A 57,469-nucleotide genomic window follows, 5' to 3' on the forward strand; every position below is an offset into this window, starting at 1 on the left:
CAGGGGTCGCGAACGTAGGGTGGAGCAAGTCGAGGTCTTTCGGGATGGCAAGCGTGAAGAACTTCCATCATCCGGGAGACCTCGACCCCTACCCGGTCATCGACGCGCTCAACCGACTACACCCTCGTTCGTGAAGAGCCACGAAACCCCCGCGGGTCGCGCGGGGGAGAAGTCGATCAGGAGTGGGCGGTCAGGCCTTCTCTAGTTCGTCCTCGTCTTCGTCGGCGTAGTCATCCGCCCACTTGTCGACGTACTCGTCTTCGGAGTCGCCCGAAGTCGCGAGCTCACGTTCCAGCGCCGAGTAGTTCACCGACGGACTGTACGCCTTGAGTTCGCGGGCGATCTTTGTGTGCTTCGCCTTTTGACGGCCACGGCCCATGCGCGAGACCCCCTCACGAGTCAGCTGCGGGCAAACGATGGCCCGAGTCATTCACGACACCGGCTCGCGGCCGGTAAGAGTAGCATTCAGAATAGCACGCGGGTAAGACCCTCTGGCTGACGCCAGACCGGTGAAGGGAGCGATCTCATGTCCGACAGCACCTCCACTCCGTCCGATGAAGCCGCACAGAACGCGGCGCTGCAGAAGGCCGTGATCGTCGGCGTGCAGCCCTCACAGGATCGCCGTGTGGTCGACGAGGCCGTGCGCTATGCGCGGCTGCTCGGCTCGCCGCTCGTGGTGGCGCACGTCGACGTGACGCGGTTCGTGACCTACGAGGACCCGGACGGCTACGTGCACTCGGCGCCCATCGATATCAACTTCGACGCGGGTATCGCCGAGTTCGAAGCGGTCCAGCAGGCCGTGGCGCCGATTCTCGACGCTTCGGGCCTCACCTGGACCGCCCGGCAGCTCGTCGGCGACCCGGCGCTTGCGATCAAGCAGCTGGCGCACAAGCTCGACGCCCAGCTCATCGTCGTCGGCACGCGCAAGCGCGGATTGGGCGAGAGCATCCGCGAGTTCTTCACCGGGTCGGTCGCCGCGCGCCTCGCCCACCGGCAGCACCGCGCGATCCTCGTCGTGCCGCTCGGCGACCTCGTGCCCGACTCGCAGAAGGAGATCTGGCCCGAGTCGGCCGAGTGATCGCAGCCCTCTCTCGACCGCTCCCGTCGCAAAATCTGTCGCCCGACTGGCGCGCAGCCGACAGGAATTGCGACGGGAACGGTCGAAGGCCGGACTGCTCAGAGGTCGAGGAAGTCGCCGAGCCAGGTGCGCACGCGCGAGAGGCAGCCGGGGCTGACGCTGCCCGCCACGCCGGTGAGACGGTCGCGCGTGAGAGTGCGCGGCTGCTCGGTCATGATCCACGAGTCTCGATCGAGACCACTGGGCCCTTCTACGCGGATGTGGTTCGGCCACCCTCGATCGGTCGTCGTGATGGATAACACGATGGCGAGGGTCGTGACGGCGTCGAGGTAGCCGGTGGAGGCGACGATCAGGACGGGACGGTGACCTCCCTGCTCGCGGCCGCGGACGGGCTCGAGTGAAGCCCAGGCGATGATGCCCGGAGCGAGGTCGGGCGTGCTCACGACCTGGGCGCGAGCTCGGTGCGCTCCCACTTGGAGGATTCGTCCGCGTGATCCGCACGCACCGACGAAGGCGTCGCGGCAATCGCGGCGCGGAGGTCTGCGAGCCGCCGACGACGGTCCTCGGCGTCGGCGAGGTGGGTCAGATGCGCCCCGAGCGTGAGGCCGTCTCGGGATGCCTGGGCCTTGAGCCGATCCCGGAGATCGTCGCTCACCTTGATCGTCGTGGTCATACCGCAAGTATACCGCCGCTCATCCCCGCCCTTCGGAGTGTTCCCGTCGCATTTTCTGTCGCCCCGCGGGCTCGCAGCCGACAGTTATTGCGACGGGAACGGGAGGGAAGGGGTTAGAGGTCGGAGAAGTCGTTGGCGCCGCTCATGATGGCGGTGACGACGTCGTCGGTGATCGTGAGCGAGACGTACTCCATGCCGACCTGCCCCGTCACCAGAGAGGTCGTGCCCGGCACCTCGCGCATCCCGACCTTGAGGTAGTCGGCGAGCCGTCGCCGTCTTCGTCCCATTCGTCTTCGGCGCCCGCCGCCATTGACGGTGTCGAGGGGGCGGAGGTCCCCGCGGCGTCGGGTGACCCGGGTGCGGAGCATTCGGCGAGGAGCGGTGCATGGCTCGACCGTATGTCCCTCTCCTGCCCCGCCCGCCGTCTCGTCCCCTCCCGTCGCAAAAAGTGTCGGCCGCCGGGATGGCAGCCGACACTTTTTGCGACGGGAGTAGTGAGAAGAGGGGGGTCAGGGGTGGGGGCGGGAGAGGGCCGAGGTCACGGCGCGAGCCGCGGCATCCAGGGCGTTCTCGAGATCCGTCACGACTGCGGCGGGGAGTGCTCCGCCCTTCGCGACGTGGGTACGGAGGTCGGTGCGGATGCGCGCGCGGAACGCGTTGACGACGGCATCCGCGCGGTGCAGTTCCTCGCGGCTCGTCGCCCGCGTGTCGTCGGATGCTCCGCGCGGCCTGTTCTGCGCAGCCGCCCGCTCGTCGTTCGCCGCGCTGGCGAGGTCGGCACGCAGGCTCTTCATGGCCTCCTGCACGCTCTGGCGCACCTCGTTCGCGATCAGGCGCACCGAGTCGGCGAGTCCCGATTCGATGCCGGCGAGATCGCTCTCGCGCGCGGCGAGCTCGGCGCGGCCCGCTTCGGTGATCGCGTAGATCGTGGTGCGGCCGTCGACGGTCTTGGTGACGAGACCCTCTTCCTCGAGCTTGCCCAGGCGCGGGTAGATGGTTCCGGCGCTCGGTGTGTAGGTGCCGCCGGTGCGGTCGGTGAGCGCCTGGATGATGCCGTATCCGTGCTGCGGCGACTCGGCCAGCAGTGACAGCAGGTACAGCCGCAGGTCTCCGTGGGAGAAGACGGCGGGACTCATGCGTCCTCCCATTCGGCGTCGTCGGCGGTCGAGGCGGGCGTGCGTCGCAGCACCGTCACGCCGCCCGAGACGGAGTTGACGCGGAGGTCGACGAAGCGGCCGGCCAGCTCGCCGGTGGTGCCGGTGTAGTTGCTGGGCCCGGAGGTGCTGCGCTCGACGCCGTCGATGAGCAGGCGTCCGCTGAGGGAGCGGATGACGTAGTTCGCCGCGAGCGACTCGTCGAGGCGCACGGTGGTGCCGCCCGAGACCGAGTTGACGGTGATCGTGTTGACGTCTCCCGCCGCGTCGACCGTCGTGGTGCCCGAGACGATGTCGACGGTCGCCTTGCGCACGACGCCCGTGACCGCGACGTCGCCCGAGACGCTGTTCGCGTTGATCGACCCGTTCAGGCCGCGCACCTGCACGTCTCCCGAGACGGTGTTGACCGTGAGGTCGCCGACGAGGGTGTCGACGATCAGGTCGCCCGAGACGGTACTGAGACGGGCGTCGTTGCGGATGCCGGAGACCAGTGCACCGGCGCTGACCACCCCGAGATTGAGGGCGATGCCGCGGGGGACGGCGACGCTCACCTCGGCGCGCGGGCCGCCCGAACCGAAGTTGCGGAACACCTCGAGGAAGTTGTCCCACCCGAGCTGCGGGTGATCGATCTCGATCTGACCGCCGTGGGATTCGATGCGCAGGTCTTTGACGGTCACGCCGTGCACCTCGATGCGGATGCCCGGCTCGTCGTGGGCGATGACGTCGACCTGTCCGCCGACGAGCCCGATCTTCAGGCGGGACGCGGACTCGATGTCGATGACGCGTTCCTCGCCGGGGGCGATGAGCCACTTCTCGGTCATGTCTTGTTCTCCTCGTTCGGACGATCGAGATATATCGTGTCCGCACACCGTAACACGATATATCTCGATCACGTCAAGAGGGGGGCGCGGACTGCCCCAAAAAGCCCATTTGACCTTGACGCTGCGTCAACTTCTAGGGTGGAAGCATCGCTCGCGCACCGCAGAGAAAAGAGAGGAGGGCGACGCATGAACGCACGCGACTGGTCGATCCAGGAGATCGCGCGGCTCGCCGGCACCACCAGCCGCACCCTGCGCCACTACGACGCCATCGGCCTGCTCCCGGCGACGCGCATCGCCGCCAACGGCTACCGGCACTACGACGCGCGCGCCCTGGTCCGGTTGCAGCGCATCCGGCTGCTGCGCGATCTCGGGCTCGGGCTGCCGCAGATCGCCGACCTGTTGGCGGGATCGAGCGACGACGTCGCCGACGACCGTGAGCGCGAGGCTTCCGCCCTCGACACCCATCTGGCCCTGCTCCGCGACGAGCAGGACAGGCTGGCCCGACGCATCGCGTCGGTCGAATCCACCATCGCGACCCTGAGAGGAGGTGAAGAACTCATGGCAGAGAACATGTTCGACGGCTTCGACCACACCGTCCATCGGCAGGAGGTCGAGCAGCGCTGGGGCGCGCGGGCCTACGCCGACGGCGACCGCTGGTGGCGCGGGATGACGGATGCCGAACGCGCCGAGTGGCAGCGCACGGCCTCCGACCTCGCCCGCGACTGGGCCGCCGTCGCCGAGCAGGGCATCGACCCCGTATCCGACGCCGCCCAGGAGCTCGCCGGTCGACACGTCGCGTGGCTGCGGAGCATCCCGGGGACGCCGGCCTCGACGCCGGACGGCGACGCGAAGGCGTACGTGATCGGTCTCGGCGAGATGTACGTCGCCGACCCGCGCTTCGCCGCGAATTACGCGACGTCGCGCGGCGGTACCGAAGGCGCGGAGTTCGTGCGCGACGCACTGCGCGCGTACGCCGACGCGCACCTGTGAGCCCTGAGCCGGCAACGGGCCCGATGCCCTGGGTTCGTTGTCGGCTGCGTCGCGTTCACTGCCGGATGCTCGATCCGGCCGCTCCTCATCGTCTGAACCCCCGTGGCACCCGGCTCGGACGCACCGGCGGATGCCGTACCCGTCGGCCCGTATCCGCTGGCGCGGTCACCGGCAAGGGTCGAACCTCGACGCGGCCGCGGGCGTAGAGTCGGGGCATGAGGTGGAGGGCACGACGTCGCACGAACGCCGCGCCGCTGTTCCTCGGCGCCACCGCCGCCTACGGCGCCAACGTCGCGCTCGGCAGCGCCGTCGCCGCCCGAGTCATAAACACCCGCGACTTCCGCTGGCTGCACCACGCCCTGTACATCGCGACGTGCGCGACGACCGGCTCGGCGCTCGCCGCGGGGTTCCTGTGGGCTCGCCCTCGACGCGCGAGCCGGCGCGCGGCGCTGCTGCTGCTGCCCGCCGCCGCCCCGCTCGCGGCCATCCCGTACCTCGGGTCGCGCAGCATCCGGCATCCGCTCGTCGCCCTTACCGCCGCCCCCTTCATCGTCGCGGGCCTCGTGCGCGCGAACCGTCTCGACCGGAAGTGACCGCATGGAACTGCTCGACGCCATCCGCCGCCGCAAGACGACCAACGGCGGGTTCCTTCCCGACCCGGTCTCGGAGGAGCACCAGCGCATCCTGCTCGAAGCCGCCGGCCGTGCGCCCTCGCAGTTGAACAGCCAGCCGTGGCGTTTCGTCGTGATCGAGAACCGCGACACGATCGAGCAGATCTCGCGCATCTCGGGCGAGAGCATGACCGAGGCGATGTCGAACGGCACGTTCTTCGAGCGTTACAAGCCGTACTTCCGGTTCAGCCAGGCCGAGATGGACGAGAAGCGCAGCGGCATGCTGTTCGACAAGCTCCCCGCCGCCCTGCGGCCGTTCACGAGTCAGGTGTTCACCAAGCGCGGGCAGAAGCTGATGAACACGTTCGGCGTGCCGAAGACGCTCGGCGACGAGAACCGCAAGCTGGTCGCCGGATCGCCGCTGCTGCTGGGCGTGATGCTCGACCGCAGCGAGTACCGTCCGGGGCAGCTGTCGTCGTTCTACTCGGTGTTCAGCATGGGCGCCGCGATGGAGAACATCTGGCTCACCACGGTCGAGCTGGGCATGGGCATCCAGTTCATCTCGTTCCCCATGGAGGTGCCGGGCAAGTGGGACGAGATCGTCGACCTGCTGCGCGTGCCGGACGACCTCGAGCTCATGGCCGTCTACCGCCTCGGCTACCTGCCGCCCGAGCAGCGTCGACCGGCCATCGACTGGTCGAGCAGCCAGCGCAAGCTGGCCTCGCAGTACGTCTTCCGCGAGACCTGCGAGACGCCGCAGCAGGGGTGGGATGCCCCGCCGCCGCACGCCGACTGACGGGGGAGCCTCCTCCGCACGAGGTCAGCGGGAGCCCTCGCGGGGCAGGGGCTTCAGGTCGCTGAGCGCGGGGCCCTCGATGCGCGTGCCGTCGGGGGCGAACCGCGAGGCGTGCAGCGGGCAGTCCCAGCTGCACTCGGCGTCGTTCCAGGTGAGCACGCCGCCGAGGTGCGGGCACACCGCGTCGACCGCGCGCGTCACGCCGCCCACCGTCGAGACGCCGACCGGCAGGCCGGCACGGTTAGCCACCACGCCCTCGCCCTCGGCCGGGCGCGGGACGGGCACGGCGGTGCGCTCGGCCTCCACCCAGCCCTTGGTCGCCGCCGCTCCCACCTTCAGACCCTCCTGCGCACCCGTGGCGAGATCGGCGGGCTGCGTCAGCCGGGTGCCGATGCGCGTCATCCAGCGCGGCCGCTCGCTCCACTTCTCGCCGAGGATCTCGGAGGTCAGCCGCAGCGCGGCGGCAGGGGCGTTCGACAGCCCCCACTTCGCGTAACCGGTGGCGATCCGGATGCGTCCGAGCCCGCGGGGCAGCGACCCGACGAACGGGATCTGATTGTGCGACCGATAGTCCTGCGCCGACCAGCGGTGGGTCTCCTCCGCGCCGGGGAAGTGCTCCTGCGTCCACGCGACGAGGTCGTCGATGGCCGCGGTCTCGCCGTCGGAGCGGCCGACCGGATGCCCGTTGCCGCCGACGATCAACTGAGCAACGTCGGCCGGACCGTCGCCGGCGGACACCGGGCGGATCGAGCGCGTCGGCCCGTCGACCGACAGGAACGTCTCGGTCGGGACCTCGCCGGGCACGCGGAACGAGACGCAATACGACCGCATGCCGCTGGTCTTCGAGAAGTAGAGTCCGCGATCGAGGATGGCACTGCCGGTCGCGAGCACGATGTGCTCGGCGAACACGGGGCCGTGAGCGGTGCGCACGTGCGGATCGCCGAGCACGCGGGCGCCGGTCACCCGGATGCCCGTGTGCAGGGTGCCGCCCCCGGCGAGGAACTCCGCGGCCAGCGCCTGCGTGATCAGCTCCGGGTCGATCGTGATCTGGTGGTCGAGCGCGACGGCGGCGCTCATCGGCACCGGCATCCGTCGGCGCTCGTCGAGGTCGAGCAGACGCGTCGCGAGTCCCGCCTCGCGCGCCGCATGGTGCTGCGCGTTCACCGACTCGATGCCATCGGGCCCCTGGGCGTACGAATGATCGGTGCGCAGCAGGTACGGCACGCTCGCCCCGTCGGCGAAGGCGGTGAGCCAGTCCATCCCGGCGCGGTTGGAGTCGACGTAGGCCTGCACGAGCGACGCGGGGTGGTGGCGGCGGATCTCGGCGAGACGCTGACCCTGCAGCAGGGAGAGCTTGCCGGTGTTGCCGCCGGAGGCGAGCTGGGCGATCTCGCCCGCTTCGAGCACGGCCACGTCGAGCCCGGCCCTCGTGAGCATGACGGCGGTCGAGAGCCCGGTGAGTCCGGCGCCGACGATCACCACGTCGTGGCGGGAGCCCGGTTCGAAGGCCGTGCCGGTCGGAGCGGGAGGGGCGGTCTTCCACAGCGGCTTCATGCGGCACAGTCAACGCCCGTCGGCCCCCGCATCCCAACGCCTTGACATCGGCGCGGCGCCCTGGCACGCGGGGGTAGCGTGGTGCCATGACCCTTCGCCGCCTGCTGCTCGTGCTGGCGGGGGGAACGATCGGAACGGCGGCGCGACTGGCGCTCGGCCTCGCACTGCCCGACCAGGGATTCCCGTGGGCGATCCTCGTGGCGAACGTGACGGGCGCCCTGTTGATCGGGCTCGTCGCCGCGCGGCTGCCGGCGTCGGCCGAGCTGCGGTTGTTCCTGGCGACCGGGGTGCTCGGCGGCTTCACCACCTACAGCGCGTTCACCACCGGCACGCTCGCGCTGTGGACGGATGCTCCGCTCGCCGCGTGCGCCTACGCCGCGGGTTCGCTCGTGCTGGGCCTCGCCGCGGCGGCGCTCGGGCTGCGGGTCGGACGGCCGCGCCGGGCGGTCGGGGTCGGCGCATGACTCCGCTGCTGTTCCTCGGCGCCGCGCTCGCCGGAGGAATCGGCAGCGTGCTGCGCTACGTGGTGGACCGCGGGGTGGGGCGGATGCTCGGGCGGCGGTATCCGTGGGGCATCCTCGTGATCAACCTCACCGGATCCTTCGCGCTCGGCATCGTCACGACGGCGTTGCCGTCGCACCTCATCCTGCTCGGCGCCGGCCTGCTGGGGGGATACACGACATTCAGCACGGCGATGCTGGATGCGGTGGCTCTCTGGCACGACGGCGCCCGACGGGCATCCGCTTTCCACGCCGTGGGCATGCTGATGCTGGGGCTCGTGGCTGCCGGGGCGGGGCTGGCGCTCGGCGCCCTGATGGGGTGAGCCCCCACGCTCCCAGCCTCTTCCCACCCGGCCAATGTACATATGTACATGTACGGATGTTCCAGGAGGACCGATGACCGAGAAGCGCCGCCGTCGCGACCCCGAGGCTCGCCGTCGCGAGATCACGCGCGCGGCCGCCGAGCTGATCGTCGAGGTCGGCGTCGAGGCGCTCACCCACCGCAAGGTGGCCGCGCGCGCCGGGGTGCCGCTCGGATCGACGACGCAGTACTTCGCCACGCTCGACGACCTGCGCGACGAGGCGCTGCGCGAACTCGTGCGCGAGATCGAGGAGCACGTCGAGAAGACGCGCGCCGCCGTCGAGGCGGCCGGTGCCACCCCCGAAGCGATCGCGCGCCTGCTGCACGCGAGCCTCGCCGACGCCCGCGCCATCGAGACCGAGCGCGCCGTCGTCACCGCCGCCGTGCACGACCCCCGGGTGCGCGACCTGGCCCGCCGCTGGTCCGACGAGGTCGTCGGATTCCTCGCCCCCGTGCACGGGGAAGACCGTGCCCGCGCCGCCGCCGTCTTCATCGACGGCCTCGTCTGGCACGCCCAGATCCACGACGAACCCCTCGACGAGCAGGTCATCCGCGACGCGCTCACCGGGATCCTCGCCCCCGTCCCCGCTGCATCCGTCCCCTCCGCACCCTGAGGAACAGACTTGTCGAAACTCGCCGTCCTGAGCCTGAAGAACCGCGCGCTCATCGCTCTCATCACGATCGTCGCCGCCGTGTTCGGCGGGCTCGCGCTGACCAACCTCAAGCAGGAGCTCATCCCGTCGCTCGAGCTCCCGGCGCTCGTCGTCATGACCACCTACCCCGGTGCCTCGCCCGAGGTCGTCGAGAACGACGTGTCGACCCCGATCGAGTCGGCGATCCAGGGTGTTCCCGATCTCGACGCCACGACCGCGACGAGCACGACGAACGCCTCGATCGTGCAGGCGTCGTTCGCCTACGGCACCAACCTCGCCACCGCCGAGCAGAAGATCCAGCAGGCGATCAACCGCATCTCGTCGACGCTCCCGGCCGACGTCACGCCGCAGGTGCTCGCGATCTCGATCAACGACCTCCCGGTCATCCAGGTCGCCGTGTCGGGCTTCGACGACGCCGACAACGCGCAGGCCGAGCTCGAGAACGTCGCGATCCCCGAACTCGAAGACGTCGACGGTGTGAACGCGGCCGAGATCGTCGGCGGGGTCGGCCAGCGTGTGACCATCACCCCCGATGTCGCGAAGCTCGCCGCCGCCGGGGAGAGCACGCAGGCGATCAGCGACGCACTGGAGCAGAACGGCACCCTCTTCCCGGGCGGTGACATCACCGAGGACGGCCGCACGCTCACCGTGCAGACCGGCGCGAAGATCACCTCCGTCGACGAGATCGCCGCACTGCCGCTCGTCGGCACCGATGTCACGATCGGCGAGGTCGCGACCGTCGTGCAGGAGTCCGACCCCGTCAGCTCGCTCTCGCGCGTTGACGGGAAGGATGCCCTGTCGATCTCGATCACCAAGCTGCCCGCCGCCAACACCGTCGAGGTGTCGAACGGCGTGATCGCCGCTCTCGACACGATCGGCGAGGCGTTCCCCGACGCGACGTTCACCGTCATCTTCGACCAGGCGCCGTTCATCGAGCAGTCGATCGAGACGCTCGCGACCGAGGGCCTGCTCGGACTCGTCATGGCCGTGCTGGTCATCCTCGTGTTCCTGCTGTCCGTGCGCTCCACCCTGGTCACGGCGATCTCGATCCCGACCTCGGTGCTCATCACCTTCATCGGGCTGCAGGCGTTCGGATACTCCCTCAACATCCTCACGCTCGGCGCGCTCACGATCGCCATCGGCCGCGTGGTCGACGACTCCATCGTCGTGATCGAGAACATCAAGAGGCACTACGTCGGCGACGCCGACAAGGGCGACGCCATCCGTCTCGCGGTGCGCGAGGTGGCCATGGCGGTCACGGCATCCACCATCACCACCGTCGCCGTCTTCCTTCCGATCGTCTTCGTCGGCGACATGGTCGGAGAACTCTTCCGGCCGTTCGCGATGACGGTGTCGATCGCGATGATCGCCTCGCTGCTCGTGTCGCTCACGATCGTGCCCGTGCTCGCGTACTGGTTCCTCAAGCCCGGCAAGCCGCTGCTCGACGCCGACGGCCGGGCCATCGACCCCGAGTCGCCCGAGGCGCCGCCCACACGCCTGCAGAAGGCGTACCGCCCGGTGCTGGGGTGGACGCTGAAGCACTCCGGCGTCACCGTCATCCTCGCGGTGGTGGTGCTGGGGGCGACGCTCGCCGCCTACCCGCTGATGAAGCAGAACTTCCTCGGCGACTCCGGACAGAACACCATGACCGTCTCGCAGGACCTCGGCCCGACCGCCAGCCTCGAGACCAAGTCGGAGGCGGCGCTGAAGGTCGAGGAAGCGCTCGACGGCATCGACGGCATCGAGCACGTCCAGGCCTCGATCGGTTCGAGCGGATCGGCCGTGCGCGACGCCTTCTCGGGCGGCGGGGCCGGGGTGACGTACTCGATCCTCACCGACGAGAACGCCGACCAGGAGAAGCTCCGCGCCGAGGTGCAGGATGCCGTCGACAGCCTCGACGACGCCGGCGAGATCACGGTCGCATCGTCGGCGGGCTTCGGATCGAGCGACATCGAGATCACGGTCGCCGCCTCGAACGCCGACGACCTCTCCACCGCCACCGATGCGGTGGTGGCCGAACTCGACGGACGCGAGGGCATCGGTCAGGTCACCGACAACCTCGCCGCCTCGCTGCCGTACATCGCCGTGGTCGTCGACCGCGATGCCGCGGCGGCCCGCGGGCTCTCCGAGGTCGCCGTCGGTGCGCTGGTGTCGAACACCATGCGCCCGCAGGAGCTCGGAACCGTCGAGATCGACGACACCTCGCTCACCGTCTACATGGCGACGTCCGAGCCGCCCGCGACGCTCGAGGCGCTCCGCGCCCTCACGATCCCCAGCGCCGTCGGGCCGGTCGCTCTGAGCGACATCGCGACCGTCGAGGAGCGCAACGGCCCCACGTCGATCACCACCGAGCGCGGACAGCGCACCTCGACGGTCACCGTGCCGCCGGCATCCGACGACCTCACCGTCGCCACCGTGTCGGTCGCCGCCGCTCTCGATGCGGTCGACCTTCCCGCCGGGGCGACCGCCGAGGTGGGAGGCGTCGCCTCGCAGCAGGCCGACTCGTTCTCGCAGCTGGGTCTGGCGATGCTCGCCGCGATCCTCATCGTGTACGTGGTCATGGTCGCGACCTTCAAGTCGCTGCGGCAGCCGCTGCTGCTGCTCGTGTCGGTGCCGTTCGCGGCGACCGGGGCGATCCTGCTCCAGATCGTGACCGGGGTGCCGCTCGGCGTCGCCTCGCTCATCGGCGTGCTGATGCTCATCGGCATCGTCGTGACGAACGCGATCGTGCTCGTCGACCTCGTCAACCAGTACCGCGAGAAGGGGCTGTCGACCGCCGAGGCGGTGATGGCCGGTGGCGAGAAGCGTCTGCGCCCCATCCTGATGACGGCGCTCGCGACGATCCTCGCCCTGACGCCGATGGCGCTCGGCATCACCGGCCACGGCGGGTTCATCTCGCAGCCTCTGGCCATCGTCGTCATCGGCGGGCTCGTCTCGTCGACCGTGCTGACGCTCATCGTGCTGCCGACGCTATACAACCTCGTCGAGGGCGCCAAGGAGCGACGACGGGCGCGCAAGTCCGGCGGCGCGGAGGGCGCGGAGGCGCCGACCGACGCCGACGATCCGCGGGGACCGGGCGCGACCGGGGCGGCCGCCGAGCCGGTCGGAGCGGTGGTGCCCGGTGGCGGGGCCGCCGACGCCGAGGATCATCACCTCACGCGACGCGAGCTGCGCGACCGCGGACTGCTCTAGGCCGACAGTTCCGGCGGCGTGCGAGCCGGCTCGGCGACAACTCAGGACGAGAGGCCCCGGAGACGTCGAATCCGACGCTCCTGGGCCTCTCGGCGCGCGGCGGTCTTGAGGTGATGCCCCGGCTCAGTCGAGCGTGATGCCCCAGTGCAGGACCCACGTCTCGTCGGGGGCGAGTCGGCGCAGCCCGTCGCCGCTGTTGAAGGCGTTGGCGGGCGCCGTCATCGGCTCGATCGCGACCGCCAGATCGAGGCCCGGGAACTTCGTCGTGGTCGTGAACACCTGCGCGTACTCGAAACCCGGGCCCTGCCAGACCGTGACGCGCCGCCCGTCGGGCGCGGTCAGCGACACTTGCACCCGGCCCTCGTCATCGCGATCGAGGTCGGTGAACGCGGTGTCGAGCTCGACGTCGCCCAGGCGCACCCCGGAGCGGAGGGCGGGGTCGGCGGGCTCGCTGCCGGTCGGGATCTTCCGTTCGTCGGCGGTGAGTGCGGTCGCCGCGGGAACGCGCAGCACCAGGTCGTGGGGGTCGACGCCGCCGATCGTCGGGAACGGGTGGATGCCCAGCGCCACGGGTGCCGGGTCGGCCGACGGGTTCGTGAGCGCGTGCGTCACCTCGACGCCGCGGTCGGTGAGCATGTAGGTGACGGAGGTCTCGATCAGATAGGGGTACCCGGTCTGCGGCACGATGTGGGCCCGGAGCACGGCCGCGTCGTCGGTCTGCTCGATGTCGTACGCGGTGAAGCGCAGGAGGCCGTGGCTGGCGTTGCCGAGCTTCGGTTCGGTGATCGCGAGTTGGCGTTCGGTGCCCTCGTCGATCCACACGCCGTCGCGGATGCGATTGGGCCACGGCGCGAGCACGACGCCGGCGCACACCGGAGTGGGCTGGTCGAGCGGATAGGTCGAGACGAGATCGACCCCGCCCACCTTCAGTTCGCGCAGAGAGGCGCCGACCTGGGCGATCTGCGCGGTGACGTCGCCGCGACGCAGCGCGACCTGGATGCCGGTGGGGGTCGGGATGCTCATCCCGTCATCGTAGGGCGATGGAGGGGTTTCTCAGGGGCGGACGGTAGGCTGGCGGGGTCGGCTTCGGACACCCGCGCAGGGCGCGGACGTTTTATGTGTGTGAAGTGTGAGTCCAGGGGCCGATGGTGAGCACCCATCGGTGCGCATGAACCATCACATGAATGGCCCCGGCCCTCGAGCGTCCGGCACCCGTCTTCCCGGGTGCTCTCGCATGCGCCGTGCTGTTCTCGTGCGAGAACGAAAGACACACCATGCCCAAGAACAAGAAGCCCCAGGGCGGCCGCGCCGCCCGCAACTTCGAGCCGCGCTTCGGCGCCAAGAAGACCTCCTTCCATGACCGGCACCACGGCGCCGGTCCGCGCGACGAGCGCGGCGGGCGGTCGGATGCTGCCGACCGCCGTTCCTCGACCGGCGGCTACGACCGCCGCCCGGGCAGCCGCAGCCCGAACCACCGCGGCTACCGCCCCGAAGAGGCCGAGTCCGGCGCTCCGAAGCAGCGGTGGGGCGCGCAGCAGCGCGCCGGCCGTGACGAGGCCCGCGGCATCCGCAACCGCGCCGAGTCCGGTCGCCGAGAGGCGCCGCACCACCGCGACGAGCGTCCGCGTTTCGAGGGCGGCCCCGACCGCGGTCGGTTCTCCGAGCGGCCCGCCGGCGGCCGCCGGTTCGACGACCGCCCGCGTCGTGACGACCGGGGTGCGGAGCGTCCGCGTTTCGAGCGTGGTGGCGAGCGTCCGCGTTTCGACCGTGATGACCGTTCGCGTCGTGACGAGCGCGGCGACCGCCCACGGTTCGAGCGCGGTGGCGAGCGTCCTCGTTTCGAGCGTGACGACCGTCCGCGTCGCGATGAGCGCGGCGGCGAGCGTCCCCGTTTCGAGCGTGACGACCGTCCCCGTCGTGACGACCGTGGCGGCGAGCGTCCCCGGTTCGAGCGTGACGACCGTCCCCGTCGTGACGACCGCGGCGCAGACCGCGGCCGCTCGAGCGACCGCACCGACCGCCCCGAGCGCTCCTACGACGCCGACCGTGCGCGCCGCGCCTTCGGTCGCGACCGCGAGCAGCGCTCGTACGACGCGCCGGGTGAGCGCAGCCGCCCCTCGACGGGCGGGGCGTATCGGATGGAGCGTCCTCGTCGCACCGATCAGCCGCGCCGCGACGAGCGCCCGAACCGCAGCGACTGGAACGCCCAGCCGAAGGCCGCCTTCGAGCCGACCGACGACGTCGTGCACGAGCGCCTCGAGGCGAAGTCGGTCGCCGCGGTCGAGGTCGACGGCGTGACCTTCGCCGACCTCGGTCTCGGATCGAACATCGTCGAGACTCTGGCGAACATGGGTGCCGCGACGCCGTTCCCGATTCAGGCGGCGAGCATCCCCGCCGTGCTCGAGGGACGCGACGTGCTCGCCCGCGGGCGCACCGGCTCGGGAAAGACCATCGCCTTCGGTGCGCCGCTCGTCGAGCGCGTGCTGCAGTCGCAGGCCGGCAAGCGCCGCGAATTCGGCCGGTCGCCGCGCGCGATCATCCTCGCTCCGACCCGCGAGCTCGCGCTGCAGATCGATCGCACCATCCAGCCGATCGCCCGCAGCGTCGGTCTCTTCACCACCCAGATCTACGGCGGTGTGCCCCAGGGCCGTCAGGTCGGAGCTCTCAAGAAGGGCGTCGACATCGTCATCGGCACCCCGGGCCGCGTCGAGGACCTGGTCGACCAGGGCAAGCTCGACCTCTCGGACTGCCGTATCGCCGTGCTCGACGAGGCCGACCACATGTGCGAGCTCGGATTCGTCGAGCCCGTGCAGCGCATCCTGCGTCACACCGCGGAGGGCAGCCAGAAGCTGCTGTTCTCGGCGACGCTCGACCGCGAGGTCGCGGCCCTCGTCGACGAGTTCCTCGTCGACCCGGCCGTCTACGAGGTGGCCGGCGAAGACCAGGAGTCGAGCACGATCGAGCACCGCGTGCTCGTCATCGAGCACCGCGACAAGGCCGAGATCCTGACGTCGCTCGTCGACCGCGAGGGCAAGACGCTCGTCTTCGCCCGCACCCGCGCGTACGCCGAGATGCTGGCGGAGCAGTTCGACGACGCCGGCATCCCCGCGGTGTCGCTGCACGGCGACCTCAACCAGGCCAAGCGCACGCGCAACCTGGAGCGGCTCACCTCTGGTCGGGTCAACGTGCTGGTTGCGACGGACGTCGCCGCCCGCGGCATCCACGTCGACGACATCGACCTCGTGGTGCAGGCGGATGCTCCCGACGAGTACAAGACGTACCTGCACCGATCGGGTCGTACCGGTCGCGCCGGCCGCTCCGGCCGCGTCGTCACGCTCATCACGCGTCAGCGTCAGCGTCGTATGACCGAACTGCTCGACCGTGCCGAGATCGAGGCGCCGTTCGAGAACGCGCGTCTCGACGACGACCTGATCGAGGAGATCGCCGGTCGCGTGCCGACCGCTGCCGACCTCACGAGCTGAGACTGACCGCTCGCGCGCACCCCGCGCTGCGGCGGTGAGGGATCAGAAAGGCCGGGTCGGATGCCTCCGACCCGGCCTTTCTCGACCCCGTCCGCCCGTGCCCGCCGGCACAACTTCGGCGTTCTGAGGGCACGCGCCGGAGTGCAGGGCGGTCGGCGCGGTGTGTCGCGCCCGATCTCCGAAGTTGTGCGGGTGCGGGCGCGCCCGATCTCCGAAGTCGTGCGGGCGGGTGCGGGCAGGTGCGGGCGGGTGCGGGGGCGATCAGGCGATCGTGTGCTCGTGGATCGAGCTCGTGAGACTGGTGCCGTTGAGGTCGAGGTAGAGCACCTGCTCGGTGACGGTGATCGTCAGGGTGTTGCGACGCTCGAGATGCGGAACGACCTGGTCGACGAAACCGGGGTCGAAGCTGAACACGCGCAGGTGCTCGGCACGATGGATGCGCTTGCCGGCCCACGGCAGCATGACCTTCTCGGGGTCGCGGTGCGTGTACACGACGCATCGCTCGGCCAGACGACTGCCGTAGTGCAGGCGCTCCGCGTCGGGCGCTCCGACCTCGATCCAGGCCGTGATCGCGCCCGTGAGGTCGCGCACGAGCACGGCCGGCTCATCGGTCTTCGAGATGCCTTCGCTGAACGCGATGCCCTCGACGTACTCGAGACCGTAGGCGAGCACCCGCGTGAGCATGTAGGCATCGGTCTCGGACGGATGCCGCGCGACGCGGAGCGCGTAGTCGTCGTACACGCTGCGGTCGGTGTCTGCGAGCTGCACGTCGAACGTGTGGATGGTGGAGCCGATCGCCATAATCCTCGAGCCTACGCGGCGTGATGCGGCGCCCCCCGCCGCCGGGTGGCGCGGACACGCTGGCCGCCGTCGAGCCGGCCTGCGCATGCCCCCCCCGCCGTCGAGCCGGCCTGCGCAGGCCCCCTCCGCCGTCGAGCCGGCCTGCGCATGCCCCGTCCGCCGTCGAGCCGGCTGGCGCACGCTGTCCGCCGCGGGGCGCGGCCGCTCGTCGCCGCTATGCCCGATGCCGGGCTCAGAACAGGCGCGGTTGCGCGGGCGGGGCCGACCGGGCCGGCAGGAACGACACCGTCGCGGCTCGTCCCGGGGTCAGGCGCCGCGTGGTGCGCACGGGCCCGGGACCGGTGACGGTACCCGACTCCCGCGCTCCGCCCTGATCGTCGTTCTGCCGCCAGATGGACTGCACGTGTCCTTCCCCGGCGCGCGATCCGCGGCGGGGGTAGTCGTCTTCATGCCGACCGTCGAGCCCGTGCAGTCGGATCAGCGGCTTCGCCCGTCGCGCCAGCCATTGCCGGTAGGGCTTCGGGGCCTCCACCGAGGCACCTGGGTAAAGCCCCCGGTACGACGACACCAGGTCGGGCCGGTGCTCGCCGAGCCACTGGAAGAACCACGGCTTCACCCCCGGGCGCAGATGGAGGGCGCCGTAGATGACGGAGCGTGCTCCGGCCGCCTTGATGCGCGCGAGTGCATGGTCGATCGCCTCGACCGAGTCGGTCATGTGGGGGAGGATCGGCATCAGGAACACGGTGACCGGGAATCCGGCGTCCGACAGCGCCTTCACCGTGTCGAGCCGCGCCTGCGTGGTCGGGGTGCCCGGCTCGATCGCCTTCTGCAGGTCGTCGTCGTACATCGCGATCGACATCTGCACGTCGACCGGTACACGTTTCGCCGCCTCGACGAGCAGGGGGATGTCGCGCCGGATCAGTGTGCCCTTGGTGAGGATCGAGATCGGCGTGCCGGATGCCGCGAGCGCCTCGATGATGCCGGGCATGAGCGTGTACCGCCCCTCGGCCCGCTGATACGGGTCGGTGTTCGTGCCCAGCGCGACCGTCTCGTGCTGCCAGTTGCCGCGGCGCAATTCGCGTTCGAGCACCTCGACGACGTTCACCTTGACCACGATCTGCGAGTCGAAATCCGACCCTCCGTCGAGGTCCAGATACTCGTGCGTGCCGCGCGCGAAGCAGTACACGCAGGCGTGCGAACAGCCGCGGTACGGGTTGATCGTCCACGCGAAAGGCATCCGCGACGCCCCCGGCACATGATTGAGAGCCGACTTCGACAGCACCTCGTGGAACGTCATCCCGGCGAACTCCGGCGTCGTGACCGATCGCAGAACGCTCGACCGGTTCTCGAGTCCGGGCAGAGCCGCGGCATCCGTGTCTTCGAGCTTCTGACCCTGCCAACGCATGCTTCATTCGAACATAGGAACGGTTTAACCGCAAGCCGATGTCGAAGAAATCTACGAGAACCGCCCGACCTGTGGACAGTTCTCAGCGGGTGACCCACGCCCGGGGCACAATGGAGGACATGCCCGAAACGCCGCACGCTCAGCATGCGGCACCGCGCTCCCCGATCCACGGTCCCGCCCTTCCGATCGGCGTCGCGGTGACCGCCGTGGGCGTTCTGCTGTCTTTGGGCTCCGCGTCCGTGACGGGCCCGGTCGAGTCGTCGCCGCTGCCCGAACCGGTGGCCGTGATGCAGGTGCCGACGGTGGACGTCGGTCAGACGGCGGCTGTCGACCCGTGCGCAGAGAAGGCCGTGCAGGATGCTCTGGCCGCCGGCGACGACGCCTCCGTGATCGCGGGATTCGGCGGGGGCGCCGCGTTCCGCTCGGCCGTCGTCGCCGGCAATGCCCCGTGCATCTCGCTCAGCGATCCCTCCCGGCTGTGGGTCGTGGTGAACAAGCTCCGTCCGCTCGATCCGGCCGACTTCGCCCCGAGCGGACTCGTCGAGGTGCCCCTGCAGACGACCACGCCCTCGGGCCAGGTGCGCTCGGACGTCGCGGCGGCGGTCGGCCAGATGGCTGACGCGGCCGACGACCAGGTCGGCAGGATCGGCGCGAACAACGGGTACCGGTCGTACGGCCTGCAGGTCACCACCTATGCCTCGCACGTGCATGACCAGGGGCAGGCCGAGGCTGATGCGGGCTCGGCGCGTCCCGGGCACTCCGAGCATCAGACCGGTCTCGCCGTCGATGTGGTCGCCTGCGGATCGGCGTGCGGCGGGCTGGACGGCTTCGGCGGCACGCCGCAGAGCGACTGGGTGGCGGCGAACGCGTGGCAGTACGGATTCATCGTGCGCTACGAAGACGGCGGGTCGCCGATCACCGGCTATGCCCCCGAGCCGTGGCACCTGCGGTACGTCGGCGTCGACCTCGCGGCGGCGTACCACCAGGGCGGGTATCACACGCTCGAGGAGTTCTTCGGGCTCCCGCCGGCACCCGATTACGCCCCCTGAGCCGTCCGGTTGCGGCATCCCACAAGTGCGGTACCCAGTGTCACCGACCCTGGGATGCATTCCCACAATCGACTGTCTCGACGGCGCCCTCGCGCATAGAATCCCGAGGAGCAACGACGCCGAGAATCAGGAGGACGCGATGGAACGCGACATCTACGACGAGGATCACGAGGCCTTCCGCGAGCTGGTCAGGGACTTCGCGAAGCGCCACGTGAGCCACGAGGCCATCGAGCGGTGGGACGCCGCGGGGGAGGTCGATCGCGCGACCATGCTCGCCGCCGGCGAGGCCGGGATCATCGGGCTCTCGGTGCCCGAGGAGTTCGGTGGCGCGGGGATGCTGCAGGACTACCGCTTCCGCGCCATCGTGAACGAGGAGATCATCGCCGCCGGAGCGGGTTCGCTCGCCGGCGCCTTCGGCATCCAGGACGACCTCGCGGTGCCGTACCTCGTGCACATGGGCACGCCGGAGCAGAAGCAGAAGTGGCTCCCGCGGATGGCCACCGGCGAAGTCATCGGTGCGCTCGCGATGACCGAGCCGGGCGCCGGGAGCGACCTGCGCGGCATCAAGGCGACCGCTCGCAAGGTCGACGGCGGCTACATCGTCAACGGCGCGAAGACGTTCATCTCGTCGGGCGCGACGGCCGACCTGGTCGTGACGTTCGTCAAGACCGGCGAGGGCAACCGACCGGATGCCTTCAGCCTCGTGCTCCTCGAGAACGGCATGGAGGGCTTCGATCACGGCAAGAAGCTGCACAAGATGGGCTTCCAGGGCCACGACACCGCGGAGCTGTCGTTCAGCGACGTGTTCGTGCCCGACGAGAACCTCATCGGCGGGGTCGAGGGTAAGGGGTTCGTGCAGCTGATGATGAACCTGCCGCTTGAGCGCCTCTCGATCGGCGTCGCGGGTGCTGCCGCCGCGCAGGCCGCGCTCGACTGGACCATCGCGTACACGAAGGATCGCGAGGCCTTCGGCGAACGCATCATCGACTTCCAGAACAGCCGCTTCACCATCGCCGACATGGCGACCACCGTCGACGCGCTGTGGGCGTACATCGACCGTGCGCTGCTCGCCTACTCGCAGGGCAAGCTGTCGGCCGAGGAGGCCGCGAAGGTCAAGTTCTGGGCGACCGAGCGCGAGTGGGAGGTGCTCGACGCCGGCGTGCAGCTGCACGGCGGGTACGGGTACATCACCGAGTACCCGATCGCGCGGGCCTTCCTCGACGCGCGCGTGCACCGTATCTACGGCGGCACGAACGAGATCATGCGGGAGATCGTCGGCCGCCAGATCGCCGGCAAGCGCTGACGAGCGTTGCTACCCGGGTGGCAGCAGTCTTGCTACCCGGGTAGCATCGCGTCATGACCAACGGCAAGGTGAGTCTCAGCCTGAGTGCGAGCGACCTCGCTTTCCTCGACGGCGAGGTGGCGACGAAGCGGTATCCCACGCGATCCGCGGCGGTTCAGAATGCCGTGGCGCTCCTGCGCGAGAGCCGTCTCGCCGACGCCTACGCCGAGGCCTTCGCCGACGGCTACGACCACGAGTGGGATGCGGCGACCGGCGACGGGCTCGCGACAGCGTGAGCGGAGCATCCGTTCCGCTGCTCCGGCGCGGCCAGATCGTGTTGGTCTCCCTCGATCCGGCGGTGGGGGCCGAGGCGGCGAAGACGCGGCCAGCGGTCATCGTCAGCAACAACACCGCCAACACCGTCGCTCTGCGCCACGACCGAGCGACGGTGACGGTCGTGCCGGTCACCTCGAACGTCGCGCGCGTGCTGCCGTTCCAGGTGCTGCTGCCCGCGGCGGTCACCGGGATCGGCGTGGACTCGAAAGCGCAGGCCGAGCAGGTTCGCACGATCGCGGTCGCGCGGATCGTGCGACCGGTCGGATGGGTGCCGTCCGAGCTGATGGGCGCACTCGACGAGTCGTTGCGCCTGCATCTCGCGCTCTGACCGGTTCCGCCGTCAGGCGGACGGATGCCACGGCGACGCGATCACGAAGATCGCCGCGGTCGCGCCGAGCATGAGCACGAGGAAGACCACGTCACGCCGACGGAACGGCACGAGGTGCCGCTCGGTGCGGGTGGGGTGGGCGCCGAAGGCGCGGGAATCCATTGCCAGAGCCACGCGCTCGGCATGCCGGATGGCGCCGGCGAGCAGGGGCACGATGTAGCCCCAGCCGCGGGCGATGCGGGAGAACGGTCCACGGCCGCCGTGGTGGCCACGCACCCGGTGCGCGGCGCGGATGACCGACAACTCGTACCCGAAGCGCGGCACGAAGCGGAACGCGGCGAGGGCCGTGTAACCGATGCGGTACGGCACACGCAGTTGCTGGATGCTCGCGCGCACGAGGTCGGGGCCACTGGTGGTCAGCCCGCCGACGAGGGCGAGAGCCACGATGGCGCCGAGTCGGAGCGCGGTCGCGACGCCGAGCATCAGCGCGCCGCTGTAGAGCGTCCAGCCGCCGATGCTCAGCACGGGTGCGGTGCCGTCGACCTGCGCGGTGTCGACCCACAGCGCGAAGCTCACCCCGATCACGGCCATGCCGAGGGGCAACGCGACCAGGAGCAGCACGAGGCGCCAGGTGATCCGCGCGCCGACGAGGAGCAGCACGACGGCGAGAACGAGGAAGGCGGCGGGCGTCACCAGGTCGCGCACGAACACGAGCAGCACCATGGCGGGTACGAACGCCGCGACCTTCGCGAGCGGGTTGAGGGCGTAGAGGAACTGGTGTGCAGCATCCGCCGTCACCCGCGCGTAGGGGTCGACCCTGGCGGCGCTCATGCCCCGGCCCTCCGCCCGTGACGCGCCAGCACCCGCTGCACCGGGGGAAGGCGCAACCCGGCCGAGGCGAACACGCCGTCGTCGCGGAAGAGGCCGCCGGTAAGACCGGCGGCGTGCACCCTGCCGCCGGCGAGCACCACGGTGTGGGTGGTCTGCTCGGCGACGAGCTGCAGATCGTGCGTGACGATGACGATCGTCGTGCCCTCGGCGCGGAGATCCTGCAGCAATGCGAGCAGCTCGGCGGCGCGGGCGCGGTCCTGTCCGAAGGTCGGCTCGTCGAGGGCGAGCACGGCGGGCCGCGAGATGAGCGCCGTACCCACCGAGAGCCGGCGCTTCTCTCCGCCCGACAGGAGGAACGGATGCACCTCGGCCTTGTGCGCGAGACCGAATCGTTCGAGCATCCCGCCGACACGTTCGTGGACCTCGGGCTCGGGGGTGCGCCGCAGCCGCAGACCGTGGGCGAGCTCGTCGAAGACCGTGTGCGCGATGAACTGGTGCTCGGGGTTCTGGAAGACGAAGCCGATGCGGGCGGAGAGGTCGCGCGGTGAGGCGCGCGCCGGGTCGAGTCCGTCGATCGACACCCGCCCGCGGGGCGGCGGTACGACGCCCGCGAGCGCGTGGATCAGGGTCGTCTTGCCCGCACCGTTCGTGCCGACGATCGCGGTGAGGGTGCCCGCGTCGACGTCGAGGTCGACCGCATGCAGGATCTCGGTGCGCCCCCGCCGCACGGTGAGATCGCGCGCGCGGATGAGCGGACCGGCGCCCGCTGCGGCGGCGGGTTCGATGTGCGGGGCCGACATGCCGCGCGGCGTCGCTCGTGCGGCCGCGACCGCGTCGACGGCGGGGGCCGTCGGCAGCTGCGCGGCGAGGTCGTCGGGCGTGAGCGGCAGCGGGTCGAAGCGGATTCCCTCGTCTCGCAGCCGCAGTGCGGCGAGCGTCGCCGCGGGCAGCCACACCCCCATCTCGAGCAGCTCGTCGGTGTGATCGCGCAGGATGTCGCGCGCGGGACCGTCGAAGGCGACGCGCCCCGCGCGGTCGAGCACGATCGTGCGGGTGACGAACCCCATCGCGGCGTCGAGGTTGTGCTCGACGAGAAGCACCGCGCGGTCCCCGGCGGCCACGACCTCGCCGAGCGCGGCGTAGACGTCGTCGATCCCCTGCGGGTCGAGGTTCGCCGTCGGTTCGTCGAGCACGATGAGCGGCGACCCCAGGGCGAGGGCGCAGGCGATCGCCAGACGCTGACGACCGCCCCCGGAGAGCGTGTCGGGGTTCTCGTCGCGGCGATCCCAGAGGCCGACACGGCGCAGGGCGTGCTCCGCCCGGGCGGCCACCTCGCCCACCGGCAGGCGCAGATTCTCGGGGCCGAAGGCCACCTCGTCGAACACCGTGCCCGTGACGATCTGCGCATCCGGATCCTGGAAGACCATCGCGACCCGCGTGCTCAGGTCGGGTGTCGACGATGCGGCCGTGTCGATGCCGCCCGCCTCGATCGAGCCGGTCATGGTGGCGGGCAGGGCATGGGGGATGAGGCCGTTCAGGGCGAGGGTGAGCGTCGACTTGCCCGAGCCCGACGGGCCGAGCAGCAGCACGACCTCGCCGGGGTGGATGTCGAAGGTCACGTCGCCCGGTGAGGGGTGCGCCGCACCGGCGTGGGTGAGCGAGACCTCACGCACGCGGAGGAGAGGCGCGGATGGGCGCACGGCGGAACCCCGGATCGACGGAACGGACCCCTTCAATTTAGCCCAGCCTTACCTGCGTCCCCGCCCCCGTCCCGCGCGTGCAAGGGGTCGGAGGCGGCCGCGTGGCCACGGGCGGACACAGCGCGTCTCGACCCGTCACGCCACCGGGCGCGGGGTCAGCGTCGCGCGACGCCGGCGCGGATGAGCGCCGTGCCGACGGCGAGGCCGACCGCGGTCCAGACGATCGGGCCCAGCACCGAGACCGCGAGGTACGCGATCTGCGCCCACAGCGGCAGCGTGCCCAGGTGCGCGGCGAAGAACACGGCGACGGCGACGACGACGCCGATCAGCGCCGCCGAGACGAAGAACCGCCAGGCGCCCCACGACCGGTAGCGGGTGAGCGCCGCCACGCCCTCCTGGATGGCGCCGAACAGCAGCGCGGTGCCGAGGAACCGCAGCGCCCAGGCCGGGTTGAACGCCGTCGCGACGAGCGCAGCGATGACGTGCGTGATGAGGGCGACCAGAGGGCGGCGCAGCACCTCCTGCGCGACGATGCCCGGCAGCACGTGCGAACCCAGCACGAGACCGTAGAGGAACAGCAGCGGACTCGCCAGCACGAGCGGCGTGATCCACCCCGCGACCCCTCCGACCAGGCCCGTGGCGACACCGATCGCGGCGCAGACGAGCAGCACGCGCGTGGGGAGGGCAGGGGGTCGGGCCACGGCTCCAGCCTAGTTGCGCGCCCCGCAGCGCGGTCGCGGGGCCGCCGTGCAAAAGCGCGGCGGCGAGGCGGGTGCGCAGACCGCGATCACTCCCCGAGGCGCGCCGCGAGATAGGGCGCCGTGCGACTGCCGGCCTCGCGCGCGACCTGCTCCGGCGTGCCGGCGGCGACCACCCGGCCGCCCGCGTCTCCGCCCGACGGCCCGAGATCGATGACCCAGTCGGATGCCGCCACGACGTCCATCTCGTGCTCGACGACGACCACCGTGTCGCCGGCATCGACCAGGGCGTGCAGCTGCGCGAGCAGGCGCTGCACGTCGGCGGGGTGCAGGCCGGTGGTCGGCTCGTCGAGAAGGTAGAGGGTGTGCCCGCGCCGCACCCGCTGCAGCTCGGTCGCCAGCTTGATGCGCTGCGCTTCGCCGCCGGAGAGCTCGGTGGCCGGCTGGCCGAGCCGCAGGTACCCCAGCCCGACGTCGACGAGGGTGCGCAGGCTCCGAGCCACGGCCGGGATCGACGCGAGAGCGTCGACCGCGTGCTCGACGGTGAGCGAGAGCACGTCGGCGATCGTGCGCCCCTCGTAGGTGACATCGAGCGTCTCGGCGTTGTAGCGCGCGCCGTCGCACGTGGGGCAGCGGCCGTAGCTGCCGGGCAGGAAGAGCAGTTCGACCGACACGAACCCCTCGCCCAGGCAGGTCTCGCAGCGGCCGCCGGCGACGTTGAACGAGAAGCGACCGGCACCGTAGCCGCGCTCGCGGGCGAGATCGGTGCGGGCGAACGCGGCGCGCACGGCGTCGAACAGCCCGGTGTAGGTGGCGAGATTCGAGCGCGGCGTGCGACCGATCGGCTTCTGGTCGACCCGCACGAGACGGTCGACGTGCTCGAGACCCCGCACGCGCCGCACCGTCAGCACGTCGGCCCCCGCATCCGGCACGGTCGCCTCGGCGAGCATCCGATCGTCGCCGTCCCCCTCGACCTCCGACGCCTCGTCGACCTCGTCGAGGGTGTCGTCGGAGCGCAGGTGCGTGCGCACGACGTCGCGCAGCACGCGGCTCACGAGCGTCGACTTGCCCGATCCGGACACGCCCGTCACGGCCACGAGCGCGCCCAGCGGCACGGAGGCGTCGAGATCGACGAGGTTGTGCAGGGTGACGCCCTCGACCGTGAGCCACGACGTGGCCTCGCGCCGCTCGCGACGCGCGGCAGACGCCCGACCGCCGTCGTCGAACAGGAACGGCCGTGTGACGGATGCCTCGACCGCGGCCAGACCCGCGACCTCGCCGCTGTACAGCACGTGGCCCCCGCCCTCGCCGGCCCCGGGCCCGACGTCGACGATCCAGTCGGCGCGGCGCACGACGTCCATGTTGTGCTCGACCACGAACACCGAGTTGCCCGAGTCCTTGAGCTGCTGCAGCACGTCGAGCAGCTGCTCGGCGTCGGCGGGATGCAGCCCCGCAGAGGGCTCGTCGAGCACGTAGACCACGCCGAAGAGACCGGATCGCAGCTGGGTCGCGAGCCGCAGGCGCTGCATCTCGCCCGGCGACAGCGTCGTCGTCGCGCGGCCGAGGCCGAGATAGCCCAGCCCCAGATCGGTGAGCACCTCGATGCGGGCGAGCAGATCGGTGGTCAGCGCGACGGCCACGTCGGTGCGTTCGCCCGAGAGCGTGGTGGGCAGCGCGGGGGAGACCTCGGTGAGTCGTGTGGTCGGGCGGATGACCTCGGCCAGCTCGGTCAGCGGGAGCGCATTGAGCTCGGCGATCGAGCGCCCGGCGAACGTGACGGCGAGGGCCTCGCGGCGGAGTCCGGTGCCGCCGCACAGCGGGCAGGGCCCGGATCTCACGAACTGCAGCACCTTGCTGCGCATCATCTGGCTCTTCGAGTCGGCCAGCGTGTGGAAGACGTACTTCTTCGCGCTCCAGAACGTGCCGTTGTAGGGCTTCGCCGCGCGGTCGCGCTGCGGCGTGATCTGCACCACGGGCTGCTCGTCGGTGAAAAGGAGCCATTCGCGGTCGGCGGCTGGCAGATCGCGCCACGGCCGATCGATGTCGTAGCCGAGCGCGATCGTGATGTCGCGCAGGTTCTTGGCCTGCCAGGCGCCGGGCCAAGCCGCGATCGCGCCCTCGCGGATGCTGAGCGCGGGATCGGGTACGAGCGAGTCCTCGGTGACGGTGTGTGCCACGCCGATGCCGTGGCACTCGGGGCAGGCGCCGGCGACGGTGTTCGGCGAGAAGGCATCCGAGTCGAGGCGGGTGGTGAACCCCTCGGGGAAGGTGCCCGCGCGCGAGAAGAGCATGCGCAGCGAGTTCGAGAGCGTCGTCACCGTACCCACGCTCGATCGCGAACTGGGTGCTCCGCGCCGCTGCTGCAGGGCGACCGCCGGCGGCAGCCCCGAGATCGAGTCGACGTGCGGATCGTGCCCCTGCTGGATGAGACGCCGCGCGTACGGGGCGACCGACTCGAGATAACGGCGCTGCGCCTCGGTGAAGATCGTGCCGAACGCCAGCGACGACTTGCCCGATCCCGAGACGCCGGTGAAGGCCACGATGCGATCGCGCGGCATGTCGACATCGACGGAGCGGAGGTTGTTCTCGTTCGCTCCCCGCACGCGGACGAAGGAGTCGGGGGCGTCTGAGGGGGAGGAGGAGGCCATCGGGCCGAGTGTATCCGCGCCCTCCGACGCTCTCCTGGGCGGCGTCCAGGAGCGGACGCCGCGGCATCCGCTCGTCGCAGGGGCGACGCCGCTCGTCGCACCGTGCGCCCGACCGCCCGGCGCCGCGCGCACCGGCTTCCTAGCGTGGGAAGACGCAACGACGCGTCCCCCGAGGAGAACCCCATGACCGCACCTTCGTCGCGCCGCCGCGGCGCCGGCACCGTCGACGACGAACCCGTCGTCGTCACCGATCCGTCCCTCCCTCCCGTCGCCCTCAGCGACGAGCAGCACGAGCGCAGCCGTCGCTGGACGCTCCCGAAGATCCTGCTCTGGGCCGCCATCGCCCTGCTCGGCGGCGTCGCCTGGGTGATGCTCGCCATCGTGCGCGGCGAGACCGTGAACGCCATCTGGTTCGTGTTCGCCGCCGTGTGCACGTACCTCATCGGCTACCGCTTCTACTCGAAGGTGATCGAGCGGTACATCACGCGCCCCGACGACCGTCGGGCCACCCCCGCCGAGGTGAAGCAGGACGGCAAGGACTACGTCCCCACCGACCGCCGCGTGCTGTACGGCCATCACTTCGCCGCCATCGCCGGCGCCGGACCGCTCGTCGGCCCCGTGCTCGCCGCGCAGATGGGCTACCTTCCCGGCACCATCTGGATCATCGTCGGCGTCGTCCTCGCGGGGGCGGTGCAGGACTACACGGTGCTGTTCTTCTCGATGCGTCGCGGCGGTCGCACCATCGGCCAGATGGCGCGCCAGGAGCTGGGCAAGCTCGGCGGTACCGCGGCGATCATCGCGTCGCTGCTCATCATGCTGATCATCGTCGCGATCCTCGCCCTCGTCGTCGTCAACGCGCTCGGCGAGAGCCCCTGGGGCGTGTTCTCGGTCGCGATGACCATCCCGATCGCCCTCTTCATGGGCGTCTACCTGCGCTACCTGCGCCCCGGTAAGGTCACCGAAGTCTCGATCATCGGCTTCGTGCTGCTCATGGCGGCCATCATCGGCGGCGGCTGGGTCGCGGGAACCGAGTGGGGTCAGGCGATCTTCCACCTCGACCGCACCACGATCGCCTGGGGCATCATCATCTACGGCTTCATCGCCGCGGTGCTGCCGGTCTGGCTGCTGCTCGCCCCGCGCGACTACCTGTCGACGTTCATGAAGATCGGCGTCATCGTCATGCTCGCGGGGGCGATCATCCTGGTGCGCCCCGAGATCACCGTCCCGGCGGTCAGCATCTTCGGCGAGAACGGCATGGGGCCGGTGTTCGCAGGGCCCCTCTTCCCGTTCCTCTTCGTGACGATCGCGTGCGGTGCCCTGTCGGGGTTCCACGCGCTGATCGCCTCGGGCACCACGCCCAAGCTCGTCGAGAAGGAGCGCCAGACGCGATTCATCGGCTACGGCGGGATGCTCATGGAGTCGTTCGTCGCCATCATGGCGCTCGTCGCCGCGATCTCGATCGACCAGGGCATCTACTTCGCGATGAACGCACCGGCGGCGGCGACGCAGGGCACGGTCGAAGGGGCCGTGGCGTTCGTCAACTCGCTGGGCCTGACCGGCGTGAACCTCACCCCCGAGATGCTCACGAGCACCGCGGCGGCGGTCGGCGAGGAGACGGTCGTCTCGCGCACCGGCGGCGCTCCGACGCTCGCCCTCGGCCTCGCCCACATCATGCAGCAGGCCCTCGGCGGACAGGCGCTGATGGCGTTCTGGTACCACTTCGCGATCATGTTCGAGGCGCTGTTCATCCTCACGGCGGTGGACGCGGGCACCCGCGTCGCGCGCTTCATGCTGCAGGACTCGATCGGCGCGTGGTTCCCCAAGTTCCGCGACGTCTCGTGGCGCCCCGGAGTGTGGATCTGCACGGCGATCATGGTGGCCGGGTGGGGAGCGATCCTCATCCTCGGCGTCACCGACCCGCTCGGCGGCATCAACACGTTCTTCCCGCTGTTCGGCATCGCCAACCAGCTGCTCGCCGCGATCGCGCTCGCCGTGGTGCTGGCGATCGTCGCCAAGCGCGGGCGCAGCTACGTCAAGTGGCTGTGGATCATCGGTCTGCCGCTCGCATTCACCGCGGTGGTCACGGTCACCGCGTCGCTGTATAAGATCCTCTCGCCGGTGCCGGCGATCGGATACTGGGCGAACCACTTCCGCTACCTCGAGGCGCTGAACACGGGCGACACGTCGCTCGGGGAGCCGAAGGTGCTCGAGGCGGTCATCCGCAACACGGCGGTGCAGGGCACGCTGTCGATCATCTTCGTCACGCTCGCCGTGATCGTGATGATCGCAGCGATCATCACCACGGTGAAAGCCGTCCGCAACGGCGGCGGCGAGAACACCGAGGACGAGCCGGTCGCTTCGCGGCGCTTCGCCCCGGCCGGATTCCTGCCGAATGCCGACGAGCGCGAGCTCGAGAAGAAGTGGGAGCCGATCCTGGCCGACGAGCGCACGGTCTCGAGCCGCTGACATGGTGATCCATCGCACGGATGCCGCCCCCACCCCGCTGCGCGCACTGCTCGGTGCCGCGGCGCGGGTGGGGCGGGGCATCCGCTGGTACATGACGACGCTGATGGGCGACACGGCCTACGCGACCTACGTCGCCCACCACCGCCGACACCATCCGCACGAGGAGCCGCTCACCGAACGTCAGTTCTGGCGACAGCGCATGGACGACCAGGACCGCAATCCGGGCGCCCGGTGCTGCTGAGCCCTCGTGCCTAGGCTGGGGGCATGACCGACGTCGTTCTGGCCGCCGTGCTGGGCGCCCTGGGCGGCATCGCCCTGACGGTGCTGCTGCTGCTCGCGCGGCGGCTGGGGCGCGGATCGACCGATCTCGGCAGCGATGCCGAACGGGGCGCCCTGCGGGCGCTGCACCATGCGAGTCTCGCGGCCCCCGACCTGCGGGCGGGACTCTCGTCGCCGAGGGTGGCGACCGCCGCCCGTCACCTGCGGGTGCTGCTGGGCAGCACCGCCGTCGCCATCGTCGCCGAGGATGGCACTGTGTCGTCGGACGGGGCCATCGAGGGGCGGGAGGCCGCCGCCGTGCGGATCGCCGCACAGGTGCGCGAGTCGGGGCGGCGGCAGGTGTTCCCCGCGCCGACCGACGCCGAGGTCGCGGGCGTCGGTGCGCCGATCGTGGTCGACGGGCAGGTGATCGGCGTCGTCGTGGCCTTCTCCGCCCCGGTCCGTGCGGCCCTGGTGCGTGCTGCCGAGGAGGTCGCGTCGTGGTGCGCGGCGCAGGTCGAGCTCGGCGGACTCGACGCCTCGCGCGCGCAGCTCGCCGAGGCCGAGCTGCGGTCTCTGCGCGCCCAGATCTCGCCGCACTTCATCTACAACGCGCTCACCGCGATCGCGTCGTTCATCACGACCGATCCGGCCAGGGCGCGCGACCTGGTGCTCGAGTTCGCCGACTTCACGCGCTACTCCTTCCGTCGCCGGGGCGAGTTCACCACGGTCGCCGAAGAGCTCGAGAGCATCCGCTCGTACCTCGCCCTGGAGCGCGCCCGCTTCGGCGAGCGGCTGCGAGTGACGCTGCAGATCGCTCCCGAGACGCTCGCCACCGTCATCCCGTTCCTCTCGGTTCAGCCGCTCGTCGAGAACGCGGTGCGCCACGGCCTCGAGCCGGGGGCCGACGGCGGCGAAGTGCGCATCGTGTCGCGCGACGAGGGCACCCACACCGTCATCACGGTCGAGGACGACGGCGTCGGGATGGACCCGGATGCTCTGCGCGCCACCCTCACGGCCGCCGACGACGGCCTGCATGTCGGGCTGCGCAACGTCGACACCCGGCTCCGCCAGGTGTACGGGCCGGACGGCGGGCTGGTGGTCGAGACCAACACCGGCGCGGGTACCCTGGTGCGCATGCGGGTGCCGAAGTCGCAGCCGCAGAACGACCCGGACGACGACTGAGGTGCGGCCATGATCGACGTGCTCGTCGCCGACGACGAGGAACCGGCGCTCGACGAACTCGTGCACCTGCTGCGCGCCGACGAGAGGGTCGGCGAGATCGTCACCGCCCGCAACGGCGCCGAGGCGCTGCGACTGCTGACCGAGCGTTCCGTGCGGATCGCCTTCCTCGACATCCACATGCCGGGGCTGCGGGGCACCGATCTCGCGCGCTCCCTGCTCGCTCTCGCCGATCCGCCCGCGGTGGTCTTCGTCACCGCCGACGAGGCGCGCGCCGTCGAGGCGTTCGAGCTCCGCGCGGTCGACTACCTGCTCAAACCCGTCCGCGGGGCGCGACTGCGTCAGGCCGTCGATCGGGTGGTCGAGCGTGCCGGCACGTCGCCCGGCGGCGACGACGAGGTGCTGCCCGTCACTCTGGGGGCGTCGGTCCGCTTCGTGCGGCGCAGCGAGATCCTCTGGGTGCAGGCCCAGGGCGATTACTCCCGGCTGCACGGCGACGACGGCGCGGGGCACCTCGTGCGCATCCCGATCTCCGAGCTCGAGGCGCGGTGGGCCGGGGCCGGTTTCCTGCGCATCCACCGGTCGACGCTGATCCGTACGTCGGCGGTCACGGGGGCGCGGCTCTCGGGGCCGGAGCCCTCGGTCTCGATCGGCGAGACGATGCTGCCCGTGAGTCGCCGGTTGGTGCCCGGCGTGCGTGAGGCTCTGCTGCGCGGAGAACCCGGATGACCGAGGCGCCGAAGCGGGTGCGGGTAACGGCGGATGCCCCGGCGGGCCGCCCCGCGGCGCAGACGCGCGGCATCGCTCTGCCCGGGGCCCCCGTCGATGAGGCCGACGCCGTGTATGCCCGCGCGCTGCGACGGAGCCAGTTGCGTCTCGCCCTCGGCACGATCTCGGGGTTCGTGGTGGTCGTCGTCGCGTTGGCGCTGGTCATCGCGCTGATCCCCGAGATCGATGGGATCGTCATCGACGGGGTGCCGCTGTCGTGGCTGCTGCAGGCGTTCGCGTTCTACCCGGTGATCATCGTGTTCGCGGTGCTGCACGTGCGTACGGCGGCCCGCAACGAGCGCCGCTATCGCGCCCTGCGGGACGGCGGATGAACGCCGCGCTCGACCTCGTCGGCATCGCGATGGTGGTGGCGGCGACGGTGCTCATCGGCGTCTACGGTCTGCGCATCTCGCGCACCACCGACGACTTCTTCGTCGCGTCGCGCACCGTTCGCCCGGTGTGGAACGCGTCGGCGATCAGCGGCGAGTACCTGTCGGCGGGCACGTTCCTCGGGCTCTCAGGGCTCGTGCTGCTCGACGGCGCCCGCGGCTTCTGGTTCCCCATCGGCTACGCCGCGGGGTACCTGCTGGTGCTCGTCTTCGTCGCGGCGCCTCTGCGGCGCAGCGGGGCGTACACGATCCCCGACTTCGTCGAGGCGCGGTGGGAGTCGCCGGTCGCGCGACGCGTGACGAGCATCGCCGTGCTGGTGATCGGATGGCTGTACATCGTGCCGCAGCTGCACGGCGCCGGCATCACGCTCGTCGTCGTCGCCGGGCTTCCCGAGTGGGTCGGTGCGGTGACCATCGCCGTGCTGGTCGCGGCTGCGGTGGCCGCCGGAGGCATGCGGGCCATCACCTACGTGCAGGCGTTCCACTACTGGTTGAAGCTGGTCGCCCTGCTCGTGCCGCTCGTGCTCATCGCCTTCGCCCTGAGCGGCGGGCCGCACGCGTTCGACCCGGCGCTGGTGTTCCCCGCCGAGGCCGGCCCCTCGGGCTTCGACGCCTACGAGACCGCGTCCCTGCTGCTGGCCCTGCTGCTCGGAACCATGGGCTTGCCCCACGTGCTGGTGCGCTTCTACACGAGCCCGAACGGGGTCGCCGCCCGGCGCACGACCGTGATCGTCATCGTGATGGTCAGCGCGTTCTACGCCGTGTCGAGCGGCATGGGTCTGCTCGCGCGCATCGCGGCCCCCGACCTCGCGCAGCCGGGGCTCGCCGACACCGTGGTGCTGCAGCTGCCGTCGCGCGTGTTCCCAGGAGTCGTCGGCGAGGTGCTCACGGCGCTCATCGTCGCGGGGGCCTTCGCCGCCTTCCTTGCGACGACCGCCGGGCTCGTCGTGTCGCTCGCAGGGGTGATCAGTCAGGATGTGTTCTCGGGCTCGGTGCGCTCGTTCCGGCTCTCCGCCGCGCTGTGCGCACTGGTGCCGCTCGCGGTCGCGCTGCTGGCCGCCCCGGCCGGTCTCGTCGCGAGCGTCGGCGTGGTGTTCGTGGTCGCGGCATCCACTCTGTCGCCCGTCGTGCTGCTGGGGGTGTGGTGGCGAGGGCTGACGGCACGCGGAGCGGTGGCCGGCATGGTGACCGGCGGGGTGTCGTGCGCACTCGCGCTGCTCGTGCACGCGGCGGTCGGCGGCGTGGGTGCCGCGGCGCCCTACCTCGCGCAACCCGCCGCTTGGACGATCCCGCTCGCCACGGGCGTCGCGGTCGTCGTGTCGCGGATCGACCCGCGGGGACCGTCGCCGCGCACGGATCGCTTCCTCGCCCGGGTGCACACCCCCGAGCGCGACTGAGGGCGTGCGACTGTTCGAAACCCGGAGGATGCGCGATCACTCCGGCGTGTCGATGGTCGACACGCCGGTGGGAAGCCGAGCGGTCTCCGTTTTCGCAGGGGCGCGGCGAGGAGCGAGGTACTCGTCGGCGTCAGAGCGAGCGGCTGCGGGGCATGAGGCGCACGGGCGGGAGGGGAGGAGCGGGGATGCGCACGTCGTGACCCGGCACCTCGCCGAAGCGAGCGGATGCCGCCTCCCACTCGTCTCGCGCCTCGGCGATCTCGTCGTGCGTGCGCCCGGCGAAGTTCCACCACATTACGATCTCGTCGGCGAACGGCTCGCCCCCGAGCAGGAACAGCAACGCGCCCGTCGCGGTCTCGACCTGTACCTCTTCGCGCGAGTCGCCGAGGTACAGGGTCTCGTTGACGGCGAGCGGATGCTCCGCCACGACCGCGTCGCCCTCGACGAGGAGCACCGCGTGCTCCCAGTCGGCGGAGAGCGGCAGCCGCACCCGCGTGCCGGCCGGCACCACGATCTCCGCGCCCACGATCGGGGTGTGCACGGTCGCGGGGGAGCGCACGCCGGCGAACTCGCCGAGCACGACGGTGGCCGAGGCATCCGCTCCACCGTCAGACGGCAGCGTGAGGCCGGGCAGCGCGGTGTGCTGCTCGAAACCCGCAGCGCCGTGCCGTGCCGACTCGGGCAGCACCACCCAGAACTGCATCGCGTCGAGGGGAACCGGACCGTCGCCGACGGAGTACTCGGAGTGCGAGATGCCGTTGCCCGCGGTCATGAGGTTGAGCTGCCCGCGGCGCAGGTCGGTGTCGCTGCCGAGCGAGTCGCGATGGCGGATCTCGCCGACGAGCGGCCAGGTCACGGTCTGCAGTCCGATGTGCGGGTGGGGCTCGACGCGCATGCGGGTGTCGGCGGGGCCGAACCGGTCGAGGAAGCACCAGGCGCCGATGGTCGGCAGGTTGCGATGCGGAAGAGCGCGCAGCACGTTCATGCCCCGCACGCCGCCGAGCGGCACCTCGCGCGGTTCGAGGACGATGCGGCGGGGACCGATCATTCGGCCGCGCGCTTCGGCCAGCGGATGTCGGCGCCCTCGATCTCGTGCGTCTCGAGATACTTCGCGATGTACGGGCACAGGGGCACGATCGCGTCGCCCGTGGCTGCGGCATCCGTCAGCGCCGCCTTCGCCAACGTGCCTGCGAGACCCTGACCCTGGAACGCCGGGTCGACCTCGGTGTGGGTGAACCGGATCTGCCCGTGCTTCTTGTCGTACTCCGCGAACCCGGCGAGCACGTCGTCGGTGCGGATCTCGTAGCGCGAGGCGTCGTCGTTGCGGGTCACGGAGATGTCGGTCATCGGATGCTCCTTCGGGCGTCTGGTTCAAACCTACGCCCGCCTCGGGGTGCAGCGGCGGCGGCGATGCGAGTTCACGGAGCGAGGCTGTGGCGACATCGTTCGTGGAGGACGAGTGGCAACGGGAGAAGGCCGTGGATAGCGGGACGGATGTCGGCGGCCCCCGTCACAATCCGGACATGAATGCCTCACGAGACCTGCTTCCCGATGACTACGTCGCCACGCTGGAGGACCTGAAAACCCAGGTGCGCCGGGCGCGGTTGAAGGCGCAGCGCGGGGCGAACACCGAGTTGCTGATGCTGTGGTGGCAGATGGGCCGTATCATTCAACAGCGTCTGGCCGCCGAGGCATGGGGGTCTGCGGTGCTGGTGCGACTCGCCGCGGACCTGCGAGCCGCGTTCCCCCGTATGACGGGATTCTCACCGGCGAATCTGCGCTACATGCGCCGCTTCGCCGCGGCCTGGCCGGCCTCTGAGTCGATTCGCCAACAGGCCGTTGGAGAATTGCCCTGGGGGCATGTCATCGAGTTGCTCGACAAACTCGACGACCAGGGGTTGCGCGACTGGTACGCGGCCAAGGACGCCCATCACGGGTGGAGTCGCGCGGTGCTGGCCCACCAGATCACGACGCGTCTGCACGAGCGCGAGGCGGCGGCACCCTCGAACTTTCGCGGTGCTCTCGAGCGGGAGGACTCGGACCAGGCGAGGGAGATCACGAAGGATCCGTACGCCCTCCAGTTCCTCGCGATCGGCGGCGATGCATCCGAACGTGAGCTCGAGCAGCGGCTGGTCGACCGCATCCTCGACACGATGCGCGAACTCGGACCGGGGTTCGCGTTCGTCGGCAGGCAGGTGCACTTCGAGCTCGACGGCGACGACTTCTTTGTCGATCTGCTGTTCTTCCACGTCGAGCAGCTGAGGTACGTGGTCATCGAGCTCAAGACGACGAAGTTCACCCCCGCCGACGCCGGACAGCTGGGGTTCTACGTCGGCGTCGTCGACGATCGGCTGCGCATCCGTGACAAGCATCTGCCCACCGTGGGCATCCTCCTCGTCGCGGGGAAGAACGACACCGTCGTGCGGTACGCGCTCGCCTCGACTGCGCAGCCGGTCGCCGTGAGCAGGTACGAACTCGCCGAGGAGGCGCAGCGGGCTCTGCCCGATGAAGACACCATCACCCGCGCGTTCGTCGACGAGTTGTCGCGCGCGCCGGACGAGTCCGAGTGAGCGGCCTGTGGATCGCGGCGACCGGCGTCGGTGGGGGTCGTTACGCTGGAGGGATGCCGCAGACACCCCGTGACCCCTACGCGGATCTGCCGTACGCCGACGAGCCGTGGGACGACGGCTGGGAGTCCAGCGCCCCGCCCGAGCCCATGGACTGGGAGCCGCAAGGGGCCGGTTTCGAACCTCCCCTCGACTGGGGCCCCGGGCCTGCCACGCCCGTGTCGACCGTCTCCGCACCGGCGCCGTCGCGACAGCCGGTGGAGCGTCGCGCAACCCCGAGCCGGTACGCCACCGCTCGCGAGGCGTTGCACACCGTGTTCGGGTACGACGAGTTCCGCGGCGACCAGGCGGCGATCGTCGACCAGGTGATCGCCGGCGGCGATGCCGTCGTGCTCATGCCCACCGGTGGCGGCAAGAGCATCACCTACCAGGTGCCCGCCCTGGTGCGAGAGGGCACCGGTCTCGTGATCAGCCCCCTCATCGCGTTGATGCACGACCAGGTCGACGCGCTGCGGGCCAACGGCGTCAAGGCCGCGTACCTCAACTCCACCCAGTCGCCGCAGGAGCGCTCCGAGGTCGAACGGGCGTACGTCGGCGGTGAGCTCGACGTCATCTACGTCGCGCCCGAGCGCCTGTCGAACGCCCAGACGACGGCGCTGCTGCAGCGAGGCACCCTCAGCGTGATCGCCATCGACGAGGCCCACTGCGTGTCGCAGTGGGGGCACGACTTCCGCCCCGACTACCTCGCCCTCGGCGATCTCGGCGAGCGGTTCCCCGGCGTCCCGCGCATGGCCCTGACCGCCACGGCCACGCGCGCCACGCACCAGGAGATCACCGAGCGCCTGCACCTCGACGGCGCCGCGCACTTCGTGGCGAGCTTCGACCGGCCGAACATCCAGTACCGCATCGTGCCCAAGGTCGACCCGCGCAAGCAGCTCGTATCGTTCATCCGCTCGCAGGAGCCGGGGGCGGCGGGCATCGTCTACGCACTCAGCCGCAAATCGGTCGAGCAGACGGCGACGTACCTGGCCGCGCAGGGTCTCGACGCCCTGCCGTACCACGCGGGCCTGCCGGCCGAAGTGCGCGCGGCGAACCAGTCGCGGTTCCTGCGCGACGACGGCGTGGTCATGGTGGCGACGATCGCCTTCGGCATGGGCATCGACAAGCCCGACGTGCGGTTCGTCGCGCACATCGATCTGCCCAAGTCGGTCGAGGGGTACTACCAGGAGACCGGGCGTGCCGGCCGCGACGGCGACCCGGCCGTCGCCTGGATGGCCTATGGCCTCGGCGACGTCGTACAGCAGCGCCGTCTGATCGATCAGAGTCCCGGCGACCGCACCTTCAAGATGCGCATGGGGCAGCACCTCGACGCGATGCTCGCGCTCTGCGAGACCGTCGAATGCCGTCGGCAGAACCTGCTCGGCTACTTCGGCCAGGAGTCACAGCCCTGCGGCAACTGCGACACCTGTCTCGACGACACCGCGACGTTCGACGGGCTCGTTCCGGCGCAGAAGCTGCTGTCAACGATCGTGCGACTCAAGCGCGAACGCAACCAGGCGTTCGGTGCCGGTCACCTCATCGACATCCTCCGCGGTGCATCGACCGAACGCATCCGCCAGCAGGGGCACGACACGATCGCCACGTACGGTATCGGCGCCGACCTCTCCGATCAGGACTGGCGCAGCGTGGTGCGGCAGCTGCTGGCCCGCGGCATCCTCGTGGCTCAGGGCGACTACGGCACCCTGGTGCCCGGCGAGCAGGCGGCCGGCGTGCTGCGCGGCGAGACGCCCGTGCCGCTGCGCAAAGACACGATCGGCCGCAGCAGCAGCCCGGCACGGTCCCGCAAGTCGACGGCCGCCGACACCGTGGATGCCGGTGACCGGTCGCTCTTCGAAGCGCTGCGCACCTGGCGTGCCGAGCAGGCCCGCGAGCAGGGGGTGCCTGCGTACATCGTGTTCGGTGATGCCACGCTGCGCGCACTCGCCGAGCACCGCCCCGCGTCTCTCGATCAACTCGACGGCATCACGGGCATCGGGGCGAAGAAGCGCGACGCGTACGGAGACTCGGTCCTCGCCGTCATCGCCGCGAACTGAGGCCACGCCCCCGAGCGCGTCTTTTCGCGTGATTTTTGATATTCCAAAAATGGAATTCCTGCGAACCATGGACATTCCTGTGCGTCTCCCGTAGAAAGTCTGTACTTGCGCTCGATCGGTGACGATGCCGATTCCTGGGGGGGCCTTGTGACGACGGACTCCGTTCGCATCACGGGAGGGCACATGCTAGGCACCAAGAGGCGAACTCTGCCCCGAAGCAGGGTTCTGGCGATAGCTGCGGTCAGCGCAGTCGTCGTGGGGAGTGTGATCGCCCCCACCGCAGCGATCGCCGCGCCGGGGGACGAATCGACCTCCAGTTCGCGCTTCCTGTCGGGGAGCCTGCTCCTCGGCGGCACCTCGCTCGACACCGTCGCGGCGCTCCAGGGCACCGAGACGAGCAGCGATGGCACGGGTGAGCCGCAGGTCGACACGGGGACCCTCGACCTCACCGTGCTCAACGCCCTGAACGTCAGCATCCCCGGGGGCCTCAGCGTTCCCGCGCTGTCGAACTTCCTCACGCTCGGGGCGGTGAACCAGTACTCGCAGTCGAACCCCGACGGGTCGAGCCGGGCCGCCACGGGCGCCGTGAGCGACACGGGCACGGTCGACACGACCGGAGCGGGCGCCTACCCGGCGAACGCGTCGCTCAACCTGCAGGGTCTTCTGGGCTCCACGGTCACGAGCGTCGTCGGCGATCTTGACCTCACGCTCGGCGCCATCAGCGCCGAGGTGGCTCTCGCTGCCGACGGCACGGTCACCCGCGACTACAACGTCGCCGGGGGCACCGTGACCCTCCAGCTGCCCGCGGTGACCGGCCTGACGAACACCCTCGTGGGCACCGGCGGTGTCGCCTCGACCGTCGATGCGGCCGTTGCCACCCTCACCGGGCCCAACGGTCTGCTGGCCGGTGCGATCGCGGGGCTCAATGCGGCCCTGGCGCCCGTCCTGGGCAACCCGGCGCTGAACATCACCATCGCCACCGATGTCACCCAGGCGCTAAACGCACTGCTCGACGAGCCGATCGGCGACGGCATCGTGTCGGTCAACCTGCGCACCGGGGTCGTCACCGCCGACCTCGCCGCGCTGTTCACCGACACGACGACCCGTGGTCTCAACAGCTTGAACCCGGGCGAGGAGGTGCTCTCGGCCCCCGTGCTGACGAACCTCATCAACCGGGTGGGCGCGCTGCTGAACACCGTGCCCGCACTCGTGCAGTCGACGCTCACCGAGACGCTGAATGCGGCCGTGCTGAACATCAGCGGCACCGTCTGCGTGGTCGGTACCGGCGCGACCTGCACGACTCCCGGCCTCGACATCGGCACCGGCGTGATCATCTCGGTTCCGAACCAGACCCTCGGCAGCATCGTCGGGGCCACCGGCTCGCCCGCGCCCACCGCGACGATCACCGTCAAGGTCGCTGGCGCCAACGTGCCGGTCTCGGTGGCGACGCTCACGGCCGCCCTCGCAGCGCCCCTCAACACGACGCTCTTCGGCCCGACCGGCGTGGTGAACACCGTCGTGCCGACCGTCACCACGGCGGTCAGCGGCATCGTCACGGCGATCGCCCCGGCGGTCTCGCTGCTGAACGGCGTCGTCTCGCTCCGCGGTAACGTGCAGGGCGACGTCGACGGGGTGGTCAGCGAAGAGGCCTTCGTGCTGACGGTCGGCGCCCTCGCCGGCGGCGGCGGTGTGGGCACCCTCGTGCTCGCCCGTGCCGAGGCCGGGCCGAACGCTCTCGCTCCGACGCTGACGGCGACGACCCCGGTCAAACCCGGTCAGGACACGACCCTGACCTCCAGCGGCTGGGATGCTGCCACCGACGTCACGGTGCAGCTGGTCGACTCCGAGGGCGCGCCCGTCGGCGACCCGATCACCGTCACCACCGACGCGAACGGGGCCTTCCCCGCCGACACGACCCTGACGGTTCCGGCGACGGCTCCGGTCGGCGAGTACAGCGTCACGGCATCCGCCGGGGGGCTGACGGTCGAGGCGGCGCTGGTCGTCGAGCCGTACGCGCCGACGATCACGGCGACGGGGCCGATCACGGTCGGCGAGGAGACCACGCTCACCTCGACCGGATGGCCGGCGACGACCGATGTCACCTTCCAGCTGCAGGACCCCACCGGGAACCCGGTAGGCACCGCGGTCACGGTGACCACTGACGCGACGGGGGCGATCCCCGCCGATACGACACTGACCGTGCCGGCAGGTTCGGCCGTCGGCGAGTACACCGTGCTCGGCGAGGACGAGTTCGGCAACACCGCCGAGGGTACGTTCACCGTGCTCGCCGCTCCCGGAACCCCGGCCGTCACCGCATCCGGTCCGGTGAAGCCGGGCCAGACGACGACCATCGCCTCCGGCGGCTGGCCGGCGGCGTCGGACGTGACGTTCCAGATCGAGACCGAGGGCGGCGCTCCGATCGGTACCTCGGTCACGGTGACCACGGATGCCGACGGCAACATCCCCGCGGGGACCACGCTGACCGTGCCCCTCTCGACCGACCCCGGCGACTACGTCGTCACGGCGAGCGGTCCCGATGGTGCGACGGCGGAGGGCCCGCTGGTGGTGGAGCCGTGGACGCCGACCGTCGATGCGACCGACCCGGTGAAGCCGGGACAGTCGTCGACGATCACGTCGGGCGGGTGGCCGCCGCTGACCCCCGTCGTCTTCCAGCTCGAAGACGCCGAGGGCACCCCGGTGGGCGACCCGGTGAACGTGACGACGGATGCCGACGGCAACGTGCCGGCAGGCACCACGGTCTCGGTGCCGGTGGGTACCGAGCCGGGCGACTACACGCTCGTCGGAACGGGTGTCGAGGACATCACCGGGGAGGCCGACATCACGGTCGAGCCGTGGACGCCGACCGTGACGCTCTCGGGACCGGTGAAGCCGGGCCAGTCGACCACCGTCACCTCGGGCGGATGGCCGCCGAACACCCAGGTCACCTTCCAGCTCGAGGACGCCGCCGGCGACCCGGTCGGAGACCCCGTGGTCGTCACGACGGACGGCGACGGCGACGTTCCGGCCGGAACGACGGTCGCGATCCCGACCGACGCCGAGCCCGGCACCTTCACGGTGGTCGGCGAGGATGCCCAGGGCAACACGGGCGAGGGCGACGTCACCGTCGAGGCATGGACACCGACCCTCTCGGTCACGACCCCGGCCGAGGCCGGTGCCGACACCGCGATCACGTCGAGCGGGTGGCCGCCTCTGACCGAGGTGACGTTCGAGCTCGAGGATGCCGACGGCACCCCGATCGCCGGCGCCACCGTGACGGTGACGACCGACGAGGCCGGCGCCGTGCCGACGGGGACGGTGCTGCCGGTCCCGGCTGCGGTCGAGGCGGGCACCTACACCGTCGTGGGAACCGATGAGATCGGCACCACGGTCGAGGCCGAACTGGTGGTCGAGGACACCGCGGTGGACCCGGGGACCGACCCCGGTGCCGACCCGGGCACAGACACGGACACCGGCACGGACACCGACACGGGAACGGACACCGGGACGGACACGGGTACGGACACCGACACGGGAACGGACACCGACACGGGTACGGACACCGACACGGGAACGGACCCCGGGACGGACACGGGTACTGACCCGGGCACCGACACCGGTACCGACCCCGGGACGGACACGGGTACTGACCCCGGGACGGACACGGGTACTGACCCGGGCACCGACACCGGGACGGACACCGACACGGGTACGGACGCCGACACGGGTACGGACACCGACACGGGAACGGACACCGACACCGGGACGGACACCGACACCGGGACGGACACCGACACGGGAACGGACACGGACACGGGTACCGACACCGGCACCGACCCCGGGACGGACACGGACACGGGGACGGACACCGACACGGGTACGGACACGGACCCGGGTACGGACACCGACCCGGGTACGGACACGGACACCGGGACGGACACGGACCCGGGTACGGACACCGACACGGGTACGGACACCGACACGGGTACGGACACGGACCCGGGTACGGACACCGACACGGGGACGGACACGGACACGGGTACCGACACCGGTACTGACCCGGGCACGGACGCCGACACGGGAACGGACACCGACACGGGTACGGACACGGACACCGGGACGGACACGGACACGGGGACGGACACCGACACGGGTACGGACACGGACCCGGGTACGGACACCGACACCGGTACGGACACGGAACCGGGTACGGACACCACCACCGATCCGGGTACGGACACGGGAACCGACACCGGAACCGACACGGGTACGGACACGGGAACCGATCCGGGGACGAACCCCGGGCGGCAGCTCGGCATCTCGATCCGGTACCCGGTCGTGGCGCAGGGCGAGACGCAGGTCACGGTCGGCACCGGATTCCGTCCGGGTGAGGTCGTGACGGGCGTGGCTCAGTCCGAGCCGATCTCGCTCGGGTCGCGGGTGGCGAACGCCCAGGGTGAGGTGACCTTCACCTGGACGGTGCCGGCTGACTTCGAGGTCGGATTGCACACGGTGACCCTCACGGGCGCGGAGTCGGGTTCCGTCTCGATCCAGTTCCGGGTCATCGCATCCGGGCTGGCGGTGACCGGCGGCGACGCGGGGCCGTTCCTCGCCTGGGGTGCGGTGCTGCTGCTCGCCGGCTCGCTCCTCGCGGCAGGCGCACGGAAGAGGCGGTCGACCATGTCGACGAGCTGATCCGTCACGGGCGGCGGCATCCGGGAACACCCCGGGTGCCGCCGTCCGTCCGTCTCCGCCGCACGATGAGCAGAGGACGCCATGACCACCCCCTCGACCAGCCGTTCGATCCCCACCGCCGCGAAGGTGATCAGTGCCATCGCGCTGGGACTCGCCGCGGTGCACATCGCCCTGACCGCCGTCTTTAACGTGCCGTCGACGGAGGTGAAGTACGGCCCGTTGCCTGGACGGGCAGCGGATGCCTGGATCAAGCCGTACTTCCTGCAGGACTACCGCATCTTCGCCCCCGACCCGGCGAGCGCCGACCGCAACCTGTGGGTGCGGGCCTGGGTGCAGAAGCCCGACGGGGAGCGCGTCGAGACGAAGTGGGTCGACGTCACGGCGATCGAGCTGGCCGAGCCCTACCGTCGGGTGCTGCGCAAGCAGCTGACGGTGATCGGCGCCGAGCAGCTGATGACCTCGTACAACAAGCTCACTCCCGAGCAGAAGACGGTCGTGGGGGAGAACTTCCACGACAGCGCGGACCTCGCGGACTTGAACGAGGCGCTGCTCGATGCCGACGACGGTAACCCGGGCGACGTGCGCTCGTTCATCCGCGCGACGAACTACACCACCTCATACGCGACGCAGGCCGCCCAGGCGCTGTGGTCGGACGACGGGGAGGTGCTGGCTGTGCAGACGCGTGCGGTGTACAGCCCGGTGGTGAGGTGGGACGACCGCTTCGATCCGGATGCCCGGCGCCCCGCCTCGTCGTACACCGAGCTCGGCTGGCGTCCCACGCTCGAGTGGTCGCAGCAGAGCACGGATGCCTTCGCCCGCACGTTCCTGCACTGGGCCGAAGCGGCCGGGGTCAGCGGGTCGCTCACCGACGACGAGGGGGAGGACGGATGATCGTCGTGACTCGGTTGTGGGACGCCCTTCTGCACTGGCTGCTCGACCGCCGGCACGCCACGTACGGGCTCGCGGTGATGCGCATCGGCTTCGGCGGCATGACCATCGCGAGCATCCTGCTGTATCTGCCCGACTACTCCTACACGTTCGGAGAAGGGTCGCGATGGGGAGAGTCGCTCTACCGCCCGAGTCCGGTCAACGACTACTTCTGGCCGCTCTCCGTGCTGTTCTCGCGCTCCGACCCCGATTGGCTCACCTTCCTCAAACTCGCGGTGCTGGTGGCGGTCGCCGCGGCGTTCATGCTCGGGTGGCGGATGCGCGTGATCGCGCCGCTCTTCGCGGTGCTGTGGCTCGGTTACGCGTCGACGAACCCGCTGGTGCTCAACACCGGGCACTACCAGACGTTCCGGGTGATGCTCCTGTTCCTCCTGCTCGCCGACACGTCGCGGCGATGGTCGCTCGACGAGCGGCGTCGGGCGCGCTCGGGCACGGAGCATCCGCTCACGTTCCGCGGGCGCAGTCTTCCCCGCTGGGTGCCGATCCTGTCGAACAACATCGCGGTCGTGCTCATCGGCGCCCAGCTCTGCATCGTGTACATCACGAGCGCGCTGTGGAAACTGCAGGGCACGATGTGGACCGAGGGGATCGCGGCCTATTACCCCCTGCGGCTGGAGCAGTTCATCCTCATCCCGTGGCTGAACGACATCGTGTGGCAGATCACCCCCGGCATCTTCATCGCCTCGTGGTTGAGCGTGTACATGCAGCTGCTGTTCCCGTTCACACTGCTGAACCGGTGGACCCGCATCGTGGGTCTGGTCGCGATCACGGGTATGCACGCCGGCATCGGCATCCTCATGTCTCTTCCGTTCTTCTCGCTGGTGATGATCTTCAGCGACATGATCTTCGTGCGCGACGTCACCTGGCGCCGCGTCGAGAAGGGTGTGAGCTCGCGGTGGCGGGCGCTGCGCGCGCGGGGGACTGTGAGCACCCGACAACGACGCGACGCTCCGACCCCGGCGAAGATTGGAGAAGAGCCACAGCCCGCTTCGACCGACGTTGTCGGAGTCCTACCATGAGAGCATTCCACCGTCTCTGAGAGGAACACTCATGGTCGACGCCGCCGTCCGCCCCACGAAGTCCCCGACCGTCGAGGCCACGAGCCCCGCGATCGACGTGCCGCTCGTCAACGATCTGCTGCTCGGCACCTGGGCCGACATTCGTCGGCAGGCGCGCGAGATGCTCAAGGACTCGGCGTTCTGGCGTCAGGACGGCCTGGGCATGGACGAGCACCGCGAGCGCGTGCTCAGCCAGCTGCACCTGCTCGTCGAGAACAAGGCTGTGCACCGGGCGTTCCCCAAGTCGCTCGGCGGCGAAGAGGACAACGGCGGCAACATCTCCGGCTTCGAAGAGCTCGTCGTCGCCGACCCGAGCCTGCAGATCAAGTCGGGCGTGCAGTGGGGGCTCTTCGGATCGGCCGTGCTGCAGCTCGGCACGACCGAGCACCACGAGAAGTGGCTGCCGGGCATCATGGACCTCTCCATCCCCGGCGCCTTCGCGATGACCGAGATCGGACACGGATCCGACGTGGCCGCGGTGGGGACGACCGCGACGTACGACCCCGAGACGGAGGAGTTCGTCATCCACACCCCGTTCCGCGGGGCGACGAAGGAGTACCTCGGCAACGCCGGTCTGCACGGGGTCGCCGCGACGGTGTTCGCGCAGCTCATCACGAACGGCGTCAACCACGGCGTGCACTGCTTCTACGTGCCTCTGCGCGGCGACGACGGGGTCGACCTCCCCGGGATCGGTCGCGAGGACGACGGTCTCAAGGGCGGACTCAACGGCATCGACAACGGCCGCCTCAGCTTCGACCACGTACGCATCCCGCGCACCAACCTGCTCAACAAGTACGGCGACGTCGCCGCCGACGGCACCTACACCAGCGCGATCGACAGCCCCGGCCGGCGTTTCTTCACCATGCTCGGCACGCTCGTGCAGGGGCGCGTCTCGCTTGACGGCGCGGCGTCGTGGGCATCCGCCCTGGGTCTCCACATCGCGATCACCTACGCGACCCAGCGCCGCCAGTTCGACGGCGTCGACGGGCACGAGGTCGTGCTCATGGACTACGGCAAGCACCAGCGGCGCCTGCTGCCGCGCCTCGCCACCACCTACGCGCAGATCTTCGCGCACGACGAGTTCCTGCAGAAGTTCGACGGCGTGTTCTCGGGCCGCACAGACACCCCGGCCGACCGCGAGGACCTCGAGACGCTGGCCGCCGCCCTCAAGCCGCTGTCGACGTGGCATGCGCTCGACACGCTGCAGGAGGCACGCGAGGCGTGCGGCGGCGCCGGCTTCATGTTCGAGAACCGGCTCGTCGGCCTGCGCGCCGACCTCGACATCTACGTCACGTTCGAGGGCGACAACAACGTGCTGCTCCAGCTCGTCGGCAAGCGCCTGCTGGGCGACTACGCGAAGCAGTTCAAGGGCAAGGATGCGGCGAGCCTCGCGAAGTTCGCCGTCGGGATGACCGCGGGCAAGCTCTTCCACGGCGCGGGGTTGCGGCAGTTCGGGCAGTCGGTCGCCGACTTCGGGCAGGTGTCGCGCTCGGTCGAGAACGGTCTGCGCGAGGAGCAGCAGCACGAGCTGCTCGCCGAGCGCGTGCAGCAGATGATCGCCGACGTCGCCGGTCGCCTGCGCCCCGGAGCGAAGGACAAGGAGCTCGGCGCCCGCCTGTTCAACGAGAATCAGGCCGAGCTCATCGAGGCCGCCCGCGCGCACGGCGAGCTGCTGCAGTGGGAGGCCTTCACGGATGCCGTGCACCGCGTCGACGACGCGCAGACGAAGGCCGTACTCACCTGGCTGCGCGACCTGTTCGGCCTGCAGCTCATCGAGAAGCACCTCGCCTGGCACCTCATGAACGGGCGGCTGTCGATGCAGCGTGCTCAGGCGGTGTCGAGCTACATCGACCGCCTGTGCGCACGGCTGCGCCCGCACGCGCTCGACCTCGTCGCCGCGTTCGGCTACGAGCCCGAGCACGTGCGCGCCCCCATCGCGTCGGGCGCGGAGCAGGCCCGTCAGGACGAGGCGCGGGCGTACTACGCGGACCTCGCTGCGTCGGGCGAGGCGCCGATCCCCGAGAAGGCGCTTCGCGCGGCGAAGAAGCGCTGACGCGCCGCCCCGAGGGGCTCAGACGTCGACGCCGCGCTCGCGGAGTGCGGTGCGATAGAGGTCGATCTTGTGATCGATGACCTCGCGGCACGCGACGAGCTCCCGGATCTGCGCGTCCAGAGCCTGGGCATGCGCTTCCATGAGAGCGATCCGCTCGCGTTCGTTCCCCGCACCGGCACGCACGAGGTCGGCGTATTTCGCCATCTCGACGACCGGCATCCCGGACTCGCGCAGCCGGGTCAGCAGCGAAAGCCAGCCGATCGCCTCTTCGTCGTAGGCGCGCCGTCCGCCCGAGGTGCGCGGCACCGGTCGGGGGAACAGCCCCTGCGTCTCGTACCACCGCAACGTGTGCACGCTGAGGTTCGAGATCTCGGCGAGCTCGCCGATGCTGTAGGTACGTCGGGTCTCGGTCGCGTTGACGGTCACGGGTCCTCCTTGACTTCGAGTCAACTCTAGATCGTAGGGTGACGATCATGATCACGCAGTCCGAGATGCTCTCCCGCCAACAACCCCTCGCATCCGCCTTCGGTTACCGTTCCACCGCGGCCGAGGTGATCGCGGGCCACGACCTGGCGGGGAAGCGGGCGATCGTGACCGGCGGCTACTCCGGTCTCGGACTCGAGACGGTGCGCGCGCTGGTCGCGGCCGGGGCCGACCTGGTGGTGCCCGCCCGTCGTCCCGACGTCGCCGCCGCGGCGCTGGCCGACCTTCCCGCCGTGCGCGTGCATCCGCTGGACCTCGGCGACCTCGAGTCGGTCGCGGCCTTCACAGAGCGGATGCGCGCGGAGGAGGCGCCGATCGATCTGATCATGAACGTCGCCGGTGTCATGGCGTCGCCGTTCGCCCTCACCCCGCAGGGGTGGGAGTCCCAGTTCGGCACGAATCACCTCGGGCACTTCGCGCTCGTCGCCGGGGTCGCCGACCTCCTCGCTCACGGCGCCCGCGTGATCGCCTACTCCTCGGGTGCGCATTTCCGCTCACCCGTGCGGTTCGACGACGTCAACTTCGCCGAGACGCCGTACGACCCCTGGGTCGCCTACGGCCAGTCGAAGACCGCCGACGCACTGTTCGCCGTCGGCCTCGACGCCCGCGCCGCTGCGCGCGGCATCCACGCGTACTCGGTGCATCCCGGCGGCATCCTCACCGATCTGCAGCGCCATCTGCCGCGGGAGGAGATGATCCGCCGACAGTGGATCGACGCCGACGGCACCCCCAACCCGCGCTTCAAGACACCCGCGCAAGGGGCCTCGACCGGGCTCTGGGCGGCCACCGCACCCGAGCTCGCCGACCGCGGCGGCGTCTACTGCGAGGACTGCGCGGTCGCCCGCGTCGTGCCCGAGGACGCCGCCGACCTCACCGCCGGAGGAGTGAAGGAGTGGGCGGTCGACGTCGACGCCGCCGACCGGCTGTGGGCCCTGTCGGTGCAGGCGACCGGCCTCGACCCCTTCGCTGACTGAGCGCCGTTCCCGCGCGATCGGCCTGCCGAGGCGACCGGCGCCCCCTCGCGCGGCGGGGGCGCCGGCGAGACCGGCGTCCCTCGATCCGATATGCCTGTGAACCCCTCCCCGTGCGGTGACGTAATGTCACTCGCACCCCCCACCCGAGAAGGAGCATCCATGACCAGCGTCACCGCGTACGCCGCCCCCGCCGAGGCCGCACCCCTCGAGAAGACCACGATCGAACGACGCGAGCTCGGTCCCCACGATGTGCTGATCGATGTCGCGTTCGCGGGCATCTGCCACTCCGACATCCACACGGTGCGGGGCGACTGGGGTCCCCAGCAGTACCCCCTCGCGCCCGGGCACGAGATCACGGGCACCGTCGCCGCCGTGGGTTCCGAGGTGACACGGCACGCGGTCGGCGACCGTGTGGGCGTCGGATGCATGGTCAACTCGTGCGGCGAGTGCCGCCAGTGCCGCCGCGGCGAGGAGCAGTTCTGCGAGAACGGCGCGACGATGACCTACGGCGCGGTCGACCGCGACGGCACGATCACGCAGGGCGGCTACTCCCAGCAGGTCGTCGTGACGGAGTCGTTCGTGCTGCGCATCCCCGACGCGCTCGCACTCGACGTCGCCGCGCCCCTGCTGTGCGCCGGCATCACCACCTACTCGCCGCTGCGCCACTGGAAGGTCGGCGAGGGCTCCCGGGTCGCGGTGGTGGGCCTGGGCGGCCTCGGCCACATGGGCGTGCAGATCGCGCACGCGCTCGGCGCCGAGGTGACGGTGCTGTCGCAGACCCTGGGCAAGAAGGACGACGGGCTGCGTCTCGGCGCCGACCACTACTACGCCACCCGCGACGAGGAGACGTTCCGTACCCTGCGCAAGTCGTTCGACGTCATCCTCAACACCGTCAGCGCCCCGATCGACCTGCGCGCCTACCTCGGCCTGCTCGACATCGACGGAGCGATCGTGTGCGTGGGCGCCCCGCCGGAGCCCCTCGCGCTCACCGTTGGAGCGCTCATCGGCGGACGCCGCTCGGTGGCCGGGTCGAACATCGGCGGCATCCGCGAGACGCAGGAGATGCTCGACTTCTGCGCCGAGCACGGCATCGCCGCCGAGATCGAGGTCATCCCGGCCTCCGACATCAACGAGGCCTACGAGCGCGTGCTCGCGTCGGACGTGCGCTACCGCTTCGTGATCGACGCGGCCACCTTCGACGCCTGAGACGCGAGGGCCCGGTGTCGGAGGGCGGCGCTAGCGTGGTGCGCATGACCTCCCTCCTCACCGGGCCCGACGGCCGCGCCCGCTGCGCGTGGGTCGGCGACGACGACGAGTACCGCCGGTATCACGACGAGGAGTGGGGAACCCCGCTGCACGGCGACCGCGCACTGTTCGAGAAGATGTCGCTGGAGGGGTTCCAGGCGGGGCTGTCGTGGATCACGATCCTGCGCAAGCGACCACGGTTCCGCGAAGTGTTCGACGGATTCGAGCCCGAGCGCGTGGCGCAGTTCGGCGACGACGACGTGGAGCGTCTCATGGCCGATGCAGGGATCATCCGCAACCGGGCGAAGATCCTGGCGACCATCGGCAACGCCCGTCTCGTGCGCGACATGTCAGACGGCGAGCTCGACGCGCTCATGTGGTCGTTCGCCCCGCCCCCGCGCAGGGAGCGGCCGGCGGCCTTCGGTGACGTCCCGGCGGTGACCCCGGAATCGACGGCGATGAGCAAGGAGCTGCGCCGTCGCGGCTTCCGTTTCGTCGGTGCGACCACCATGTACGCCCTCATGCAGTCGACCGGGATGGTCGACGACCACATCGAGGGATGCTGGCGCGCCTGAGCATCCGTCCCCCCGCGGTTATACTCGTGCGCGGGGGGACCGGCGCCGCACTGCCGTCGCGCGATTCGCGCGACCCCCGTCGATGACGCATCCGGAGCCGGAGGAGGACGAGTGGCGAAGCGCATTGCCTCGACGCCTCCCGTGCTCGCCGGTTACAGCTACGTGCGCCCGCTCGGATCGGGCGGATTCGCCGACGTCTTCCTCTACGAGCAGGACATGCCCCGCCGGGTCGCCGCGGTGAAGGTGCTGCTGGCCGATGCGGTCAACCCCGAGGTGCTGCGCTCGTTCAACGTCGAGGCCGACATCTCGGCCCGCCTGAGCGCCCACCCGTCGATCGTCACGATCTACCAGGCGTCGATCTCGTCGGACGGGCGCCCGTACTTCGCCATGGAGTATTGCCCCGACACCATGAGCGCCCGCTACAAGAAGGCACCGCTCGCACTGCCCGAGGTGCTCGACATCGGCGTGCGCATCGCCGGTGCGCTCGAGACCGTGCATCGCGCCGGCCTGCTGCACCGCGACATCAAGCCGTCGAACGTGCTGGTGAACTCGCTCGGCGCGCCGGTGCTCGCCGACTTCGGCATCGCCGCCGCGGTGCTCGACGAGGGCGACCCCGAGACCATCGCCATGTCGGTGCCGTGGAGCGCGCCCGAGGTGCTGCAGGAGCGGGTCTCCGGCTCGGTGCCCAGTGAGATCTGGAGCCTCGGCGCCACGCTGTACACGCTGCTGGCCGGACGCAGCCCGTTCGAGAAGCCCGACCGCGCCGACAACACGCGCGAGCAGCTCACCCAGCGCATCATCCGGGCGAAGTACCCGCCGCTGCCGTTCTCGGGCATGCCGCCCGTCGTCGACGAGATCCTCGCCACCGCGATGCAGCGCGACCCCGCGCGTCGGTTCCCCAGCATGGCGGCCTTCGGCGAGCGTCTGCGGCACGCGCAATACGAGCTCGGGCTCGTGCCGACGGCCTTTGAGGCCGCGTCGGCCGAATGGGCGGCGGCCGCGCCCGTGAGCTTCTCGGATGCGGCCCCCCGCGGCCCCGTCATCACCACCGTCGCCCCCGACTCGCGCCGCGCGGCCCGCGCCGCGAAGCAGCACGGCGCAGCCCGCGATCGCGACGACGTGCCCGTCGCCTCGCGTCCCCGCGCCCGCTCCCCGCTCGTCGCCGGGATCATCGGAGCCGTCGTCGGAGCCGCCGTGATCGCCGCCGTCGGCGTGGGCGTGCTGATGCTCACGGGAGTGATCTGATGGCGATCGGCGACCGCGCGCGCACCGCGGCGAAGCCCCGCTCGCGCGGCCGGCTGATCGCCGGGATCTCCGGCATCGCCGCTCTCGCGGTGGTCGTCACGCTCGCGGTCACCGCGCAGGGCTATCAATCGCAGGAGGTGCCGCGACTCGAGTCGACGGTGTGGGTCATGCGCGACAGCGGGCAGTACGCCCGCGTGAACACCGACCTCGGCGAGATCGACACGGTGCGCGAGGTCGACGACCCCGAGGCCGTGTGGCAGAGCGGGGCCTCCGCCGTGCTCTACTCGCAGGGCAACCGGCAGCGCTGGGACCTCGACCCGGCCAAGCCCGCGAACCTGCTCAGCGACGCCGCCGACGCCGGCACGCCCTCGGCCTCCGAACCGACACCCGCCGGCACCCGGGAGATCGTCTCGGCCGGCCCTTACGCGGCCTACCGCACCGATACCGGTCAGGTCTCGGTCACCACGCTCGACGCCGGAGCGGGTACCGCGCCGGTCGATCCGTTCGCCGAGGTCGAGGTCGCCGAGGGCGAGGACCCGCCGTCGTACTCCGCCGACGCCATCGGCCTCTCGCCCGACGGGGTGCTCGCGATGTACTCGGCCGAAGAGGGCGCCGTGCGCCGCTTCGACATCGAGGAGCACCGCTTCCTCGGCGACGCCGCGGAGCTCGCCGACGCCCCGGACGGCGGCGAGGGGCTGGCCCTCACCGTCGTCGGTGACCGGTGGGCACTTCTGCAGTCCGGCGACGGCGACCTCTGGCTCTCGGGCCGCGACGAGCCCGTCTCGATCGACGTCGCCGACGACGCGCGGCTGCAACAGGGCGCGGGGCGTGCGGATGCGGTGGTGATCGCCGACTCGGGCGGCCTCGTGTCGGTCGACCTCGGTTCGGGCGAGGAGGAGCGCATCGTCGAGGCGACGGGGGTGCCCGCGACGCCGATCGTCGTGCGCGACCGCGTCCATGCCGCCTGGGTCGACACGGGCGCAGGAACCCTCTGGGTCGACGGCGAGTCGCGCGCGCTCGAGGTGCCGGGCGACACGCTCGAATCGGCGAGCATCGTGCCCGTCTTCCGCGCGAACGGCGACCGCGCCGTGCTCAGCGAGGTCAGCACGGGCCTGCTGTGGACGGCGCCGGACGGCACGCTCATCCCCCTGGAGCAGTGGGCGCTCGAAGACGACACCGAGAAGGAGGAGGGCACGGTCATCGTCGAGGACGTGGCCGAGCAGCTCCCACCCGTGGCCGTCAACGACGCGTTCGGCGTGCGCGCCGGCGAGCAGGTGCTGCTGCCCGTGCTCCTCAACGACCACGACCCGAACAAGAAGGACGTGCTCACGATCGAGCCGTCGTCGGTCTCGGGCACGTCGGATGCCGCGTTCGGTCAGCTGTCGCTCGTGGCCGACGGGCAGGCGATCGTCGTCGACGTGGCGGCGACCTCGGGTCAGGCGAGCTTCACCTATTCGGTGACCGACGGCTCGGCGGTCTCGCCGCCGGCGACCGTCACTCTCACCGTCGTCGACACCGGGGTGAACTCCGCGCCGGTGTGGTGCGGCGTCGATGCCTGCAGGCAGGACTGGCCCACCCCGCAGCTGCTGCCCGGCGGGAGCACCGTCGTGTCGGCGCTGTCGGCCTGGGTCGACCCCGAGGGCGACCCCTTCGTGCTCGCCGACGCCTACGAGGCCGATCCGGCAGCCCCCGTGATGGTCGTCCCGATGGCCGACGGGCGGGTCGCGATCCGGCACACCGACCCGAACGCCACGGATGCCGTGATCCCCGTGACCGTGGTCGTCGAGGACTCACGCGGCGCGCGCGCCGAGAAGACGCTCGACGTGCAGGTGACGGGCAGCCCGGCGCTCACCGCATCCCCGGTCGCGGTCACCGCCCGCATCGGCGAGGCGCAGTCGATCACCGTGGCCGATCACCTCTCCGGCGGCTCCGGCTCGTACCGCCTCGTCGACGCCGTGCAGACCGCGGCGACCGCGCCCGGCCTGGAGGTCGCCCCGAACCTCGCGTCCGGCGACGTCGAGCTCACGGTGGCCGAGCCCGGTCAGTACGTCGTGACCTACACCGCGCAGGACACGCTGACGCAGGCCGAGCAGTCCGCCGTCATCCGCATCACCGCCGTCGACGGCGCCGCGCCCCTCGCTATGGCGCCCCTCACGGCGTTCGTGCGGGAGGGGGAGGACACGACCGTCGACGTGCTCAGCGCCGTGCAGAACACCAGCGGACGCGTGCTCATGCTCTCGGGCGTCGAGAGCTCGACACCGCAGCTCAGCGCCCGGGTCGTGAACAACGAGAGCCTGCGGGTGAGCGGCATCACCGAGGACGGAACACCCGGGGTCATCGGCCGGGCGACGGTCACGGTCGAGGACGGCACCGGCGCGGCGGTGAAGGGATCGGTGACGGTGTTCCTCACGCCGCCATCGACCGTCACGCGACCGATCGTGTTCGCCGACGCCGCCACCGTGCGGGCGGGCTCGCTGACCCGCATCCCGGTGACCGCGAACGACGTCGCCCCGCGCGGCGAGCCGCTCGTGGTGCGGCCCGAGGTGACCGGATCGGGAGAGGCGGGCGAGCTCGTCTTCGCCGACGGGAACGCGCTGCGCTACCTGGCCCCCTCGACGCCGGGCACCTACCGCCTCACCTACTCGGTGTCGCTCGAACGCAACCCGACGCTCTCCGACGACGGCGCCGTGACCGTGACGGTGCTGCCCCCTGGCACCAACCGCGCTCCCACGCCGACGACCCTGACCGGGCGGGTGCTCAGCGGGCAGACGGTGGCGCTCTCCGTTCCCGCGACGGGCATGGACAGCGACGGCGACCGCGTGGTGCTCGCGGGCATCGATCAGCCGGGCAAGGGCGCCGGCTCGGCGACCATCTCGGCGCGGGGCGATGCGATCGTCTACCGGGCTCCGGCGGGGGGCGTCGACGGCGGGCAGGTGAGCTTCGCCTACACCGTGCGCGACCCCCAGGGCGAAGAGGGCACAGGGCTCGTGCGTATCGGGGTGCTCGACGCCGAGGTCGACGACACCGCACCCGTGACGTTCAGCGACTATGTGCGGGTCGAGGCGGGGTCATCGACGCCCGTGGTGCTCGATCCCCGCTCGAACGACCTCGACCCTGCGCAGGGCGAGCTGGAGATCACCGAGCTCGTGCCGAACGCCCCCGCGGTGGAGGGCAACCCTCTCTACGAGCGGCTCGACGCGCTCATCGACTCCGACACGTCGCTGCCCGACGGCCGGGTCGTGCTGCGCGCCGGCGACGTGGCCGGCACCAACTCGTACTTCTACACCGTGCGCTCGTCGCGCACCGCGAGCACCGCCCAGGGGCTCATCGTCGTCACCGTCACCGACGGCGCCGTCACCGATCAGCCGACCGTCGCCGACACGGTGCTCACGGCCCGCGACCGCACCGATCTCCCCGAACGCGGAGTCGACGTGGTCTCCGACCGCGTGCGGTGGCCGTCCGGCGACGTCAGCTCGCTGAAGCTGAGCCTGTGGGGCGACCAGCCGGGGTACTCCGTGCAGGGCACCCGCATCGTCGGTCCGGCACCCGAAGAGGGCGGCCTCGTGCCGTTCCAGCTCACCGGCACCGCCGCGGGCGGTCGCGACATCGTCGCCTACGGCTTCCTGCACATCCCGGCGTTCGACGACATGCAGGTGCAGATCCGGCCCGGCGCCACCCCGGTCGTCGTCGACGAGGACGCGTCGGCGTCGTTCGCGGTGCGGGACTACGTCGACCTCCGCGGATCGGACGAGATCGAGGTCGGCTCCGACGACTTCACCGCTCAGCGGGCCGCCGCCACGTGCGTGCCCGAGGGAGCCGGGCGTGCGACCTACACGGCCGGCCGCGACGCGCCCTGGTCGGACACCTGCCTCGTGCCGGTGCGTCTCGCGGGGCAGGAGCGGTGGTCGTACATCGACGTGCCCGTGAGCATCCGACCCGCCGAGCCGCAGCTGCTGCTCTCGTCGATCGCGCACACCGTGGCCCCGGGAGCATCCGCCCAGTTCGACCTCTTCGCCAACATGGCGTCGTGGGAGGGGGGACGCGAGGGCAACGCACGCTCGCTCGAGTTCCGCACCGTGTACTCCGGCGCCGCCTTCGTCGTCACGCAGCAGGGCACGTCGCTGACGGTCGAGGCCCGGGCCGATGCCCGGCCGGGAACAGCCGAGACCGTGACGGTGAGCGTGCCGCAGTACGGCGAGCCCACGGCATCCATCCGACTGGTCGTGGCGCAGGCGCCGCCGGATGCCCCGCGCGGCGCCACGCTCACCCGCCAGTGCGTGGTGACGAGCCCGAACTGCTCGATCGACCTCGTCGACGTGGCGGGAGAGTACGACCCGTTCGCGGGCAAGCCGGGCGCGGGTCTGCGGCTCGTCTCGCTCGGCGCGGGTGCGCGCTGCGACGTCGCGTCGATCACCGTGTCCGGCGACCGCGCCGTGACCGCCACCTGGCCGCGCGGCGGGCAGACGCCGGGCGGGCAGTGCGTGATGCCCTTCGTCGTCGAGGATGCGCAGGGCCGCACGGGTACCGGTACCCTCACCCTCGATCTGCAGGGCTTCCCGCAGGCGCCGGCGAGCGTCACAACCGTCGCCTACGACCGTTCCTCCGTCGTGCTCGAGGTTCCTCTCGGCGAGGCGGGGCGCGCGCATCCCGCCGTGAGCGGCGTCACGATCCTGCAGGACGGCGCCCCATCGAACGCGTCGTGCGTGCCGTCGAGCGGGTCGTCGTACCAGTGCACGGTGTCGGGGCTCGTGAACGGCGAGCGCCATGCCTTCTCCGCGGCCGCGGTCAACGCTGTGGGCACCTCGGGCCCGACGTCGGCGCACACGAGCTGGGCCTACGCCGCACCGGTGGTCTCGAACGCCACGGCGACGCCCGTGTACCGCCCGGGCGGCAGCGACCGCGGTCGCGGCGTGGTGGCGCTGTCGATCTCGGCCTCCGACGACGCGCGCTCCTTCCGCGTCGAGGAGACGGGCCAGGTGATCGACCGCACCGGTCCGACGACGACGGCCGAGATCTCGCTCGCCCCCGGTGCGCAGACCCTCACGATCGTGCCGATCAGCCAGTTCCAGCCCCCGACGGGCGGCGGCAGCAACGAAGGCGGTGCCTTCCAGACCTCGGTGACCGTGGCGGGTGCGCCGTACTTCGACGCGGGAACCCAGGCGGGGGCGTCGTCGAACACCTCCATCAGCGTGACCTCGCCGACCTCCGCGCAGCCGAACGGCAGCGCCCAGGGCGTGCAGCTCATGTACGTCGCGTGGCGGTCGGGCAACGTGTCGTGCTCGGCCAACGCGAACGGCGGGCTCGTGGTCTCGGGCGCCGAGGCGCAGTCGGCGAGCCCGTCGATCACGGGGCTGGCCGAGTATCAGCTCTACAACGTGAAGGTCTGCGCGTCGAACGGCTACGGCGTCACCGAGTCGAACACGACGCAGGTGTTCACCTTCACCTCGGTCGACGGCCCGTCGGGGCAGGCGCGGTACCGCGTCGCGACGACGCCGCAGGTCGACGGCAACCGGTACGAGTACCGGCTGGAATCGGCGCCGTCGATCACCGTGCGAGACGGCTTCGCCGCGCAGTACAACCTCTACAACGAGTGGAAGCGCGACTTCGCGCTCAGCCCGGACACCGCCCCGAACCAGCCGACCGCGCGCGCGTGCCACACGACCTTCACCCTCTCGTGCTCCGCGCCCGTCGCCATCTCGGCCGAGACCGTGCCCACCATCGTGAACGTGCAGTTCCAGGCGTGCCTCCCCGCCGACAAGGACGACGTCGTGACCGTCTCGGCGGCCGCGCGCGGCTCCTACCGCGTCGGCAACCCCGTACCGGTCGCCGACGTTCCCGGTGCGGTCGACGTGACCGTCACCTGGAACGGTGCCTACGGCTCTCTGCAACCGATCACCCACCGCGTGACGGGTGTCTGCCCGTGATGACCGACCGCTCCCGCGATCTCCGCCCCTCGACTCCAGGACTGTGAGTGCCATGCCCGCTGCCTCCACCGCACCCGTGACCATCTCCGCCGAGCAGGCGTCGTGGTTCGCCGAGACGTTCTCGATCCTCACCGGCAACGTCGAGCAGGTGGTGCTCGGTAAGCGGCACATCGTCGAGCTCGTGCTCGCGACCGCCGTGACGGGCGGCC

At 70.8% G+C, this 57,469-nt stretch carries 48 protein-coding genes (1 of these 48 cut by a window edge); 31 read left to right on the forward strand and 17 right to left on the reverse strand.

The window, feature by feature from the left end:
• Nucleotides 1–190: 190 nt before the first annotated feature.
• Nucleotides 191–379, reverse strand: coding sequence for a DUF3073 domain-containing protein (locus tag AC3A3J_RS01795; RefSeq protein ID WP_314649160.1), 189 nt, complete (start codon nt 377–379; stop codon nt 191–193).
• 147 nt (nt 380–526) lie between these two features.
• On the opposite strand from AC3A3J_RS01795, the gene AC3A3J_RS01800 reads away from it, so the two are divergent.
• Nucleotides 527–1,078, forward strand: a complete 552-nt coding sequence (locus tag AC3A3J_RS01800; RefSeq protein WP_487670645.1) for a universal stress protein — start codon at nt 527–529, stop codon at nt 1,076–1,078.
• Nucleotides 1,079–1,176: 98 nt separating this feature from the next.
• On the opposite strand, the gene AC3A3J_RS01805 is transcribed toward AC3A3J_RS01800, so the two are convergent.
• The 5 genes from AC3A3J_RS01805 to AC3A3J_RS01825 all read right to left on the reverse strand — a co-directional run bounded on the left by AC3A3J_RS01805 (nt 1,177) and on the right by AC3A3J_RS01825 (nt 3,726).
• Nucleotides 1,177–1,521: a type II toxin-antitoxin system PemK/MazF family toxin gene (locus AC3A3J_RS01805; protein WP_487670646.1), complete on the reverse strand. Its 345-nt coding sequence runs from the start codon at nt 1,519–1,521 to the stop codon at nt 1,177–1,179.
• Nucleotides 1,518–1,751 carry a ribbon-helix-helix protein gene (locus tag AC3A3J_RS01810; RefSeq protein WP_487670647.1) on the reverse strand — a complete coding sequence of 78 codons (234 nt, stop codon included), beginning with the start codon at nt 1,749–1,751 and terminating at the stop codon, nt 1,518–1,520. Before AC3A3J_RS01810 ends, AC3A3J_RS01805 begins: the two co-directional genes overlap by 4 nt.
• 113 nt (nt 1,752–1,864) lie before the next feature.
• The gene (locus AC3A3J_RS01815) at nt 1,865–2,038 is read right to left on the reverse strand and encodes a hypothetical protein (protein WP_487670648.1); all 174 of its coding nucleotides are present in this window, start codon (nt 2,036–2,038) and stop codon (nt 1,865–1,867) included.
• Nucleotides 2,039–2,260: 222 nt separating this feature from the next.
• Nucleotides 2,261–2,887 (reverse strand): PadR family transcriptional regulator, encoded by a 627-nt coding sequence (locus AC3A3J_RS01820; RefSeq protein ID WP_487670649.1) that lies wholly within the window; start codon nt 2,885–2,887, stop codon nt 2,261–2,263.
• Nucleotides 2,884–3,726, reverse strand: coding sequence for a DUF4097 family beta strand repeat-containing protein (locus AC3A3J_RS01825; RefSeq protein WP_487670650.1), 843 nt, complete (start codon nt 3,724–3,726; stop codon nt 2,884–2,886). The genes AC3A3J_RS01820 and AC3A3J_RS01825 overlap by 4 nt, the downstream gene beginning before the upstream one ends.
• Nucleotides 3,727–3,912: 186 nt before the next feature.
• Between AC3A3J_RS01825 and AC3A3J_RS01830 the strand changes: the two genes are divergently transcribed.
• The 3 genes from AC3A3J_RS01830 (at nt 3,913) to AC3A3J_RS01840 (ending at nt 6,123) form a co-directional block, all read left to right on the forward strand.
• The gene (locus AC3A3J_RS01830; protein WP_487670651.1) at nt 3,913–4,716 is read left to right on the forward strand and encodes a MerR family transcriptional regulator; all 804 of its coding nucleotides are present in this window, start codon (nt 3,913–3,915) and stop codon (nt 4,714–4,716) included.
• 215 nt (nt 4,717–4,931) lie between these two features.
• Nucleotides 4,932–5,309 (forward strand): hypothetical protein, encoded by a 378-nt coding sequence (locus AC3A3J_RS01835; RefSeq protein WP_487670652.1) that lies wholly within the window; start codon nt 4,932–4,934, stop codon nt 5,307–5,309.
• Between the two features lie 4 nt (nt 5,310–5,313).
• On the forward strand, nt 5,314–6,123 hold the full coding sequence (locus AC3A3J_RS01840) for a nitroreductase family protein (RefSeq protein WP_487670653.1): 810 nt from the start codon (nt 5,314–5,316) through the stop codon (nt 6,121–6,123).
• A gap of 24 nt (nt 6,124–6,147) precedes the next feature.
• On the opposite strand, the gene AC3A3J_RS01845 is transcribed toward AC3A3J_RS01840, so the two are convergent.
• On the reverse strand, nt 6,148–7,677 hold the full coding sequence (locus AC3A3J_RS01845; RefSeq protein ID WP_487670654.1) for an FAD-dependent oxidoreductase: 1,530 nt from the start codon (nt 7,675–7,677) through the stop codon (nt 6,148–6,150).
• 86 nt (nt 7,678–7,763) lie between these two features.
• Between AC3A3J_RS01845 and AC3A3J_RS01850 the strand changes: the two genes are divergently transcribed.
• The 4 genes from AC3A3J_RS01850 to AC3A3J_RS01865 all read left to right on the forward strand — a co-directional run bounded on the left by AC3A3J_RS01850 (nt 7,764) and on the right by AC3A3J_RS01865 (nt 12,383).
• The gene (locus AC3A3J_RS01850; RefSeq protein WP_487670655.1) at nt 7,764–8,141 is read left to right on the forward strand and encodes a fluoride efflux transporter FluC; all 378 of its coding nucleotides are present in this window, start codon (nt 7,764–7,766) and stop codon (nt 8,139–8,141) included.
• On the forward strand, nt 8,138–8,500 hold the full coding sequence (locus AC3A3J_RS01855; RefSeq protein WP_487670656.1) for a fluoride efflux transporter FluC: 363 nt from the start codon (nt 8,138–8,140) through the stop codon (nt 8,498–8,500). Before AC3A3J_RS01850 ends, AC3A3J_RS01855 begins: the two co-directional genes overlap by 4 nt.
• 73 nt (nt 8,501–8,573) lie before the next feature.
• A complete protein-coding gene (locus tag AC3A3J_RS01860) occupies nt 8,574–9,152 on the forward strand; it encodes a TetR/AcrR family transcriptional regulator (protein WP_487670657.1) in 579 nt (192 codons plus the stop codon).
• Between the two features lie 9 nt (nt 9,153–9,161).
• Nucleotides 9,162–12,383, forward strand: coding sequence for an efflux RND transporter permease subunit (locus AC3A3J_RS01865; RefSeq protein WP_487670658.1), 3,222 nt, complete (start codon nt 9,162–9,164; stop codon nt 12,381–12,383).
• 123 nt (nt 12,384–12,506) lie between these two features.
• Here the strand turns inward: AC3A3J_RS01865 and AC3A3J_RS01870 are convergent, their stop codons facing one another.
• Nucleotides 12,507–13,406, reverse strand: a complete 900-nt coding sequence (locus AC3A3J_RS01870; RefSeq protein ID WP_487670659.1) for an aldose 1-epimerase family protein — start codon at nt 13,404–13,406, stop codon at nt 12,507–12,509.
• A gap of 251 nt (nt 13,407–13,657) precedes the next feature.
• Here AC3A3J_RS01870 and AC3A3J_RS01875 point away from each other — a divergent pair, with 251 nt between their 5' ends.
• A complete protein-coding gene (locus AC3A3J_RS01875; protein ID WP_487670660.1) occupies nt 13,658–15,865 on the forward strand; it encodes a DEAD/DEAH box helicase in 2,208 nt (735 codons plus the stop codon).
• A 261-nt stretch (nt 15,866–16,126) separates the two neighbouring features.
• Here the strand turns inward: AC3A3J_RS01875 and AC3A3J_RS01880 are convergent, their stop codons facing one another.
• Together AC3A3J_RS01880 and AC3A3J_RS01885 are read right to left on the reverse strand one after the other, a co-directional pair.
• Nucleotides 16,127–16,666 (reverse strand): YaeQ family protein, encoded by a 540-nt coding sequence (locus tag AC3A3J_RS01880; protein ID WP_487670661.1) that lies wholly within the window; start codon nt 16,664–16,666, stop codon nt 16,127–16,129.
• Between the two features lie 232 nt (nt 16,667–16,898).
• The gene (locus AC3A3J_RS01885) at nt 16,899–18,071 is read right to left on the reverse strand and encodes an Rv2578c family radical SAM protein (RefSeq protein ID WP_487670662.1); all 1,173 of its coding nucleotides are present in this window, start codon (nt 18,069–18,071) and stop codon (nt 16,899–16,901) included.
• A 119-nt stretch (nt 18,072–18,190) separates the two neighbouring features.
• Between AC3A3J_RS01885 and AC3A3J_RS01890 the strand changes: the two genes are divergently transcribed.
• The 4 genes from AC3A3J_RS01890 to AC3A3J_RS01905 all read left to right on the forward strand — a co-directional run bounded on the left by AC3A3J_RS01890 (nt 18,191) and on the right by AC3A3J_RS01905 (nt 21,066).
• Entirely contained in the window at nt 18,191–19,120 is a 930-nt protein-coding gene (locus AC3A3J_RS01890) for a M15 family metallopeptidase (protein ID WP_487670663.1), read from the forward strand.
• 139 nt (nt 19,121–19,259) lie between these two features.
• Nucleotides 19,260–20,423, forward strand: a complete 1,164-nt coding sequence (locus AC3A3J_RS01895) for an acyl-CoA dehydrogenase family protein (RefSeq protein ID WP_487670664.1) — start codon at nt 19,260–19,262, stop codon at nt 20,421–20,423.
• Between the two features lie 53 nt (nt 20,424–20,476).
• Complete coding sequence (locus tag AC3A3J_RS01900) at nt 20,477–20,698, forward strand: antitoxin (protein WP_487670665.1); 222 nt, start codon at nt 20,477–20,479, stop codon at nt 20,696–20,698.
• The gene (locus tag AC3A3J_RS01905; RefSeq protein ID WP_487670666.1) at nt 20,695–21,066 is read left to right on the forward strand and encodes a type II toxin-antitoxin system PemK/MazF family toxin; all 372 of its coding nucleotides are present in this window, start codon (nt 20,695–20,697) and stop codon (nt 21,064–21,066) included. Before AC3A3J_RS01900 ends, AC3A3J_RS01905 begins: the two co-directional genes overlap by 4 nt.
• A gap of 12 nt (nt 21,067–21,078) precedes the next feature.
• Here AC3A3J_RS01905 and AC3A3J_RS01910 read toward each other — a convergent pair whose 3' ends face one another.
• From AC3A3J_RS01910 to AC3A3J_RS01925, 4 genes are all read right to left on the reverse strand, one after another.
• Nucleotides 21,079–21,897, reverse strand: a complete 819-nt coding sequence (locus tag AC3A3J_RS01910) for an energy-coupling factor transporter transmembrane component T (protein WP_487670667.1) — start codon at nt 21,895–21,897, stop codon at nt 21,079–21,081.
• Nucleotides 21,894–23,597 carry an ABC transporter ATP-binding protein gene (locus AC3A3J_RS01915; RefSeq protein ID WP_487670668.1) on the reverse strand — a complete coding sequence of 568 codons (1,704 nt, stop codon included), beginning with the start codon at nt 23,595–23,597 and terminating at the stop codon, nt 21,894–21,896. The genes AC3A3J_RS01910 and AC3A3J_RS01915 overlap by 4 nt, the downstream gene beginning before the upstream one ends.
• Nucleotides 23,598–23,752: 155 nt before the next feature.
• Entirely contained in the window at nt 23,753–24,298 is a 546-nt protein-coding gene (locus AC3A3J_RS01920; RefSeq protein ID WP_487670669.1) for an ECF transporter S component, read from the reverse strand.
• Nucleotides 24,299–24,384: 86 nt separating this feature from the next.
• Nucleotides 24,385–26,943 carry an excinuclease ABC subunit UvrA gene (locus tag AC3A3J_RS01925; RefSeq protein WP_487670670.1) on the reverse strand — a complete coding sequence of 853 codons (2,559 nt, stop codon included), beginning with the start codon at nt 26,941–26,943 and terminating at the stop codon, nt 24,385–24,387.
• 183 nt (nt 26,944–27,126) lie between these two features.
• On the opposite strand from AC3A3J_RS01925, the gene AC3A3J_RS01930 reads away from it, so the two are divergent.
• Genes AC3A3J_RS01930 through AC3A3J_RS01955 form a run of 6 tightly spaced genes read left to right on the forward strand, consistent with a single transcriptional unit; the run spans nt 27,127 to nt 33,403 of the window.
• Complete coding sequence (locus AC3A3J_RS01930) at nt 27,127–29,409, forward strand: carbon starvation CstA family protein (RefSeq protein WP_487670671.1); 2,283 nt, start codon at nt 27,127–27,129, stop codon at nt 29,407–29,409.
• A gap of 1 nt (nt 29,410) precedes the next feature.
• Nucleotides 29,411–29,650: a YbdD/YjiX family protein gene (locus AC3A3J_RS01935; RefSeq protein ID WP_487670672.1), complete on the forward strand. Its 240-nt coding sequence runs from the start codon at nt 29,411–29,413 to the stop codon at nt 29,648–29,650.
• A 23-nt stretch (nt 29,651–29,673) separates the two neighbouring features.
• Nucleotides 29,674–30,852 (forward strand): sensor histidine kinase, encoded by a 1,179-nt coding sequence (locus AC3A3J_RS01940; protein WP_487670673.1) that lies wholly within the window; start codon nt 29,674–29,676, stop codon nt 30,850–30,852.
• A gap of 9 nt (nt 30,853–30,861) precedes the next feature.
• Nucleotides 30,862–31,578 (forward strand): LytR/AlgR family response regulator transcription factor, encoded by a 717-nt coding sequence (locus AC3A3J_RS01945; protein ID WP_487670674.1) that lies wholly within the window; start codon nt 30,862–30,864, stop codon nt 31,576–31,578.
• Entirely contained in the window at nt 31,575–31,949 is a 375-nt protein-coding gene (locus tag AC3A3J_RS01950; protein WP_487670675.1) for a heavy metal transporter, read from the forward strand. Before AC3A3J_RS01945 ends, AC3A3J_RS01950 begins: the two co-directional genes overlap by 4 nt.
• Nucleotides 31,946–33,403, forward strand: a complete 1,458-nt coding sequence (locus AC3A3J_RS01955; RefSeq protein ID WP_487670676.1) for a sodium/solute symporter — start codon at nt 31,946–31,948, stop codon at nt 33,401–33,403. The genes AC3A3J_RS01950 and AC3A3J_RS01955 overlap by 4 nt, the downstream gene beginning before the upstream one ends.
• 130 nt (nt 33,404–33,533) lie before the next feature.
• Here AC3A3J_RS01955 and AC3A3J_RS01960 read toward each other — a convergent pair whose 3' ends face one another.
• Both AC3A3J_RS01960 and AC3A3J_RS01965 read right to left on the reverse strand, forming a co-directional pair.
• Nucleotides 33,534–34,451: a pirin family protein gene (locus AC3A3J_RS01960; protein WP_487670677.1), complete on the reverse strand. Its 918-nt coding sequence runs from the start codon at nt 34,449–34,451 to the stop codon at nt 33,534–33,536.
• Nucleotides 34,448–34,750, reverse strand: coding sequence for a GNAT family N-acetyltransferase (locus AC3A3J_RS01965; protein WP_487670678.1), 303 nt, complete (start codon nt 34,748–34,750; stop codon nt 34,448–34,450). The genes AC3A3J_RS01960 and AC3A3J_RS01965 overlap by 4 nt, the downstream gene beginning before the upstream one ends.
• 176 nt (nt 34,751–34,926) lie before the next feature.
• On the opposite strand from AC3A3J_RS01965, the gene AC3A3J_RS01970 reads away from it, so the two are divergent.
• The 6 genes from AC3A3J_RS01970 (at nt 34,927) to AC3A3J_RS01995 (ending at nt 46,814) form a co-directional block, all read left to right on the forward strand.
• Entirely contained in the window at nt 34,927–35,973 is a 1,047-nt protein-coding gene (locus tag AC3A3J_RS01970; protein ID WP_487670679.1) for a PDDEXK nuclease domain-containing protein, read from the forward strand.
• A gap of 53 nt (nt 35,974–36,026) precedes the next feature.
• Nucleotides 36,027–38,063, forward strand: a complete 2,037-nt coding sequence (gene recQ, locus AC3A3J_RS01975) for a DNA helicase RecQ (protein WP_487670680.1) — start codon at nt 36,027–36,029, stop codon at nt 38,061–38,063.
• 264 nt (nt 38,064–38,327) lie between these two features.
• Entirely contained in the window at nt 38,328–42,755 is a 4,428-nt protein-coding gene (locus AC3A3J_RS01980; RefSeq protein ID WP_487670681.1) for a choice-of-anchor G family protein, read from the forward strand.
• A gap of 81 nt (nt 42,756–42,836) precedes the next feature.
• Nucleotides 42,837–43,646: a DUF5819 family protein gene (locus AC3A3J_RS01985; RefSeq protein WP_487670682.1), complete on the forward strand. Its 810-nt coding sequence runs from the start codon at nt 42,837–42,839 to the stop codon at nt 43,644–43,646.
• Nucleotides 43,643–44,722 (forward strand): HTTM domain-containing protein, encoded by a 1,080-nt coding sequence (locus AC3A3J_RS01990; protein ID WP_487670683.1) that lies wholly within the window; start codon nt 43,643–43,645, stop codon nt 44,720–44,722. Before AC3A3J_RS01985 ends, AC3A3J_RS01990 begins: the two co-directional genes overlap by 4 nt.
• Before the next feature lie 31 nt (nt 44,723–44,753).
• Nucleotides 44,754–46,814 (forward strand): acyl-CoA dehydrogenase family protein, encoded by a 2,061-nt coding sequence (locus tag AC3A3J_RS01995; RefSeq protein WP_487670684.1) that lies wholly within the window; start codon nt 44,754–44,756, stop codon nt 46,812–46,814.
• 18 nt (nt 46,815–46,832) lie between these two features.
• Here the strand turns inward: AC3A3J_RS01995 and AC3A3J_RS02000 are convergent, their stop codons facing one another.
• Complete coding sequence (locus AC3A3J_RS02000; RefSeq protein ID WP_487670685.1) at nt 46,833–47,240, reverse strand: MerR family transcriptional regulator; 408 nt, start codon at nt 47,238–47,240, stop codon at nt 46,833–46,835.
• 47 nt (nt 47,241–47,287) lie between these two features.
• Here AC3A3J_RS02000 and AC3A3J_RS02005 point away from each other — a divergent pair, with 47 nt between their 5' ends.
• From AC3A3J_RS02005 to AC3A3J_RS02030, 6 genes are all read left to right on the forward strand, one after another.
• Nucleotides 47,288–48,271: an oxidoreductase gene (locus AC3A3J_RS02005; protein WP_487670686.1), complete on the forward strand. Its 984-nt coding sequence runs from the start codon at nt 47,288–47,290 to the stop codon at nt 48,269–48,271.
• 159 nt (nt 48,272–48,430) lie between these two features.
• Nucleotides 48,431–49,477 carry an NAD(P)-dependent alcohol dehydrogenase gene (locus AC3A3J_RS02010; RefSeq protein ID WP_487670687.1) on the forward strand — a complete coding sequence of 349 codons (1,047 nt, stop codon included), beginning with the start codon at nt 48,431–48,433 and terminating at the stop codon, nt 49,475–49,477.
• 44 nt (nt 49,478–49,521) lie between these two features.
• On the forward strand, nt 49,522–50,091 hold the full coding sequence (locus AC3A3J_RS02015) for a DNA-3-methyladenine glycosylase I (protein ID WP_487670688.1): 570 nt from the start codon (nt 49,522–49,524) through the stop codon (nt 50,089–50,091).
• 111 nt (nt 50,092–50,202) lie between these two features.
• Nucleotides 50,203–51,336 carry a serine/threonine-protein kinase gene (locus tag AC3A3J_RS02020; protein WP_487670689.1) on the forward strand — a complete coding sequence of 378 codons (1,134 nt, stop codon included), beginning with the start codon at nt 50,203–50,205 and terminating at the stop codon, nt 51,334–51,336.
• Complete coding sequence (locus AC3A3J_RS02025; RefSeq protein ID WP_487670690.1) at nt 51,336–57,260, forward strand: Ig-like domain-containing protein; 5,925 nt, start codon at nt 51,336–51,338, stop codon at nt 57,258–57,260. The genes AC3A3J_RS02020 and AC3A3J_RS02025 overlap by 1 nt, the downstream gene beginning before the upstream one ends.
• A gap of 52 nt (nt 57,261–57,312) precedes the next feature.
• A protein-coding gene (locus AC3A3J_RS02030) for an AAA family ATPase (protein ID WP_487670691.1) crosses the window boundary here: on the forward strand, nt 57,313–57,469 show its 5' end (the start). It continues 833 nt past the right edge of the window; 157 of the gene's 990 nt are visible here — the first part of the coding sequence; its start codon is at nt 57,313–57,315; its stop codon lies beyond the right edge, outside the window.

The sequence above is a fragment of the Microbacterium sp. Soil_N32 genome (assembly GCF_057655505.1).

Excerpts from the sequence above, each read along its gene's own strand:
- AC3A3J_RS01950 (WP_487670675.1), top strand. The coding sequence starts at position 31,575 with ATGACCGAGGCGCCGAAGCGGGTGCGGGTAACGGCGGATGCCCCGGCG.
- AC3A3J_RS01910 (WP_487670667.1), bottom strand. The coding sequence starts at position 21,897 with ATGAGCGCCGCCAGGGTCGACCCCTACGCGCGGGTGACGGCGGATGCT.
- AC3A3J_RS02015 (WP_487670688.1), top strand. The coding sequence starts at position 49,522 with ATGACCTCCCTCCTCACCGGGCCCGACGGCCGCGCCCGCTGCGCGTGG.
- AC3A3J_RS01795 (WP_314649160.1), bottom strand. The coding sequence starts at position 379 with ATGGGCCGTGGCCGTCAAAAGGCGAAGCACACAAAGATCGCCCGCGAA.
- AC3A3J_RS01945 (WP_487670674.1), top strand. The coding sequence starts at position 30,862 with ATGATCGACGTGCTCGTCGCCGACGACGAGGAACCGGCGCTCGACGAA.
- AC3A3J_RS01895 (WP_487670664.1), top strand. The coding sequence starts at position 19,260 with ATGGAACGCGACATCTACGACGAGGATCACGAGGCCTTCCGCGAGCTG.
- AC3A3J_RS02005 (WP_487670686.1), top strand. The coding sequence starts at position 47,288 with ATGATCACGCAGTCCGAGATGCTCTCCCGCCAACAACCCCTCGCATCC.
- AC3A3J_RS01990 (WP_487670683.1), top strand. The coding sequence starts at position 43,643 with ATGATCGTCGTGACTCGGTTGTGGGACGCCCTTCTGCACTGGCTGCTC.
- AC3A3J_RS01855 (WP_487670656.1), top strand. The coding sequence starts at position 8,138 with ATGACTCCGCTGCTGTTCCTCGGCGCCGCGCTCGCCGGAGGAATCGGC.
- AC3A3J_RS01860 (WP_487670657.1), top strand. The coding sequence starts at position 8,574 with ATGACCGAGAAGCGCCGCCGTCGCGACCCCGAGGCTCGCCGTCGCGAG.
- AC3A3J_RS01965 (WP_487670678.1), bottom strand. The coding sequence starts at position 34,750 with ATGACCGACATCTCCGTGACCCGCAACGACGACGCCTCGCGCTACGAG.
- AC3A3J_RS01970 (WP_487670679.1), top strand. The coding sequence starts at position 34,927 with ATGAATGCCTCACGAGACCTGCTTCCCGATGACTACGTCGCCACGCTG.
- AC3A3J_RS01955 (WP_487670676.1), top strand. The coding sequence starts at position 31,946 with ATGAACGCCGCGCTCGACCTCGTCGGCATCGCGATGGTGGTGGCGGCG.
- AC3A3J_RS01930 (WP_487670671.1), top strand. The coding sequence starts at position 27,127 with ATGACCGCACCTTCGTCGCGCCGCCGCGGCGCCGGCACCGTCGACGAC.
- AC3A3J_RS01960 (WP_487670677.1), bottom strand. The coding sequence starts at position 34,451 with ATGATCGGTCCCCGCCGCATCGTCCTCGAACCGCGCGAGGTGCCGCTC.
- AC3A3J_RS01940 (WP_487670673.1), top strand. The coding sequence starts at position 29,674 with ATGACCGACGTCGTTCTGGCCGCCGTGCTGGGCGCCCTGGGCGGCATC.
- AC3A3J_RS01830 (WP_487670651.1), top strand. The coding sequence starts at position 3,913 with ATGAACGCACGCGACTGGTCGATCCAGGAGATCGCGCGGCTCGCCGGC.
- AC3A3J_RS01820 (WP_487670649.1), bottom strand. The coding sequence starts at position 2,887 with ATGAGTCCCGCCGTCTTCTCCCACGGAGACCTGCGGCTGTACCTGCTG.
- AC3A3J_RS01845 (WP_487670654.1), bottom strand. The coding sequence starts at position 7,677 with ATGAAGCCGCTGTGGAAGACCGCCCCTCCCGCTCCGACCGGCACGGCC.
- AC3A3J_RS01815 (WP_487670648.1), bottom strand. The coding sequence starts at position 2,038 with ATGGGACGAAGACGGCGACGGCTCGCCGACTACCTCAAGGTCGGGATG.
- AC3A3J_RS01985 (WP_487670682.1), top strand. The coding sequence starts at position 42,837 with ATGACCACCCCCTCGACCAGCCGTTCGATCCCCACCGCCGCGAAGGTG.
- AC3A3J_RS01850 (WP_487670655.1), top strand. The coding sequence starts at position 7,764 with ATGACCCTTCGCCGCCTGCTGCTCGTGCTGGCGGGGGGAACGATCGGA.
- AC3A3J_RS01825 (WP_487670650.1), bottom strand. The coding sequence starts at position 3,726 with ATGACCGAGAAGTGGCTCATCGCCCCCGGCGAGGAACGCGTCATCGAC.
- AC3A3J_RS02025 (WP_487670690.1), top strand. The coding sequence starts at position 51,336 with ATGGCGATCGGCGACCGCGCGCGCACCGCGGCGAAGCCCCGCTCGCGC.
- AC3A3J_RS01880 (WP_487670661.1), bottom strand. The coding sequence starts at position 16,666 with ATGGCGATCGGCTCCACCATCCACACGTTCGACGTGCAGCTCGCAGAC.
- AC3A3J_RS01995 (WP_487670684.1), top strand. The coding sequence starts at position 44,754 with ATGGTCGACGCCGCCGTCCGCCCCACGAAGTCCCCGACCGTCGAGGCC.
- AC3A3J_RS01835 (WP_487670652.1), top strand. The coding sequence starts at position 4,932 with ATGAGGTGGAGGGCACGACGTCGCACGAACGCCGCGCCGCTGTTCCTC.
- AC3A3J_RS01875 (WP_487670660.1), top strand. The coding sequence starts at position 13,658 with ATGCCCAAGAACAAGAAGCCCCAGGGCGGCCGCGCCGCCCGCAACTTC.
- AC3A3J_RS01935 (WP_487670672.1), top strand. The coding sequence starts at position 29,411 with ATGGTGATCCATCGCACGGATGCCGCCCCCACCCCGCTGCGCGCACTG.
- AC3A3J_RS01885 (WP_487670662.1), bottom strand. The coding sequence starts at position 18,071 with ATGCGTTGGCAGGGTCAGAAGCTCGAAGACACGGATGCCGCGGCTCTG.
- AC3A3J_RS01800 (WP_487670645.1), top strand. The coding sequence starts at position 527 with ATGTCCGACAGCACCTCCACTCCGTCCGATGAAGCCGCACAGAACGCG.
- AC3A3J_RS01900 (WP_487670665.1), top strand. The coding sequence starts at position 20,477 with ATGACCAACGGCAAGGTGAGTCTCAGCCTGAGTGCGAGCGACCTCGCT.
- AC3A3J_RS01870 (WP_487670659.1), bottom strand. The coding sequence starts at position 13,406 with ATGAGCATCCCGACCCCCACCGGCATCCAGGTCGCGCTGCGTCGCGGC.
- AC3A3J_RS01925 (WP_487670670.1), bottom strand. The coding sequence starts at position 26,943 with ATGGCCTCCTCCTCCCCCTCAGACGCCCCCGACTCCTTCGTCCGCGTG.
- AC3A3J_RS01890 (WP_487670663.1), top strand. The coding sequence starts at position 18,191 with ATGCCCGAAACGCCGCACGCTCAGCATGCGGCACCGCGCTCCCCGATC.
- AC3A3J_RS01840 (WP_487670653.1), top strand. The coding sequence starts at position 5,314 with ATGGAACTGCTCGACGCCATCCGCCGCCGCAAGACGACCAACGGCGGG.
- AC3A3J_RS02010 (WP_487670687.1), top strand. The coding sequence starts at position 48,431 with ATGACCAGCGTCACCGCGTACGCCGCCCCCGCCGAGGCCGCACCCCTC.
- recQ (WP_487670680.1), top strand. The coding sequence starts at position 36,027 with ATGCCGCAGACACCCCGTGACCCCTACGCGGATCTGCCGTACGCCGAC.
- AC3A3J_RS01810 (WP_487670647.1), bottom strand. The coding sequence starts at position 1,751 with ATGACCACGACGATCAAGGTGAGCGACGATCTCCGGGATCGGCTCAAG.